Source organism: Aromatoleum tolulyticum (assembly GCF_900156155.1).
GTDB classification, from domain to species: domain Bacteria; phylum Pseudomonadota; class Gammaproteobacteria; order Burkholderiales; family Rhodocyclaceae; genus Aromatoleum; species Aromatoleum tolulyticum.
Genome location: NZ_FTMD01000005.1, coordinates 1 through 54691 on the forward strand (window position 1 = coordinate 1; position 54691 = coordinate 54691).

Annotated in this window: 57 protein-coding genes (1 of these 57 cut by a window edge); 28 read left to right on the plus strand and 29 right to left on the minus strand. The window is 65.7% G+C overall.

Annotation, left to right across the window (positions count from 1 at the left end; translation table 11 throughout):
- Nucleotides 1-270: transposase (locus BW991_RS08655; RefSeq protein WP_139335906.1), on the minus strand; the 270-nt coding region annotated here is incomplete at its 3' end.
- Nucleotides 271-458: 188 nt separating this feature from the next.
- Here BW991_RS08655 and BW991_RS23655 point away from each other — a divergent pair.
- The 4 genes from BW991_RS23655 to BW991_RS08670 all read left to right on the plus strand — a co-directional run bounded on the left by BW991_RS23655 (nucleotide 459) and on the right by BW991_RS08670 (nucleotide 3884).
- Nucleotides 459-980, plus strand: a complete 522-nt coding sequence (locus BW991_RS23655; protein WP_139335907.1) for a GmrSD restriction endonuclease domain-containing protein — start codon at nucleotides 459-461, stop codon at nucleotides 978-980.
- Nucleotides 981-987: 7 nt separating this feature from the next.
- Complete coding sequence (locus BW991_RS08660; RefSeq protein ID WP_076601708.1) at nucleotides 988-1755, plus strand: AlbA family DNA-binding domain-containing protein; 768 nt, start codon at nucleotides 988-990, stop codon at nucleotides 1753-1755.
- Nucleotides 1756-2120: 365 nt separating this feature from the next.
- Nucleotides 2121-3221 carry a DUF4365 domain-containing protein gene (locus BW991_RS08665; protein WP_244551647.1) on the plus strand — a complete coding sequence of 367 codons (1101 nt, stop codon included), beginning with the start codon at nucleotides 2121-2123 and terminating at the stop codon, nucleotides 3219-3221.
- A 192-nt stretch (nucleotides 3222-3413) separates the two neighbouring features.
- Nucleotides 3414-3884, plus strand: a complete 471-nt coding sequence (locus BW991_RS08670) for an SOS response-associated peptidase family protein (protein ID WP_088179586.1) — start codon at nucleotides 3414-3416, stop codon at nucleotides 3882-3884.
- A 226-nt stretch (nucleotides 3885-4110) separates the two neighbouring features.
- On the opposite strand, the gene BW991_RS08675 is transcribed toward BW991_RS08670, so the two are convergent.
- From BW991_RS08675 to BW991_RS08685, 3 genes are all read right to left on the minus strand, one after another.
- A complete protein-coding gene (locus BW991_RS08675) occupies nucleotides 4111-4509 on the minus strand; it encodes a rhodanese-like domain-containing protein (RefSeq protein ID WP_076601711.1) in 399 nt (132 codons plus the stop codon).
- Between the two features lie 64 nt (nucleotides 4510-4573).
- The gene (locus tag BW991_RS08680) at nucleotides 4574-5383 is read right to left on the minus strand and encodes a CoA-transferase subunit beta (RefSeq protein WP_076601712.1); all 810 of its coding nucleotides are present in this window, start codon (nucleotides 5381-5383) and stop codon (nucleotides 4574-4576) included.
- Nucleotides 5380-6384 carry a CoA transferase subunit A gene (locus tag BW991_RS08685; RefSeq protein WP_076601713.1) on the minus strand — a complete coding sequence of 335 codons (1005 nt, stop codon included), beginning with the start codon at nucleotides 6382-6384 and terminating at the stop codon, nucleotides 5380-5382. Before BW991_RS08685 ends, BW991_RS08680 begins: the two co-directional genes overlap by 4 nt.
- Before the next feature lie 274 nt (nucleotides 6385-6658).
- On the opposite strand from BW991_RS08685, the gene BW991_RS08690 reads away from it, so the two are divergent.
- Both BW991_RS08690 and BW991_RS08695 read left to right on the plus strand, forming a co-directional pair.
- Complete coding sequence (locus tag BW991_RS08690) at nucleotides 6659-7696, plus strand: ABC transporter substrate-binding protein (RefSeq protein WP_076601980.1); 1038 nt, start codon at nucleotides 6659-6661, stop codon at nucleotides 7694-7696.
- A 12-nt stretch (nucleotides 7697-7708) separates the two neighbouring features.
- Nucleotides 7709-9313, plus strand: a complete 1605-nt coding sequence (locus tag BW991_RS08695) for a GMC family oxidoreductase (RefSeq protein ID WP_076601714.1) — start codon at nucleotides 7709-7711, stop codon at nucleotides 9311-9313.
- Here BW991_RS08695 and BW991_RS08700 read toward each other — a convergent pair whose 3' ends face one another.
- The 11 genes from BW991_RS08700 to BW991_RS08750 form a co-directional block, all read right to left on the minus strand.
- Nucleotides 9314-9736, minus strand: coding sequence for a DUF6691 family protein (locus tag BW991_RS08700; protein WP_076601715.1), 423 nt, complete (start codon nucleotides 9734-9736; stop codon nucleotides 9314-9316).
- Nucleotides 9733-10197 carry a YeeE/YedE family protein gene (locus BW991_RS08705; protein WP_076601716.1) on the minus strand — a complete coding sequence of 155 codons (465 nt, stop codon included), beginning with the start codon at nucleotides 10195-10197 and terminating at the stop codon, nucleotides 9733-9735. Before BW991_RS08705 ends, BW991_RS08700 begins: the two co-directional genes overlap by 4 nt.
- 20 nt (nucleotides 10198-10217) lie before the next feature.
- Nucleotides 10218-11474: an OmpP1/FadL family transporter gene (locus tag BW991_RS08710; RefSeq protein ID WP_076601717.1), complete on the minus strand. Its 1257-nt coding sequence runs from the start codon at nucleotides 11472-11474 to the stop codon at nucleotides 10218-10220.
- Nucleotides 11475-12079: 605 nt separating this feature from the next.
- Nucleotides 12080-12640: a phasin family protein gene (locus BW991_RS08715; RefSeq protein WP_076601718.1), complete on the minus strand. Its 561-nt coding sequence runs from the start codon at nucleotides 12638-12640 to the stop codon at nucleotides 12080-12082.
- 199 nt (nucleotides 12641-12839) lie between these two features.
- A complete protein-coding gene (locus BW991_RS08720; protein ID WP_076601719.1) occupies nucleotides 12840-14099 on the minus strand; it encodes a 4Fe-4S binding protein in 1260 nt (419 codons plus the stop codon).
- Nucleotides 14096-15046: a HEAT repeat domain-containing protein gene (locus BW991_RS08725; protein WP_076601720.1), complete on the minus strand. Its 951-nt coding sequence runs from the start codon at nucleotides 15044-15046 to the stop codon at nucleotides 14096-14098. Before BW991_RS08725 ends, BW991_RS08720 begins: the two co-directional genes overlap by 4 nt.
- A gap of 6 nt (nucleotides 15047-15052) precedes the next feature.
- Nucleotides 15053-15286 carry a 4Fe-4S dicluster domain-containing protein gene (locus BW991_RS08730; RefSeq protein WP_076601721.1) on the minus strand — a complete coding sequence of 78 codons (234 nt, stop codon included), beginning with the start codon at nucleotides 15284-15286 and terminating at the stop codon, nucleotides 15053-15055.
- 10 nt (nucleotides 15287-15296) lie between these two features.
- A complete protein-coding gene (locus tag BW991_RS08735; protein WP_076601722.1) occupies nucleotides 15297-17024 on the minus strand; it encodes a fumarate reductase/succinate dehydrogenase flavoprotein subunit in 1728 nt (575 codons plus the stop codon).
- Between the two features lie 64 nt (nucleotides 17025-17088).
- Nucleotides 17089-17928: an ABC transporter ATP-binding protein gene (locus tag BW991_RS08740; protein WP_076601723.1), complete on the minus strand. Its 840-nt coding sequence runs from the start codon at nucleotides 17926-17928 to the stop codon at nucleotides 17089-17091.
- Entirely contained in the window at nucleotides 17925-18677 is a 753-nt protein-coding gene (locus BW991_RS08745; protein ID WP_244551648.1) for an ABC transporter permease, read from the minus strand. Before BW991_RS08745 ends, BW991_RS08740 begins: the two co-directional genes overlap by 4 nt.
- A 143-nt stretch (nucleotides 18678-18820) precedes the next feature.
- A complete protein-coding gene (locus BW991_RS08750; RefSeq protein WP_076601724.1) occupies nucleotides 18821-20242 on the minus strand; it encodes an ABC transporter substrate-binding protein in 1422 nt (473 codons plus the stop codon).
- A gap of 425 nt (nucleotides 20243-20667) precedes the next feature.
- Here BW991_RS08750 and BW991_RS08755 point away from each other — a divergent pair, with 425 nt between their 5' ends.
- The 11 genes from BW991_RS08755 to BW991_RS08800 all read left to right on the plus strand — a co-directional run bounded on the left by BW991_RS08755 (nucleotide 20668) and on the right by BW991_RS08800 (nucleotide 34402).
- Entirely contained in the window at nucleotides 20668-21429 is a 762-nt protein-coding gene (locus BW991_RS08755) for a DUF3348 domain-containing protein (RefSeq protein WP_244551649.1), read from the plus strand.
- Nucleotides 21426-23636: a DUF802 domain-containing protein gene (locus BW991_RS08760; protein WP_076601726.1), complete on the plus strand. Its 2211-nt coding sequence runs from the start codon at nucleotides 21426-21428 to the stop codon at nucleotides 23634-23636. The genes BW991_RS08755 and BW991_RS08760 overlap by 4 nt, the downstream gene beginning before the upstream one ends.
- Before the next feature lie 2 nt (nucleotides 23637-23638).
- Nucleotides 23639-24283 carry an OmpA family protein gene (locus tag BW991_RS08765; protein ID WP_076601727.1) on the plus strand — a complete coding sequence of 215 codons (645 nt, stop codon included), beginning with the start codon at nucleotides 23639-23641 and terminating at the stop codon, nucleotides 24281-24283.
- Complete coding sequence (locus BW991_RS08770) at nucleotides 24276-25034, plus strand: DUF2894 domain-containing protein (protein ID WP_076601728.1); 759 nt, start codon at nucleotides 24276-24278, stop codon at nucleotides 25032-25034. The genes BW991_RS08765 and BW991_RS08770 overlap by 8 nt, the downstream gene beginning before the upstream one ends.
- 64 nt (nucleotides 25035-25098) lie before the next feature.
- The gene (locus BW991_RS08775) at nucleotides 25099-26430 is read left to right on the plus strand and encodes a GGDEF domain-containing protein (RefSeq protein WP_076601729.1); all 1332 of its coding nucleotides are present in this window, start codon (nucleotides 25099-25101) and stop codon (nucleotides 26428-26430) included.
- A 285-nt stretch (nucleotides 26431-26715) separates the two neighbouring features.
- Nucleotides 26716-29373 carry a type VI secretion system Vgr family protein gene (locus BW991_RS08780; protein ID WP_084205017.1) on the plus strand — a complete coding sequence of 886 codons (2658 nt, stop codon included), beginning with the start codon at nucleotides 26716-26718 and terminating at the stop codon, nucleotides 29371-29373.
- A gap of 12 nt (nucleotides 29374-29385) precedes the next feature.
- On the plus strand, nucleotides 29386-31200 hold the full coding sequence (locus BW991_RS08785; RefSeq protein ID WP_212566873.1) for an esterase/lipase family protein: 1815 nt from the start codon (nucleotides 29386-29388) through the stop codon (nucleotides 31198-31200).
- Nucleotides 31197-32471, plus strand: a complete 1275-nt coding sequence (locus BW991_RS08790) for a T6SS immunity protein Tli4 family protein (protein ID WP_139335908.1) — start codon at nucleotides 31197-31199, stop codon at nucleotides 32469-32471. Before BW991_RS08785 ends, BW991_RS08790 begins: the two co-directional genes overlap by 4 nt.
- Complete coding sequence (locus tag BW991_RS23660; RefSeq protein ID WP_139335909.1) at nucleotides 32468-32671, plus strand: hypothetical protein; 204 nt, start codon at nucleotides 32468-32470, stop codon at nucleotides 32669-32671. The genes BW991_RS08790 and BW991_RS23660 overlap by 4 nt, the downstream gene beginning before the upstream one ends.
- On the plus strand, nucleotides 32668-33942 hold the full coding sequence (locus BW991_RS08795) for a T6SS immunity protein Tli4 family protein (RefSeq protein WP_139335910.1): 1275 nt from the start codon (nucleotides 32668-32670) through the stop codon (nucleotides 33940-33942). Before BW991_RS23660 ends, BW991_RS08795 begins: the two co-directional genes overlap by 4 nt.
- A 196-nt stretch (nucleotides 33943-34138) precedes the next feature.
- Nucleotides 34139-34402 carry a PAAR domain-containing protein gene (locus BW991_RS08800; RefSeq protein ID WP_076601733.1) on the plus strand — a complete coding sequence of 88 codons (264 nt, stop codon included), beginning with the start codon at nucleotides 34139-34141 and terminating at the stop codon, nucleotides 34400-34402.
- 180 nt (nucleotides 34403-34582) lie between these two features.
- Here BW991_RS08800 and BW991_RS08805 read toward each other — a convergent pair whose 3' ends face one another.
- Nucleotides 34583-35167, minus strand: coding sequence for a flavin reductase family protein (locus BW991_RS08805; protein WP_076601734.1), 585 nt, complete (start codon nucleotides 35165-35167; stop codon nucleotides 34583-34585).
- 170 nt (nucleotides 35168-35337) lie between these two features.
- Nucleotides 35338-35928, minus strand: coding sequence for a hemerythrin domain-containing protein (locus BW991_RS08810; RefSeq protein ID WP_076601735.1), 591 nt, complete (start codon nucleotides 35926-35928; stop codon nucleotides 35338-35340).
- A gap of 191 nt (nucleotides 35929-36119) precedes the next feature.
- Between BW991_RS08810 and fdxA the strand changes: the two genes are divergently transcribed.
- Complete coding sequence (gene fdxA / locus BW991_RS08815) at nucleotides 36120-36443, plus strand: ferredoxin FdxA (RefSeq protein WP_076601736.1); 324 nt, start codon at nucleotides 36120-36122, stop codon at nucleotides 36441-36443.
- A 24-nt stretch (nucleotides 36444-36467) separates the two neighbouring features.
- Here fdxA and BW991_RS08820 read toward each other — a convergent pair whose 3' ends face one another.
- From BW991_RS08820 to sdhC, 4 genes are read right to left on the minus strand one after another with little or no spacing between them, the layout of a single operon-like run.
- Nucleotides 36468-37232 (minus strand): Crp/Fnr family transcriptional regulator, encoded by a 765-nt coding sequence (locus tag BW991_RS08820; protein WP_084205018.1) that lies wholly within the window; start codon nucleotides 37230-37232, stop codon nucleotides 36468-36470.
- 13 nt (nucleotides 37233-37245) lie between these two features.
- Entirely contained in the window at nucleotides 37246-37941 is a 696-nt protein-coding gene (locus BW991_RS08825) for a succinate dehydrogenase iron-sulfur subunit (RefSeq protein ID WP_076601737.1), read from the minus strand.
- 24 nt (nucleotides 37942-37965) lie between these two features.
- Nucleotides 37966-38310, minus strand: coding sequence for a succinate dehydrogenase, hydrophobic membrane anchor protein (sdhD, locus tag BW991_RS08830; protein ID WP_076601738.1), 345 nt, complete (start codon nucleotides 38308-38310; stop codon nucleotides 37966-37968).
- Complete coding sequence (sdhC, locus tag BW991_RS08835; protein WP_076601739.1) at nucleotides 38307-38693, minus strand: succinate dehydrogenase, cytochrome b556 subunit; 387 nt, start codon at nucleotides 38691-38693, stop codon at nucleotides 38307-38309. Before sdhC ends, sdhD begins: the two co-directional genes overlap by 4 nt.
- Before the next feature lie 331 nt (nucleotides 38694-39024).
- Between sdhC and BW991_RS08840 the strand changes: the two genes are divergently transcribed.
- The 4 genes from BW991_RS08840 to BW991_RS08855 all read left to right on the plus strand — a co-directional run bounded on the left by BW991_RS08840 (nucleotide 39025) and on the right by BW991_RS08855 (nucleotide 42951).
- Complete coding sequence (locus tag BW991_RS08840) at nucleotides 39025-39729, plus strand: DUF2189 domain-containing protein (protein ID WP_084205019.1); 705 nt, start codon at nucleotides 39025-39027, stop codon at nucleotides 39727-39729.
- Nucleotides 39730-39831: 102 nt separating this feature from the next.
- Nucleotides 39832-40299, plus strand: a complete 468-nt coding sequence (locus BW991_RS08845) for a PAS domain S-box protein (protein ID WP_076601740.1) — start codon at nucleotides 39832-39834, stop codon at nucleotides 40297-40299.
- Nucleotides 40300-40341: 42 nt separating this feature from the next.
- On the plus strand, nucleotides 40342-40635 hold the full coding sequence (locus BW991_RS08850; RefSeq protein ID WP_076601741.1) for a hypothetical protein: 294 nt from the start codon (nucleotides 40342-40344) through the stop codon (nucleotides 40633-40635).
- Nucleotides 40636-40761: 126 nt separating this feature from the next.
- Nucleotides 40762-42951: a PhoX family protein gene (locus BW991_RS08855; RefSeq protein WP_076601742.1), complete on the plus strand. Its 2190-nt coding sequence runs from the start codon at nucleotides 40762-40764 to the stop codon at nucleotides 42949-42951.
- Nucleotides 42952-43060: 109 nt separating this feature from the next.
- On the opposite strand, the gene BW991_RS08860 is transcribed toward BW991_RS08855, so the two are convergent.
- The 5 genes from BW991_RS08860 to BW991_RS08880 all read right to left on the minus strand — a co-directional run bounded on the left by BW991_RS08860 (nucleotide 43061) and on the right by BW991_RS08880 (nucleotide 47951).
- A complete protein-coding gene (locus BW991_RS08860) occupies nucleotides 43061-43330 on the minus strand; it encodes a hypothetical protein (protein ID WP_076601743.1) in 270 nt (89 codons plus the stop codon).
- A gap of 162 nt (nucleotides 43331-43492) precedes the next feature.
- Nucleotides 43493-44908: a nucleotide 5'-monophosphate nucleosidase PpnN gene (gene ppnN, locus BW991_RS08865; RefSeq protein ID WP_076601744.1), complete on the minus strand. Its 1416-nt coding sequence runs from the start codon at nucleotides 44906-44908 to the stop codon at nucleotides 43493-43495.
- 183 nt (nucleotides 44909-45091) lie between these two features.
- Nucleotides 45092-45565: a chemotaxis protein CheX gene (locus BW991_RS08870; protein WP_076601745.1), complete on the minus strand. Its 474-nt coding sequence runs from the start codon at nucleotides 45563-45565 to the stop codon at nucleotides 45092-45094.
- Nucleotides 45562-45933, minus strand: a complete 372-nt coding sequence (locus BW991_RS08875; RefSeq protein WP_076601746.1) for a response regulator transcription factor — start codon at nucleotides 45931-45933, stop codon at nucleotides 45562-45564. Before BW991_RS08875 ends, BW991_RS08870 begins: the two co-directional genes overlap by 4 nt.
- Nucleotides 45930-47951, minus strand: a complete 2022-nt coding sequence (locus tag BW991_RS08880; RefSeq protein ID WP_170879070.1) for an ATP-binding protein — start codon at nucleotides 47949-47951, stop codon at nucleotides 45930-45932. The genes BW991_RS08875 and BW991_RS08880 overlap by 4 nt, the downstream gene beginning before the upstream one ends.
- 291 nt (nucleotides 47952-48242) lie before the next feature.
- Between BW991_RS08880 and BW991_RS08885 the strand changes: the two genes are divergently transcribed.
- The 3 genes from BW991_RS08885 (at nucleotide 48243) to BW991_RS08895 (ending at nucleotide 50074) form a co-directional block, all read left to right on the plus strand.
- The gene (locus BW991_RS08885; protein WP_076601748.1) at nucleotides 48243-48485 is read left to right on the plus strand and encodes a DUF8082 domain-containing protein; all 243 of its coding nucleotides are present in this window, start codon (nucleotides 48243-48245) and stop codon (nucleotides 48483-48485) included.
- A 4-nt stretch (nucleotides 48486-48489) separates the two neighbouring features.
- Nucleotides 48490-49353, plus strand: coding sequence for an MCP four helix bundle domain-containing protein (locus BW991_RS08890; RefSeq protein ID WP_076601749.1), 864 nt, complete (start codon nucleotides 48490-48492; stop codon nucleotides 49351-49353).
- 61 nt (nucleotides 49354-49414) lie between these two features.
- Nucleotides 49415-50074 (plus strand): YceI family protein, encoded by a 660-nt coding sequence (locus tag BW991_RS08895; protein ID WP_084205021.1) that lies wholly within the window; start codon nucleotides 49415-49417, stop codon nucleotides 50072-50074.
- Nucleotides 50075-50200: 126 nt separating this feature from the next.
- On the opposite strand, the gene BW991_RS08900 is transcribed toward BW991_RS08895, so the two are convergent.
- Genes BW991_RS08900 through BW991_RS08910 form a run of 3 tightly spaced genes read right to left on the minus strand, consistent with a single transcriptional unit; the run spans nucleotide 50201 to nucleotide 51574 of the window.
- Entirely contained in the window at nucleotides 50201-50851 is a 651-nt protein-coding gene (locus BW991_RS08900) for a DsbA family protein (protein ID WP_076601750.1), read from the minus strand.
- A complete protein-coding gene (locus tag BW991_RS08905) occupies nucleotides 50848-51288 on the minus strand; it encodes a disulfide bond formation protein B (RefSeq protein ID WP_076601751.1) in 441 nt (146 codons plus the stop codon). Before BW991_RS08905 ends, BW991_RS08900 begins: the two co-directional genes overlap by 4 nt.
- Nucleotides 51278-51574, minus strand: a complete 297-nt coding sequence (locus BW991_RS08910) for a DUF1330 domain-containing protein (protein WP_018989945.1) — start codon at nucleotides 51572-51574, stop codon at nucleotides 51278-51280. Before BW991_RS08910 ends, BW991_RS08905 begins: the two co-directional genes overlap by 11 nt.
- Nucleotides 51575-51893: 319 nt before the next feature.
- Between BW991_RS08910 and BW991_RS08915 the strand changes: the two genes are divergently transcribed.
- From BW991_RS08915 to cysW, 3 genes are all read left to right on the plus strand, one after another.
- Nucleotides 51894-52889, plus strand: a complete 996-nt coding sequence (locus BW991_RS08915; protein ID WP_076601752.1) for a sulfate ABC transporter substrate-binding protein — start codon at nucleotides 51894-51896, stop codon at nucleotides 52887-52889.
- Nucleotides 52890-52972: 83 nt separating this feature from the next.
- On the plus strand, nucleotides 52973-53869 hold the full coding sequence (gene cysT / locus BW991_RS08920; RefSeq protein ID WP_076601753.1) for a sulfate ABC transporter permease subunit CysT: 897 nt from the start codon (nucleotides 52973-52975) through the stop codon (nucleotides 53867-53869).
- Nucleotides 53866-54691: the 5' portion of a sulfate ABC transporter permease subunit CysW gene (gene cysW / locus BW991_RS08925; RefSeq protein ID WP_076601754.1), read on the plus strand. Its footprint extends 71 nt past the window's final position; 826 of the gene's 897 nt are visible here — the first part of the coding sequence; it begins with the start codon at nucleotides 53866-53868; its stop codon lies off the right edge, out of view. The genes cysT and cysW overlap by 4 nt, the downstream gene beginning before the upstream one ends.

Consider the following 54691-nt stretch of genomic DNA (forward strand, 5'->3'; position numbering starts at 1 on the left):
AAAGAGAATGTTGTAGTCGAGCTGCTCGCAAAACTGCCGATCCGAGCGAATGGAGTACAGCGCGATCAGCAATTGCCCCTTGAGCAGGCGCTCGGGCGGGATCGACGGCCGTCCGACACTCGAATACAGCGCATTCAGATCCGCCGAAATGGCTGCGAGCGCCCGATCGGCGAGCTTCTTCACCCGCCGCAGCGGATGATCCGCGGGCACGCGCGACTCGGGCGAGAAGTAATGGAACATCGAGGACTGGGGATCGAGTTGGCCGCGCATCGCTGTCAGGACGGGAGTTTCGGGAATGCCTCTATGACAATCAACTCGTCAGTTCGTTCACTGGGTTTTGCATCACCCTGCTAACTCAGATCGGCACAGACATTCAGCACCTGAAATCGATACTCAACACGCGTCAAAACTTCGTATCAGGTGCCGATTGGGCACGCAATGCGACTCAGCAACTAGATTTGATCTTTGAATACCCGGTTCCCAGCATAGCGGAACTCAAAGACTACATTACCAACGGCAATCAAGGCGGAGCGCTACAAAAGGCACTTGCGCTACCAATGCTCGCCGGTGCGAGAAACGACATTTTCGATCCGTCTGTCAGCTTGTGTTACCCGTCCACAGAACCGATCGAACTGCACCACATTTACCCGAAGAATTGGTGCCGCAACAACCGGACGGGCGATCTGGCAACCATACTCGACTCGCAGCGAGCTGGCCGAGACTTCGTAAATTCCATTGCCAATTTGATGCCGCTAAGTCGCACATCAAACAATGCATGGAAAGATGCGAATCCTGGTCAATTCATCGAGACAAAGCGACTTTCGTTCTCTGCCCTTCGAACGGCGTTAAAGCCTGTTTTCATTGACGAAGAGTGTTTCAGATTGCTCTCATCTGGTAGCCAGGGTATTGCAGGTTTCTGGGGGCGCAGATCGATGCTCATTGCTTCCGACCTCGTAAACCGAGCCACCGTCTCGTTCTGAGTTCGCGATGCTTTCAGTGGGATACCAGAAGCTTATCTGCCAGATTGCTGGCGGTGGGTATCAAGCGAGCCTTTCTGAAGTCTCCGAGTTACTTGAGTTAGACGGTACGCTCGGCGTTCTCGGCAAAGTCAATGTCATTGGTCAATTTCTGGAGTCAATCAATGCCCAGGTAATCCCAGGGCTTGGCAAGGGGGAGGTGGACACCGTCCGCCTGTTCCGCTTTCGCTCACCCCAAGGTGCAAGCGGAGCAGAGGTTATAGAGGGGATTCTTAGAGGCGACGAGTCCCATACCATAGAGTTCAAGTCGACGCTACGCGTTGACCTCCGACGACTAGCTCAGCCCGGACAAACAGCCGCGCAGTGCAAATCCGATGAAGTGCTCCATGCGTCGCTCAAGACAATTGCCGCTTTTATGAACAGCTCCGGTGGGCAGTTGATTATCGGAATCTCGGACGATAAGCAAGTAAATGGACTGCATTATGATTTCGAGTTGCCGGATACAGCGAGTGCGGATAAATTCGAATTACTTCTACGAAACTGCCTGACAGGAAAGTTCAAAGACGGGGGGCTAATAAACGACTATGTGTCCTTAACGTTTGTCGAAACGCACGGACACACTGTTGCAATCATAGAGGTGCTTCCCAGAAGTAGCTTGTCCTTCGTCAAAAAGGACGGACAATATGCTTTATATCGTCGACAGGGCAACCGAACCAATCCCGTCGATATTTCGGATATCGAGGAATTCCTCAAAGCCAGGTGGGGGTTGGCTGGTTAGCGAGGGCGCGTGTCGGCGGGCATTCCAACGATAAGGTGAATGACCCACAATTCGCGGCGAGCTAGTCCGAACTCGAACAGCCTCTTGCGAAGGACTGCTTCTGGTTGGGTGCTTCCGTCAAAGGTGATGCCAAGACCGGACGCAAGCATGAATCACGACCGGCTGCTTTCGGTGACGGTGGCCGAATGCGTACATGGCCAGGAGCGGTCGTTGCGAGTCGACACCCCTAAGCGGGCATCCACTATCGGTATGCGATATGCTAGGCAGTAAGTCGAGCGCTATCTTTCGTGCGCTGTTATTGCGCGCCAAGAAAGCGATTGAGAACCGTCCGGCCTACGTTTTCCATACATCTGATGAGCGATGTTATGGAGCAGCGCCAATGTTACGCAGCAGGGCTGTCGCCCGAAAAAACCAAGTCTGACATTAAATACAGCATCATGCGAACCGTTAAGCGTAGATCTCTAAATCAAGTCAAGGAGGAGATTTCGTATCGAATCCTTCGGCAAAAACTTCCTGAGGCGTGGGTTATGCACGAGTATGGCCCTGACTACGGAATCGACTGTGTCGTTGAGCTATTTGACTATGTCGACGACACAAAGGAAGTGGCGGAAACTCTTGGTGAGCAGTTCTTCGTCCAATTGAAAGGCTCGGACTCGGTTCAATATGCTGAGCGTCGCGCATACTCGCGCGGTAATGTCGCCAAGGGGCTGCTATTAGAGGATACGAGCGAATTCGTTGATATAGATGTCGCCAACTTCCAGTTAGACGTATCCGATCTACTCACGGTAGAGCAGCTCGGGACAGCCGTCCCAGTGCTGTTAATTCTTATTGACATTCAAACAGAGCGAGCGTTTTTTGTTTGCTTGAATGACTACCTTGAGAAGGTCATCCTTCCCGAAGACCCTGCATTCGAGTCGAAAGGCTCAAAATTAATCCAAATCCCTGTACAAAACGAAATACTTCCACGCGAGATTAATCTTGTCGCGCTTCGAGCGTACGGTAAGCGAGCAAAGATGTATGGCGCCTTTACAAAGTTCGCGTTTCAGCAAAAGGAAATACAACGCGCTCGAGGGCTAGTTCGGGCCAACCCTGACACCTCAAAAGATAAGGACATTGACATGCTGAAGGTCTTCGCGGAGAGCTCTTTGCGCCAAGATATCTGGCGAGGGCACGACTTCTGGGAACCAATGGCGTGGAGTTTCCGCGAGCTTGAGGATGTTCTTGCTGCAATCAAAGGCGGATTGCAGCCTGCTGAGATTGAAGCTTTCAAGCAGTACTGCGATTTGCATGTTTGGTATAGGCTCTGCAACCTTGCAAACATGTACGAGGAACTCGTCCGTGAATGGTTCTTGCCTACCGTACTGGCGCAACTCGCATCCTATCCTGACCAGGGCAATCTGCAAAAATCGAATGCCATCTCGTCGTTCAACAAGGACGCTATGTGCTACACGCGCTGCGCCGGTTAACTAAGTTAAGTGGCAGCTTTCGCCTGTCGCGACTTCCGCTTTGGGTCGAAGTACCGTCCCGCGCCCTTGGCGAAAGCAGCCGTTCGAGCGGAATGCCGTGCCAACGTTGGCACCGGCGCCCGATCGACCCCCGCCAGTCAGCCGCGTGATTGCCATTCTCTTTTCAGGTCCGCGGCTTACCAGAGTGCGATCATGTGTGCCGAGTACAACCCCACCCGCAGGACTTCGCTTGAGCGCTTGTCCTGGGGACGTCACACCGTCGGGCCGCCGGATTTCGCCTATGGCGAGACCTTCCCCGGCGGCATCGCCCCATTCCTCGCTAACATCCTGCCGACCGAATGGCTACCGGGCATGTTCGGGCTTATTCCCCATTGGGGCGGTCCGAGCAAGCTCTTCCGCATGACCTACAACGCCCGCGCGGATACGGTCTCGGACAAACCCAGCTACCGCGATGCCTGGCGCAAGCGCCAGTTCGGGTTGATTCCGGTGGAGAGCTTCTTCGAGCCCGCTTACGGAACCGGCAAGGCCGTGCGCTGGCGCGTCGAACGTGCCGACGGGGCTCCGTTCGCGCTGGCCGGCATCTGGGAGCGCAGGCTCAACGACGAAGTCCGGCGTACTGGTTGTTCGCGATGCTCACGATCAACGCCGACGACCATCCGCTGATGAAGCGCTTCCACAAACCTGGGGACGAAAAACGCAGCGTCGTCGGAAGATTACGAGCCGTGGTTGCATGCCCGCACGGAAGCGGAAGCTCGCTCGTTACTCCAGCCCTTCGATGCAGAAGCGATGGTGGCCGTACCAGCTCCAGTGACGAGAACGTAAAAGCGCCCGTCAAATTGGGCATTTCTCGGGAAGCGTCGACTTCTCGACCTCAATCGTCAGAAACAGCTCATTTCCCCTGCGGATAAGCCACCGGAAGCTGCGCCTTCTTCCACGCGGAGAACCCCTCCTCGAGGTGGCTCACGCGCGGCAGGCCCATGCGCGCGAGCTGCGCCGTGGCGAGGGCCGAGCGCCATGCGCTGGCGCAATACAGAATGAAGCGCCGGCCGGAGGCGAACACTTCCTTGTGGTAGGGGCTGTCGGGATCGACCCAGAATTCCAGCATTCCGCGCGGGGCGTGGAAGGCTCCGGGGATCATTCCTTCGCGCTGCAGTTCGCGCACGTCGCGAATATCGACGAACAGCACGTCCGGGTCGTCGAGGAGGCGGGCAGCCTCGTCGCGCGGGATGGCATCGACCTGGGCGTTCGCTTCCGCCAGCAGGGCCTGGTAGCCGAGTTTCAGTTCCATGATGGGTAGGGCTCCGAAGTATTGAAGGATTGAACCGGCAGGTGCTGCTGCCGTGTTGCCGGCATCAGGAGCGCCGCAGCATTCCGGTTGCATCGACGCGGCGCAGGGCGGCGAGTTCGGACGGGGTCGGTTCGGGCACGACGTGGGCGTCCGGCGAGACCTTCAGGTCCCATCCGGTATTGCCGAGGATTTCCTCGACGCTGGAGAAGGGGAACCAGGCGTCCAGGCGGAACTCGCGCGTGACCGGATCCGGACGCAGGATGCCCAGCGTCGTGATGATCGCGGCCGGGCCGCCGCCGATGAAGCCGTGGCGGTCGCGCGCGTCGCCGCCGTCGAGATAGCCCGGCGAGGTGACGTAGCTCACCTTGTTCACGAAGCGCTTGGGTTCGTGGTTGAGCATGATCACGTAGCGCTTGGCGCCGCAGGCGATGTCGTTGGCGCCGCCTGCGCCGGTCAGGCGAGTCTTGGGCAGGCGATAGCTGTCGCCGATATGCCCGTCTTCGCCGTCCCAGATCCCGGTGGTGTTGACGTTGCCGAAGCGGTCGACCTGCGCGGCGCCGATGATCCCGACGTCGCAGCGCCCGGAGGCGACGAGGCAGCCGAGGGCGTCGAGGCAGCTGGTGAAGCTCGTGGCGTTGCTCGAGATGCGGTTGCATTCGATTCCCCACGGCAGGCCGCCCACCGGTTCGGCGCCGTAGATCCCGCCTTCGGTCATGGCCCTGACGTTGGGCGCGTGATGGGCCTGCGCGAAGTAGCCGGCAAGCATCGACAGGCCGACGCCGAAGATTGCGAGTTCGCCGTCGCGGATCTCGCGTCCCGTCGCGATGGCCATCATCTCCTGGCGCGTGCAGGGCAGGGTTTGTGCGACGCTCATTGCGCGGTCTCCAGCGTGCTTTCGGCGATCAAGGACAGCACTTCGGCGTGCGGCTTGATCCATTGGCGATAGGGGTCGAGCAGGAATCCGGTCGAGGTCTGCGACAGCGCCGCGACCTTGTCGCGCCCGATCAGGTCGAGGTAGGTGTCGATGTCGGCGTAGGGCTCGACGAAGGAGTCGATGTAGGCCTCGGTGCCGGCGACGGTCGCGAGGGCGGTGTTCATCGCCTTCATGTGTTCTTCGTCGACGTCGTACATCCCCGGCGAGCCCTGCGGCCAGGCGCCGAAGGGCCAGTAGACGACGGCCTCGACGATGATGTCGGGGATGCGCACGAGGTTCGGGTACTGGCGGATGCAGGCGTCGTCGACGATCGCATCGGCGATCAGCACGACGCGCTTTGCGGCGCGGGACAACTCGTAGCGGCTCCACTCGGTGCCGAGCATGATCGCGTTGCCGGCCGGGTCGGCGAGGGTGACGTGAATCGCGGCGAGGTCCGGTTCGAGCGACCTGAGGGCGCCGATGGTGCGGCCGGAGAAGGGATCGGTGACGGCGGGGATCTTGTCCGCAGCGGGGTATTCGTCGGGGGCGAAGGCGCTGCGGTGTTGCAGGTCGGAGCCGATATTCACCGTCGCGGGCACGAAGGGCAGGCGCAGGGCGCCGCCGAGGAGGCGCAGCGCCATCGCGAGGTTGGAATAGTCCTCGAGTGCGAGATCGCCGCTTTCCACGGCCCGCCGCAGGCCGTTGGCAAAGCCGAAGACCTCCAGCCCGGTGAAGCCGCATTCGGCGTGCGTCGTTGCGCCGGCCGCGGCCAGCAGGTTGAGCTGCTGGGTGTTGCAGTGAAAGATCGAATGCAGATTGCGCCGTTTCTGGCGCAGCAGTTCGCGGCCGAAAACGATGGCGTCCGAGCCGACCGGCAAGGCGGCGCCGCTGGCGTACTGCATGCCGTCCCAGGTGTAGCGGCGGACCGCCTCCGACAGCGATATGAGTTTGTTGCGCGACATGTTTTCCAATTCACGAGTGATGCTGAATGAATTGCGACTGTATTGCTGCAGGCGTCGACGGGGAACCAATAAAAAATGCATTGCATATTCGCGACCGGCGATCGGATTGCGCATGTGTGTTGCCGCACGAAAATCGTAAGCAGTTCTTCGTGTTTGTGCGGCTTGATGTCGGCGACATAGAGTCGTTTCAGGGCGAACGGTCCATGGCGAGCACATGCGAATGCCCGCCGAGTCCGGGGCGCCCGGCTTTGGAAACGTCACCATGGAGAAGAACATGATGTTGCACACCCTGCGCCGTCGCTGCGCGTCCGCGCTCGCCGCCCTAGTAGTCGGAGTCGCGGGCGTCGCCCATGCCGCCGCGGCCGAAACGCTGCGCGTCGGCTACCTGCCCATCGGCACCCACGGCAAGTTCATGATCGCCAAGGAGCGCGGCTTCTATCGCGACGAGGGCCTCGATGTCGAACTCGTGGAGTTCGTCAATTCCGCCGATGGATTGAATGCGCTGGTGGCAAAAAAGATCGATGTCGGCGCATTCGGCACGTCGGCGCCGCTCGTCCACGTGTCGAAAGGGGCGGACATCAAGATCATCGGCGGCATCACCAGCGGCGGGTCCTCGTTTATCGCGCGGCCCGAGACGGCGGCGACGATCAAGACGCCCGCCGACCTGAAGGGCAAGAAGATCGCCACGGTGCGCCTGTCGACGGTGGATGCGATCCTGCGTGCAGCGCTGCGCGATGCCGGCCTCGACTGGAAACGCGACGTGCAGATCTTCGAACTGAAGAGCGCGCCGGCCGTGGCCGAGGCGGTCAAGTCCCGCCAGGTCGATGTGGGCGCGCTGTGGGGGCCGCATGACCTGCGGGCGGAGAAGGAAGGCATGAAGATCCTTTTCTACTCGCACGAACTGTATCCGGCGCACGTTTGTTGCCGCATCATCGTCGGCCGCAACAGCGATCCGGCCACCGGCGAGAAATTCCTGCGGGCCATCCTGCGTGCCGAGAAGTACGCCGCGGAGCACCGCAAGGAGACGATCGACATCCTCGCCAAGTACGTGCGCATCGACCGCGACGTGCTGGAGAAGGATTTCTACGATCCCTACAAGGACAACAGCAGCGACCCGTACCTGAAAGGGCTGCGCCAGTTCTGGACGGTGATGGAAGACAGCGGCTTCCTCGAAGGCAAGGGGCGCAGCGTGGATGGCGCCGTGGACCTCGGGCTGTACGAACGGGCACTCACCGGCCTCGCCCGCGAGAACCCCGGTGACCCGTTCTGGCAGAAGCTCATCGCGGATTTCAAGTCGAAGAACCCGGCCTGAGGCGGCGATCCCATGTCCGATCACGACTACATCATCGTCGGTGGCGGCAGTGCGGGTTGCGTGCTCGCGAACCGGCTGAGCGCCGACGGCCGCCATCGCGTCGCGCTGATCGAGGCGGGCGGCGCCGGCCGTCATCCGTCCTTCCACATCCCGGTCGGCTACGTGTGGAATCGCGCCCATCCGCGCGGCAACTGGCTGTTCCACAGCGAGCCGGAACCTTCCAGCGGCAACCGGGCCATCCTCTGGCCGCGCGGCAAGGTGCTGGGCGGCTCGTCGGCCATCAACGGCCTGCTCTACGTTCGCGGCCAGCCGCAGGACTACGACGCCTGGCGCGAGCTCGGCAATCCGGGCTGGGGTTGGGCCGACGTGCTGCCGTATTTCCGCCGCTCGGAGGACCAGGTCCGCGGCGCCGACGCCTTCCACGGCGTGGGCGGGCCGCTCGGCGTGAGCGACGTGTCCGTGCGTCATCCGCTGGCGGAAGCGTATATCGCGGCGGCGCGTGCGTCCGGCCTGCCGCTGCGCGAGGATTTCAACGGCGACGTGCAGGAGGGGGTCGGCTACTTCCAGATGACGGTGCGCAAGGGGGTCCGCAGCAGCACCGCGAATGCCTATCTGCGCCCCGCGCTGAAGCGCAGCAACCTGCGCGTGGTGACGAATGCGCAGGTCACCCACGTGCTGTTCGAAGGCCGCCGCGCGACGGGTGTCCGCGTGCGGGTCGGCGGGCGCGACATCGAATTGAAGGCGGCGCGCGAAGTGATCCTGAGTGCCGGGGCCGTGCAGTCGCCGGCCTTGCTGCAGCGTTCGGGCGTCGGCAGCGCGACGCGCCTTCAGGAACTGGGCATCCCGGTCGTGGCGCACCTGCCGGGGGTCGGCGCGAATCTCCAGGATCATTACATGGTGAGCCTGACCTACCGGGTCGGGGGCGTGGAGACGATCAACGAGGCGACGCGCGGTTGGCGCCTGCTGCGCGAAATCGCCCGCTACGGCTGGCGGCGTCGCGGCCTGCTGGCGACAAGCGCGGCCCACGTCAACGCGTTCCTGAGCACCGGGACACCCATCGGCCGGTCCGACATCCAGCTTCATGTCATGCCGGCGACCTTCGATTTCGCGACTGGCAAGACCGAACGCGAACCCGGTCTGACCTGCGGTGTGTGCCAGTTGCGCCCCGAGAGCAGGGGCGAGATCTTCATCGACGGCGCCAATGCGCTGGCGCCACCGAAGATCCGCCCGCGTTACCTGAGCGCCGAAAGCGATCGGCAGACGCTGTTGGCGGGCTTGCGACAGGCGCGCAGGATCGGCGAGCAGGCCGCCATCGCGCGCTATGTGCGCCACGAGTTGCTGCCGGGACGGCATGTCGCGAGCGATGACGACTGGCTCGCGTTTGCGCGCGAGACCGGCAAGACGCTGTATCACCCCGTGGGAACCTGCGCGATGGGGACGGGCGGCGACGCCGTGGTGGATTCGCGCCTGCGTGTGCATGGGCTCGACGGCCTGCGGGTGGTCGATGCGTCGGTGATGCCGCTGCTGGTGTCCGGCAACACGAATGCGCCCACGATCATGATCGCCGAGCGGGCGGCGGATCTGGTGCTGCAGGACGCGGCGCAGCGGGACGGGTGATCAGTGCGGCGGACCTTTCGGCAACTTGCCCGCGACGCATAGCCCGGCAAGCATGGCGACCACCACTGCGACCGCCGGCCCGTAGCCCAGCCCGATCCCGACCAGTGCGGGACCGGGGCAGAACCCCGCCAGGCCCCAGCCGACACCGAAGAGTGCGCTGCCGGCGAACAGGCGGCGATCGGCGGCACGTCGCGGAGGCAGTTGCATCGCTGCGCCGAGCCATGTGTCGTTTCGGTGCTCGGCGGCGGCGAAGCCGAACCGCGCTGTTGCGATCGCGCTGATCATCACGAGGGCGAGCGACGGATCCCACTCGCCCGCGAGATCGAGGAAGGCCAGCACTTTCTGCGGATCGGTCATGCCCGCGAGTAGCAGACCGATGCCGAATACGACGCCTGCGAGCAGGGCCATGCCGAGCTTGGTCATGCCGCACCCCCGAGCACGTGACGGCCGACAAACACCGTCGCCAATCCGGCGCTGACGAAGATCAGGGTCGCCCACAGCGAGCGTTTCGACAGCCGCGCCAGCCCGCACACGCCGTGGCCGCTGGTGCAGCCGTTGGCGAGGTGAGTTCCGACCCCGACGAGGAAGCCGGCGATCAGGAGCCGTCCCCAGCTCAGGGCAGGATGCGTCGGGGCCGTCGCGGACTCCGACGGCAGGCCCACACCGGGGAGCCAGGCATGCAGCAGCAGGGGCGACAGCAGCAGGCCGGCCAGGAAGGCGATCTGCCAGCCGGCGCGGCCGCGCGTGCGCAGCGCACCGCCGAGGATGCCGCTGACGCCGGCGACGCGGCCGTTGGCCAGAACCAGCAGGCTGGCGGCCGCGCCGATGAGGGTCCCGCCGGCAAGTGCCTGCCAGGGGGTGAAGGCGGACCAGGCGATACTCATGCGCGCTTGCTCCGGGTGCCTTACAGCTTCCACGTGTAGGCGAGGCCGAGGATGTCTTCCTGCAGATGGATGTTCGCCTCGCCGCCGCCGAACGCTGCTGGAATCGAGTTGTTTCCATGCAGGGTGGTCTTCGGGGCATGCGTGTAGCTGACGCTCCATTCGCCGCCGGCATTCGGCTTCCAGCTCGCACCGATGCTCCAGTGGTCGCGCACCACGCCGGGGGCGAGGATGTTGAAGAAGGTCTGGTCATCCGGGATGGGCTGTTGTGCGTGGCTGTAGCCCACGCGCAGGGTGAGTTTCGGGTCGTATTCGTAGACCACGCCGAACTTCCACACCGAGATGTCGCGCCAGCCGAAGCCCGCGCCGTCGGAGCTCCCGAGGCGATTGCCCGCGAACAGTTTCTGCAGCGAGTTGCCGACCGATTTCACGTCACCGTATTCGATGCGCTGCCAGTCGGTCGCCAGCGTCAGCGCCGGGGTGACCTTCCACGCCGCGCCGACGCCGTAGCTGGCGGGGATGTCGAAACCGCCGCCTTCCGCGAACAGGCCCTTGTAGCGGTCGAAGTCGCCGGTCTCGACCCGCGACGACCAGCTGGCCCCGAGCGAGAGCGTCGGCGTGATTTGTCCGATCCAGCCCAGTTTCACGCCCCAGCCGACGGAACTGTCGTGCCCCCGATTGGTGACCGATCCGGGGTGTTGCGAGACGAAGGCGTTGTCGAAGGCGCCGAGGCCCTTCGCTTCGAAGCGATGGTAGGCGAGGGTGACCGCCGCGCCGAGCGCATGGCGTTCGTTCGGCTTCCAGGCGAGCGATGGGGTCAGGAACAGGTGCGCCAGATCGACGCCGGCGTCGCCGGTCGAACCGAAGGCGCCGAACGGATTGCGCGAGTAGTCGCTGCTCATGCCGCCGTTACCATACGCGGCGAAGCCGAATGCCACGGCGGGTGCGATCTGGCGTACGTAGCCGATTTCCGGGATGAAGTAGTTGGAAGTGCCGTCGCCGGAATACTTGCCGTCCGCGCCGAACGTATTGCCGGAAATCTCGGCGCCGCGCGCGGGCTTGAACCAGTTCACGCCGACGTCGAGGCGATCGCCGACGAGTGCCGTGCCGGCGGGGTTCACCGCCGCCGCCAGACCGTCCTGCGGCAGGGCGACGGCCACCCCGGCAACGGCCTGCGAGCGCACGCCGATTCCATGCGCGAAATAGCCGTTGGTCGCCGATGCCGTGGCGGGAAATGCGAGCGCGGCAGCAACGGCCAGCGCGGTGCGATTCAGCTTCATGCAATTCTCTCTGTGTATTAGATTGAGGTATGACAGGTCCGGAAACCCTTGTGGGCGGGCTTTTCAGGACGGCAGGCACGACTTTGCCGGGGGGTCGTAGATCAACAAACCATTTATTTCTAATATGCAAATCACGCGGATGGGATTCGCGATATGTGCCGCGGGAGCCATGGATCTGTTCGGCGAAATCGACGACCGCGGCCGGAGCGGGATCGTCGGGTCCTTGCCTGGATAGGCGTCGAGTGCTGGCAATTAACCGAGCAAGCAATTGTGCGATGTCAGGTTGAGTGCGGCACTGTCGCTCCCTCCCCTTCAAGGGGGCGGAGGCGGGGTTTCGCGGAGCACCGCTCCGCGCCGCCGTAGCGGCGGAGCGAAGCGGAGACTCCCGGGTTGGGGTGGGGATGGGTTAAGCAGGCGTCGCCGAAACCCATCCCCCTCCTAGCCTCCCCCTTGAAGGGGGAGGAACAAGGTGCCCGCTCAGACTTCAGGTAGTTCTGACATCCGGCCGGGATTCTGACCCGAGCGAGGCGATTCCGAAGGCGGCTGGCCGTCAAGCGGGAAGCGCCTTGCCGGCGCTCCCGTCATGCGGATGAGGACGAATCGCCTCAGGCGGCCTTGCTCGCGGCGTGCGAGGATTGCTTCGACGAGGCGCTCTTGATCGCTGCGCCGGCCGCAGCGACGTTCGCGTCTGCAATTTCGGCGACCTTGCGGCTCGTGTGACTGATGTTGTCGAGGGTGGATCGGGTGACAGACAGGGCCGATTTCACGGCCGCGATGCCCGGTTCCGAACCGCTGGGCGCGTTCTTCGCAACGTCGTCGAGCAGTTCGGCGAGCGACTTGGTGAAGTCGCCGATCAGCGCCTCGCCCCGCTGGCCGATTTCATGCTGCGTACGGGAGACGATCTCGTACAGGCCGCGCGACCATGCGATGGCCTGCTCGATGCCGGGCTGGGAGATCGCGCCGCCGAGCGCCCAGACTTCCTGCGGTTCCTTCGCCTCGGACAGGGCACGGACGCGCGAGAGTCCGTGTTCGAGCGTGTTGCGAGCGGTTTGCAGGTTCAGTGCGGCGGCCTGCTCCACGGCGGTGAAGGTCGAATTCGCAATGGCGTGTGCGCCATCCAGCGAGTGTTTGGCGAGGTTGCCGAGGTATTTGTTGCTGTAGGACATTTGACTGGCTCCGGGTGCGTGTTGAACTGAGTGCGGGTATGCCGTCTGCCGAACCCTGCCGTCACGAGGGGACTGAGGATCCGTTAGTGCAGTGCAGCATACGAGCCCAGTATGGTTGCGCGCCGGGAGCTTTGGAAATATGACTTTCTGCTATCGATATTCACCTCGGGTGAGCTGGACCCGCGGGTGTCGGCGCTCTTCAGGCTGCGAAGGAGTGGGGGGCGAACTGCCACGCGAGGGCCAGCACGGCGCTTCCCGCAATGAAGCCCGTCCGTGCAGCAGTGCCGTCGCGCAGAATCACGCAGCCGGCACGGGCTGACCATAGCGTGGCCGGCAGCAGCACGGCGGCGCGCAGCCAGGGCAGCAGCGGGGCGACCACGAACCCTTCATCGTGAAGGATGTGCAGCGCATGTTCCACCGCGCCGAGAAAAAGGCCGAAACCGCCGAGGGGAATCAGCGCGTAGGCCAGGCGGGTCGCGGTGAGGCGCCGGCCGCCGCTGGCCGCCGCCAGCAGCAGGGCCGTCCCGCCGCCGAGCACCAGCGCGGGCAGCAGGACGGCGGCGACCGCGGCGGGCACCGCGGGAAGGCCGCTGGCGAGCAGTGCGTGGTGCCAGGGGCTGTGTTGCCAGTACAGGGCGCCGTAGAGCAGGCCGATGAGGACGAAGACGATGCCCGCCGCTTCCCACGGCCGCGCCTCGTCCTCGCGTAGTGCCGCGATCTCCTCGCCCGGCGCGCGCCAGGCCAGGGCGACGGCGTTGCGGTGGCCGCTGCAGCGGGCGCACATGTTGCACTTCTCGTTGCTGCGGAGACGCCGGACGTCGAGCAGGGCGGGGCAGTCCACCGGCTTCGGGATCGGCCGCGGCGCGGCATCCCACGCGGAGCGGTCGACGCGGAAGTGCAGCACGGCACAGCGGGCGAGCAGCGAGAAGACGCCGCCCACCGGGCAGGCGTAGCGGCACCAGACGCGCTTGCCGCGCCCGACGAAGACCCCGCAGGCGAGCGCCAGAGCGCTCATCGTGCCGACCGCGAGCAGGGTGCCGCGCGGCGTGTCGTGCGCCTGCAGCGCGTATTCGAATACCGTGATGACGGCGAAGGCCGCGAGCGGCAGCGCCGGCCAGCGCAGCCAGCCGGGAATCTTGCCGCCCTTGCCGTGGCGGCTGGCGAATTCGGTCAGCGTGCCGTCGGGGCACAGCAGGCCGCACCAGAACTGGCCGATCAGCATCACCGACAGGATCACGCCCGGCCACCACACGCCCCAGAACAGCGCCTCGGCGAAGCGGCCCAGGCTGTGGAGGACGCCGCCACTCGCGTCATCCGCCGGCACCAGCGCCGGCACGATCAGCAGCACGAGGTAGAGCCCGACGAACGCCCACTGCACCACGGCAATCGCCGGCCGGTTGTCGCGCAGGGCGTCACCGAAGCGGCGGGGCCAGCGGGAGATGGGCGCTGTACGGTTCATGTCTTCGCAGTCAGTTGCGCAAGGGCACGCCCGGCGATCTTGCGCACCTCGACGTCGGGGTCCGCCGCTGCCCGCTCCAGGGCCGGAATCGCCGCGGCATCGCCGATGGCGCCGAGGGCGCTGGCCGCTTCCTTGCGCACGTTGCTGATCGGGTGGTCGAGCGCCTCGCCGAGGGCGGGGATCGCCTGCGCCACGCGATAGGCGCCGAGTGCTGCGGCCGCTTTCTGCCGCACTTCCCAGGACGGGTCCGCAAGGGCGGCGATCAAGGAATCGGTGGCATCGGGGGGACGTACCCGGCCGAGGGTGATCGCGGCCTCGTGGCGCACCTGCCAGTCGCTGTCCTTCAGCGCGCGCAGCAGCGAAGGCAGGGGACTGCCCGCCGGGGCGAAGGTGAGGGCGGCGACCGCGGCCTTGCGCACCGCCGGGTCGGCATCCTCGACGATGCGCCGTTCGAGCGCCGCCAGCGCGGTGTCGTTCTTCAGATAAGCCAGCACGCCGACAGCCGCGCGGCGCACGGCGGGCAGGGCGTCGTCGAGCGATGCCAGGGCGGGCGCCAGCGCGTCGGGATGGCGCAGCTGGCGCAGGCCGGCGAGCACCGCGGCGCGGGCCTCGCCCTGCACCCGGGGCAGGTTGCGCAGCAACGCCGGTGCGGCTGCCGGGTCGAGGATTTCGGCGAGGGCCGTGCTTGCCGCGGCGATGACGTCCTCGTCGGGGTCTCCGAGAAGCGCAACCAGCGCATCGATCGCTGCGTCGTCGGATGCGCCCTCCAGGGCGAGGGCGGCTTCGAGACGCACGCCGGCGTCGGCGTCGCGGGCCGCGAGGCTGAACAGCTCCGGGTAGTCGTCGGCATAGTCGGCGATGTCGCGCAGGGCGATGCGCCGCACGGCGGGGTCGCCGTCCGTCAGGCGCGGCAGGGCAGCGGCGATTTCGGGATCGTAGTCACTCATAAGGCATCAGCGCAGCAGGTAGGGGATTTCAACCCGGATCGCCTTGGTCGGGCAATCGTGTTCGCACGGCAGGCAGTACCAGCACTCGTCATAGGCCATGCGGACCTTGCCCTGCGCCGGGTCGAGCACGAGGATGTCGGTGGGGCAGACGTCGATGCAGACGCGGCAGCCCTTGTCGGCGATGCACTTGTCCGGGTCGACGATGACGGAGGCGATGCCGCGGTTTTCGATGGTAGGCATGGAGTCTTCCTCAGGCGGCGACGGAGTCGTCGACCCGCAGCTGGTCGTAGGCATCGCGCTCGTCGGCGTCGATGGGATAGAGATAGGGCGGCACCGGGCGCTTGAAGCATTCCGGCCGACCATCGGCGCCCTTCCTGACCTCGACGAAGTGGAACCAGTCGGCGTCGTTGCGCTCCGGGTAGTCGGTGCGATAGTGGTACAGGCCCCAACGGCTCTCGGTGCGGTAGAGCGAGGCGGCAGCGGCCAACTCGGCACAGTCGAGGATCGCGTGCACCTCCATCGCGCGCATCAGCTCGTGGGGATTGTTCGCCTTGATGTGCTCGAGGTCGGCGCGGATTTCGGCGAAGCGCTGCAGTCCGATCAGCATCTTGCGCGTGACCTTGGGCGGCTGCAGGTAGTCGTTCACCATGCGGCGCAGCTTGTATTCGATCTGCGTCGGCGGGATGCCTTCCTCGCGCAGCAGCGGTGCGAAGATGCGTTCCCGCTCGGCTGCGACGACGGCTTCGTCCACCTCCGGGAGTTCCTTGTCGGCGATGAAGTCCACCGCATCCTCGCCCGCGATCTGGCCGAAGACCATCGCGCCCAGCATGTAGTTGTGCGCGACGTTGCACAGGTCGCCCGCGGCGTAGAGGCCGGGCACCGTGGTCCGCGCGTGTTCGTCCACCCACACGCCGGAGGCGCTGTGCCCCCCGCACAGGCCGATCTCGGAGATGTGCATCTCCACCAGGTCGTTGCGGTAGTCGGTGCCGCGTCCCGCGTGGAAGAGGCCGCGCGTCGGGCGCTCGGTGATGTGCAGGACGTTTTCGATCTTCGTCACCGTCTCGTCGGCGAGGTGGTCGAGTTTGAGGAACACCGGCCCGTTGCCGCCTTCGAGCTCGCGCCAGAACTCCAGCATCATCTGGCCGCTCCAGTAGTCGCTCTTGATGAAGCGCTCGCCCTTGGCATTCACCGTGTAGCCGCCGAAGGGGCCGGTGACGTAGGCGCAGGCGGGGCCGTTGTAGTCCTTGATCAGCGGGTTGATCTGGAAGCATTCGAGGCCCGACAGTTCGGCCCCGGCGTGATAGGCCATGCTGTAGCCGTCACCGGCGTTGGTCGGGTTCTCGTAGGTGCCGAACAGGTAGCCCGAGGAAGGCAGGCCCAGGCGGCCGGCGGCGCCGGTGCACAGCACCACCGCCTTGGCGCGGATCACGACGAACTCGCCGCTGCGCGAATCGAGCGCCATCGCCCCCGCGATGCGGCCATCGTTGCCGACCAGCAGGCGCGTCGTGGTGAGGCGGTTGCTGACCGCCACGCCCTGCTTGCGCAACTGCTTGAAGATCACCTTCTTGACGTTGTAGCCCTCGGGCATCGGCAGCACGTAGGCGCCCAGGTGATGCACCTTCTTCACCGCGTAGTCGCCCGTCTCGTCCTTTTCGAACTTGACGCCCCACGAATCGAGCTCGCGGATCATGTCGTGGCTGCGCACTGCGTAGGCGTTGATCGCCGCCTGGTTCACGATGCCGTCGTTGGCGATGGTGATTTCCTTGACGTACTGCTCGGGCGTTGCGTGGCCGGGGATGACGGCGTTGTTCACGCTGTCCATGCCCTCGGCGATCGCGCCCGCGCGCTTGACGTTGGCCTTGTCCAGCAGCAGCACCTTCAGGTGCGGCGCCTTCGCTTTCGCCTTGATCGCCGCGATGGGGCCGGCCGTGCCGCCGCCGATGACGAGGATGTCGACGGTGAGTTCTTTTGTGCTCATGGTGCTTGTTCCCAGGATGTTCGAAAAGCGGCGCCATGCGGCGCCAAGTGGAGCGCGGCGGCTTTCAGGCTTCGACCGGGAGCTCGATGCGTGCGACTTCGAGGCCGCCCACGAGCGACTGCCGCACCTCGTCCTGCACGAGCGCGAGGCAGCGCTTCTTCAGGGCGATGAATTCGGGCGACACGCTGATGTCCTCGGGGCGCGGGCGCGGCAGATCGACGACGATCTCCTCGCGTATGCGCCCCGGCCGATGCGTCATCACCAGCACGCGGTCGGAAAGCACCAATGCTTCGTCGATGTCGTGGGTGACGAACAGCACCGTCGGCCGCAGGCGTCCCCAGATACCCAGCAGCAGTTGCTGCATGCGCTCGCGCGTCTGTGCGTCGAGGGCGCCGAAGGGTTCGTCCATCAGCACCACGCGCGGGTTATTGATCAGCACGCGCGCAATCTCCACCCGCTGCTGCATGCCGCCCGAGAGCTGCGCGGGGTAACGGTCGGAGAACCCCCTGAGGCCCACCAGTTGCAGGAACTCCTCCGCCCGTTCGCGGCGTTCGCGCCGGCCGACGCCGCTCATCTTCAGGCCGAAGGCGACGTTGTCCAGCGCGGTGCGCCACGGCAGCAGCGAATGGTGCTGGAACACCATGCCGCGGTCCGGGCCCGGACCCGACACCGCTTCGCCATCGACGCGCAGCCGCCCGTTGCTCGGCTGCAGGTAACCGGCCACCGCATTGAGCAGCGTCGATTTGCCGCAGCCCGACGGCCCGATGATGCTGACGAACTCGCCGCCCGCGATCGTCGTGGTGATGTTGCGCACGGCCTCGAAACGCACCTTGCCGGGCAGGTGGATGGCGATGTCGTCCAGTTCGATACGCCCGGCCTTCTGCGTGGAAACGGCGGCGCTCATGCGTGACGCTCCTGGATGCGGTACCACGGCATCAGCAGCCGCCCGAGCAGCTTGATCAGGCCGCTGCTGGCCATGCCGAAGGCGCCGATGAAGAGCATGCCGACGACGATGTCCGCATAGTTCTGCAAGGTGTAGGACTCCCACGTGTAGTAGCCGATGCCGTACTGGCCGGCGATCATCTCCGCCGTGACCAGGCAGAACCACGACGTGCCCATGCCAATGGCAAGGCCGGTGACGACGCTGGGCAGCGCGCCCGGCAGCACCACTTCGGCGAATACCGACCAGCGCCCGGCACCCAGGCTGCGCGACGATGCGATGAGGCGCCGGTCGATCGCCTCGACGCCGTGGATGGTATTGAGCAGCACCGGAAACAGCGCGCCCATGAAGGTGATGAAGATCATGCTCAGCTCGGACGACGGAAACATCAGGATCGCGAGCGGAATCCACGCCACGCCCGGAATCGGCCGCATCACCTCCAGCGGCGGCAACAGCGTGTCCTCCAGCCAGCGCGAGCGCCCGATCACTAGGCCCAGCGCGATCCCCAGCAGCGCGGCCACACCGAAGCCGGCAAAGACGCGGATCAGGCTGTTGGTGACATGGGCGAACAGCTTGGGCGACTGGAACAGGCCCCAGGCGGCGGCCGCGACCTCGGTCGGCGCCGGCACGAAGCGGAACGTGACGATGCCCAGGTCGAGGTGATGCACCGCGGCGGCCTGCCAGAAGGCGACGCACAGGATCAGGGCCAGCACGCGCAACGCAATCCGATCGAGGCGCAAGCCCGCCCACCAGCCCGCCAGGAAACCCCCGCGGGGGATTTCCGGCGCGGCAGGTGCCGTCGCTGATGCCGCTGCAGGTGAAAGTGCGAGGGCGCTGGCGGACATGGCCGGCCCGCTCACTTGGCCGAGGCGACGGGCGCGGTCGCGACGGCAGCCGAAGCGGCAGCATAGTCGAGTACGGTGCCGCCCTTGGCCTTGGTCCAGGCCTCGGCGTCCTCCTTCAGCAGGAAGGCCGACAGGCTGCCCTTGGCATCGCGGGTGAACCATGCCTGGTTCGCGAAGAGCTTGATGCCGGTGTTGCGATCGTGCGCATACACCACGCGCACCTTCTTGCCTGCGGCCTCCGCCGCCTTCGCCGCTTCGAGCGCGTTGCGCGGCGAGGCGTAGTTCCGCACCTGCGGCTCGCCGGCGATCCACACCTGGGCCACCTGCTGCGGGTCGGAGATGGTCTCGCCGGTCTTGGCGTCCTTGGCCTTCAGTGGCGACCTGCCGTAGTCCTTGAGCCTTGCCTCGTAGTCGAGCCCGGCCTGCTGGTAGGCGGCGCGGATGAAGCGGTCGTCGATGAACGCGTCGATGTCGAGATCGGTGTCGGTGCGCTTTAGCAGCTTCAGCGTCGCCGCAGCCGTCTTGGTGGCCGCGCGGTACTCGGGCTTCCACGTCTGGTCGCGGGTCTGGATGCCGAGGGGCCCGTGGAACAAGTAGTTCACCTCGGCCTCGATGCCGGTGATCTTCTCGATCAGTTCGCTGAATTTCTCCGGCTCGGCGGCGACCAGCCGGTCGGCTTCGATCGAGGCGCGCAGGTAGGCGACGACGACCTCCGGATACTTCGCCGCGTACTCCGCGTCCACCAGCGTGCCGTGGAAGGTCGGGTTCCTGGCCTGCGCACCGTCGTAGATCTTGCGCGCGAAGCCGCGGTACGGGAACAGCTCGGCGAAGGGCACGAAGTCGGCATGCGCGTCGATCTTGTTGGCCTGCAGCGCGCTGCCGCCGACGTCCGGCGCCTGCGACACGAGATTGACGTCCTTTTCCGGATCCCAACCCTGCGCGGTGATCGCCCGCAGCAGCAGGTTGTGGGCGGTCGAACCGAAGGGCACCGAGATCTGCTTGCCCTTGAGATCCGCGAGACTATGCACCGGCGAGTTCGCCGGGACGACGATGCCGTTGCCGCTGCCGGTGGTGCTGCCCGACAGCGCCGTGATGAACAGCGTCTTCTTGCCGGCTTTGAGGTGGGCGGCGTAGTTCAGCACGGCGGGGAAGTCCGCCATCGAGCCGATGTCGAGCTTGCCCGCGACCTGTTCGTTGGTCAGCGGAGGGCCGGAGGTGAAGCTCTTCCACTGGATGTCCCACTGGGCATCCTTGTACTTGCCGTCCCTGGGCAGGTACTTTTCGAGCAACTTCAGCTCGCGGATGATCAGCCCGCCCGTGGCGGTGTTGATGGTCGGATCCTGCGTGCCGATGGCGACGCGGATCGTTTCCGCTTGTGCGCTCCCGAACAGGAGCAGGAGGCCGAGGCCGGCAATGATCGAACGGCGTTTCATGGATTTTCCTCTTGCGCGGTCTGCGTTGAATACATTGCAGATGCTAAGAATCGGAGTGCGAAGGAAAAACCAAGAATTTCTGCTTTGCATATGCACCGCAGCCTGCATTGCTTAGCATTTACGGATACATGCGCAAATCGGCGGAGAAACCGCCCAATTGAAACAATTGTTCAGCATGTCCGATCGGTGCGTCGTGCCACCGGGCGTCCGGCCATGCGGGCCCGGCCTGCATCCCGCCCGGAGAGCCGCCCCCGCAGGGAAAAGCGGCTCGCCCGCGTCGGCGCACAAGCGCTTGGCGCCATCCGGGTCCATCCCGGCGCGCATGTCGCGAACCGGTCGGGCAACGCTGACCTGCCCCCCGCTTTGTAGTAGCCTTGCGCATTTTTCCGCCCCCTCGGGCGTCGCTTTTTCGGATGGCGCAAGGCTTGTCGCGTACGCATATCAACGGTTCCGGGCTGGTCCGCGCGCTCGGCGGGCTGACGGCCGCCGACGTGCCGGCGTCGAAGCAGTCCTTTGCCGACCGGCTCGGCCAATGGCTCGGTTTCGCGGATGCGCTCACGCTGTATTCCGCGCTCAACGCCGGAACCCCGGGCGATGCGGCGCCTCCCGCGATGCCGGTATCGCAGGACGCGGCGGCCCTGCGGCAGGCGATGGCCCGCGTGCGCGACGCCCTGGCGGAGTCGATCACGAACGACGGCGTATTCAGGCCCGGCCCGGCGCGGATCGAGCTGCCGACTCTCGACCCGCGGGCGCCATTGGAAAAGGCGGCCGACTTCGCGCCTTACCATCGCTACTATCTCGCGCACCAGCGGGACATGGCGGTGCGCATCGGCCCGCTGCGCGCGACCGTACGCGCGGCGCTGCAGGGGCGGGCGGCCTCCCTCGGACGGCTCGCCGCGCTCGATGCGGTGATGGACCAGGCGCTGGCGGCGCGGGAGCGCGACCTGCTGGCGACCGTGCCGGTGCTCCTCGGCCGGCGCTTCGAGCAACGCTACGACGCGCACTGCGCGACGCTGGCCGAAACGCAGACGGCGGATGATGCGGCCCGGTGGATGCAGCCGGGCGGGTGGCTGGCGGAGTTCTGCCGTGAGCTGCAGTCCGTGCTGCTGGCGGAGCTGGATCTTCGGCTGCAGCCGATCGCAGGGCTGATCGCAGCCCTCGACGACGAGATGACAAGGAAGCAATGAATAGAACCATCTGTATGGCGGCCTTCTTCGTGGGCCTGGTCGCCGTGTTCTGGGTCGGCGCCGGATATGTCGGCTCCAGCGCACTGGCGCTGGCCATGACGGCGATCATCGGCGCGGTCTATGTGACGGGCGCGGTGGAATTGCTGCGTTTCCACCGCACCACGACCGCTCTGGCGCGCGCACTGGACGGGATCCCCGCGGATCTGTCGCACCCGGGCGAATGGCTGCGCCAGCTGCCGCCGTCGGTGCAGAACCCGGTGCGTCTGCGCATCGAAGGCGAACGCGCGGGGCTCCCGGGCCCGGCCATGACGCCCTACCTCGTGGGCCTGCTGGTGCTGCTGGGCATGCTCGGCACCTTCCTCGGCATGGTCGTGACGCTCAACGGCGCGGTCATCGCGCTGGAAAGCACCACCAACCTGGAGGCGATCCGCGCTTCGCTCGCGGCCCCGGTGCGCGGCCTGGGGGTCGCGTTCGGCACCTCCGTGGCAGGCGTGGCGGCGTCCGCGATGCTGGGCCTGATCTCGGCCGTCTGCCGGCGCGAGCGCATGCAGGTCGCGCAAGTGCTCGACACCCGGATCGGCACCTCGCTGCGCGGCTTTTCGCTCGCGCATCAGCGCCAGGAAACCTTCAAGGCCCTGCAGCTGCAGGCGCGCGTGTTGCCCGAACTGGTCGACAAGCTGCAGGCGATGATGGAACAGATGGACCGGCAGGGCAGGGAGCTGGGCGAGCGCCTGGTGTCCGGGCAGGAACGCTTTCACGGCGACGCGCGCCAGACGTACTCGGACCTGGCTGTCTCGGTCGACAACTCCCTCAAGCTCAGCCTGACCGAAAGCGCCCGGCTCGCCGGCGAAACGATCCGGCCCGTGGTCGCTGCGACGATGGAAGGCATCGCCCGCGAGACGAGCGCGCTGCAGGCGCAGGTGGCCGACGCGGTGCAGACCCAGCTCGACGGCATCGCGGCGCGCTTCGACGACAGCGTCACCAAGGTCGCTGAAACCTGGAACGCGGCGCTCGCGACGCACGAGCGCACCAGCGATAACCTCAGCCGGCAGACGCAGGATGCACTGGGCGCCTTCGCCGAAACCTTCGAACGGCGCTCGGGTGCGCTGCTGACGTCCGTGGAAGAGGCTCACGCAGGCCTGCGCGCCGATCTCGCCGCCACGACAACCGCGCTGGCGCAGGAGACGACCGCGCTGCACACGCGGCTCGCCGACACCGTCGAACGGCAGCTCGACGGCGTGGCCGACCGTTTCGGCGGCGCCGTCACCGCCGTGGCCGATACGTGGACGGCGGCGCTCGCGAGCCACGAGCGCGCCAGCGAACACCTCAGCGCGGAACTGCACAGGTCGCTCGAAGCCTTCGCCGAAACCTTCGCGCAGCGCTCCGCCGCGCTGCTAGCGACGATCGGCGAAACGACGGCCGCACAGCAGGCGCAGCAGGCCGCGACGGACGAGGCGCGCCTCGCAGCCCACACCCGCGCGCTGGAGTCGATGGCGGCAGCGCTGCAGCGGGAATGGCACGAAGCCGGCGCGCAGACCCTCGCACGGCAGGAGCAGATCTGCACGACCCTGGGCGAGACGGCGCACGAGATCGCCGCATCGGCACAGGCCCAGGCCCGCGGCACCATCGACGAAGTCGCCCGGCTCATGCAGACGGCAGCCGAAGCGCCGCGCGCCGCGGCGGAGGTCATCGGCCAGCTGCGGCAGGAACTCTCCGCGAGCATCGCGCGCGACAACGGCCTCCTCGAGGAGCGCAGCCGCATCATGGAAACGCTGGGGACGCTGCTGTCCGCGATCAATCACGCCTCGACCGAGCAGCGTTCGGCGATCGACGCGCTGGTGGCCTCCGCGACCGAACTGCTGGAGCGTGCCGGAGCGCGTTTCACTGCGAATATCGAAGCGGAATCGGCGCGGATCGCCGGCGTCGCGGGCGAGATCACCGGCGGCGCCGCCGAGGTGGCCAGCCTAAGCGAGGCCTTCGGTCTCGCCGTGCAGCTCTTTGCCGAGTCCAACGACCGGATGATGGCGACGCTCGCGCGCATCGAAGGCGCGCTCGAGAAGTCCCTGACGCGCAGCGACGAGCAGCTCGCCTACTACGTCGCGCAGGCGCGCGAGATCATCGACCTGTCGATCATGTCGCAACGGCAGATCGTCGAAGACCTGCAGCAACTGCCCGGCCGGCAGGCAGCGCTCGCCGGCGAGGTGTGACGATGGACGAGTTCGACGGCGCCATCGATCACTCGACACCGGTCTGGGCGGTATTCGGCGACCTGATGTCGGGCCTGCTGGGGGCCTTCGTGCTGATCCTCGTCGGCGTCCTCGGCGTCCAGCTCGATCTCGTGACCAGCCTGGAAGCGGAAGTGCAGAAGCGCCGCGTCGAGGAACAGCGGCGCGAGGCGCTGGAAAAGGCCCTCGCGGTGCCGCTCGCCGCGGGGCGCGTGACCGTCAGCGACGGCCGCATAGGCATCAGCGGCAGCGTGCTGTTCGCGCTCAATTCGGACGAGCTGCAGCCCGAAGGCCGCCAGCTGCTGAAGAGCCTCGCGCCGCCGCTGGCTGCCTTCCTTTCTGTCAAAGACGAAATGCTGATGGTGAGCGGTTTCACGGACGACCGGCCGGTGCGCGACAGCAACCGGCAATTCGCCGACAACCTCGAACTGTCTGCGCAGCGGGCGCTGACCGTGACGCGGGCGCTGATCGAAGAAGGCGTCCCGTCCTCGTCGGTGTTCGCCGCCGCCTTCGGTCAGGAACAGCCGGTGGCGTCCAATGCCGACGCCGAAGGACGCTCGCGCAACCGGCGCGTCGAGATGGCGCCGGTTCCGAAGACGGGCAAGGCGGGCGCGGCGAGCAATGGCTGACGCGGGCACGTCCGGCGCCAATGCCGCGGCACGGATCGAAGCCCTGCGGGCGCAGAACGCCGAGCGCTTCGATCCGGTCGGTTTCCGCTTCATCGAGGCCCTCGCACGCCGCGCCGCAGCCGGAGGCGGCGCGACCCGAGGCGTGCTCGAGCGCCGGCTGGCGAAAGCCCTGTCCGACTGTCGCGAGCGACTCGACGCCGCCGGGCGCGTGGCGGGCGATGCGCTCGCTCGCGGGATCGCGCGCTTCCCCGAATCCGCCGACCCCCTGCGGCAGTGCCGGGACGCCGGCGACCTCGCCGGCCTGCAGCGCCTGCTCGCGCGACTGGAGGGGCAGGGCGGCCAATCGCCCTTGGGCGGGCTGCTCGCCCACATCGGCCGGCACGCGCCCGAGGGGGCGACCGGCAGCTCCGGCCATGGCGGCCACGGTGGCGGGGCTGTCTTCCCCGCGCCGCCGGAACTCAAGTCCCTGAGCTTTTTCCGCAGCACCTGGTCCCGCCTCAGCCTCGACCGGCAGCTAACCGACGCCTTCGCCCAGGCCCCCGAAAACGCCGGCCCGCTCAACTCGCATCACCTCGTGCTGCAGGCGCTCGGGCAGATGCGCGACATCTCGCCCGAATACCTCAGGCAGTTCATGTCCTACGTCGACGCCCTGCTGTGGCTCGATCAGGCCGACAGCAGCCGCATTCCTGCCCGCAACAACGCGCCACGCAAGAACGCCGTCCGGGGCGAGCGCGAGAAGAAACGCAGGTAGTCCGGTCGAGGATTCGTGTCAGGTGACCTGTCACGGCCCGTCGGAATGCTAGTAATCTGTTCGGATGGTTACGACCGCCCACGCCGACCGCCTGCCCAGCTTTGTCGATCTGCTGCTCGACGCAGTCTTTCTCGTCGACGGAGGCGGACGCATCGTTCACGTCAGCGCCGCCTGCGAACGCATGCTCGGTTACACGCAGCAGGAAATGATCGGCCGGGAGCTTTTCGAGTTTCTCGTCCCCGAAGACCGCGCGCGGACCGTCGAGGAGGCCGGTGAAATCGTCGCGGGACGTTCGCGGATCGGTTTCGAGAACCGCTATGTCCACAAGGACGGCCGTCACGTCCATCTCATGTGGTCGGCGCGCTGGTCCGAAAGGGACCGGCTGCGCATCGGCGTCGCGCGCGACGTCACCGAGCTGAAGCACGTCGAGGCCATCCAGCGCGCCACTTACGCCATCTCGGAAGCCGCGCACGAAGCCGAGGATCTCGACGTCCTGCTGCGCGCGATCCACCGCATCATCGCGGGCCTGGTGCCGGTGGCGGGCCTTGCCCTTGCGACCTGTGACAGGCGGACCAGGAAGCTCAGCTTCTCCTACCAGCGGGACTGCCACGGCAAGCCAATGGCCCTGCACGAACCCGTCGCATGCGACTTCTGCGCCCAGGCCATCTGCGGCGGCCGCCCGATGCATTTGCGCGAGGCGGCGCTGTCGGGCGCCGCAGCGCAGTCCGGCGACGACGGATCCTGGCTCGCCATGCCGCTGATCGCGCAGCACGACACGATCGGAGCGCTGGTGCTGAAAAGCGATCCGGGGATCCATTACTCGGACAAGGACAAGGAGCTGCTGCATTTCGTCTCCGAGCAGATCGCGATCGCCATCGACCGCGCCCAGCTCAAGGCCGACCTGCTGCGCGCGGCCCGCTACGACGAGCTGACCGGACTGCCGAACCGGCGCCTGTTCAACGACCGCATCCAGTCGGTCGTCGCCCGGTGCGTCCGCAATCAGACCCGCCTGGCGGTGCTGTACATCGACCTCGACGATTTCAAACAGGTCAATGACTCGCTGGGACACGCGAACGGCGATCTGCTGCTGCAGGAGGTCGCCCGCCGGCTTCAGCGATGCGTGCGCGGGACCGACACGGTTGCCCGCCTCGGCGGCGACGAATTCGTCGTGCTGCTCGAGGACGTGCACACGCCCGAGGATGCCCGCGGCGTCGCGGACAAGATCCGGGAAGCAGTGAGTCACCCGATCGACCTCGACACGTGCGTCCTGCGCACGCAGGCAAGCATCGGCATCGCCGTCTATCCCGAGCACGGGCAGGAAGTGGAGCGGATCCTGCAACACGCCGACGCGGCGATGTACGCGGACAAGCGGAACAAGAGCCTGCAGTCGATGTAGGCGGGCGGGGGAATGGGCCGGGGTTTGCTGCCGCCATGAAGCTTTGGAACCGCACTTCATGGCGCCTGTTTCATGGGGCAAGTTCAAATCGCTTCGCCAAGCTGACGGACTTCGCAACAGGACCTACGCATTCGGCTTCAGCCCGAGGGAGAGCCGGCGAAGTGGATTCCTCCGGTGATCTCCGCGATATGCCTCCTTTGATGCTCGGGGAGAATATGTTGCCAGGATTGACAATGACGTAGACATATCTGGACAATCGAATTTCTGCTTGAATTCGAATCGTCCATGGATTTCTCCCTCTCGCAGCACGCCTCGTCCGCTGTCGATTTCCTGAAGAGATTCACCGACGCGACCCGGCTTCTTTCGCTCCACCTTGATGCGGGGCAGCCAACCTCTCATGCGCTGCTGATCGAGCGGCTGGCCGGACGTGAAGCACTGTCCGAGTGCTACCGCTTCGAATGTGAATGCCTCTCGCCCGACGCGGGCATCACCCCGGACAAGCTTCAGGGCAGGCGAGTCGGAATCGCACTCAACGGTGCGGCAGGCGGAGCGCGCTGGTTCAACGGCGTCATTACCCGGGTGGAGCATGTGGGCGCAGAAGGCGGTTTCGCCCGTTTCCGGTTCACCATTGAGCCCGATTTCGCCTTGCTCGGTATCGGGCGGGTGGCACGCACCTATCAGGACAAGAGCGTTCCAGACCTTATCGCCGAGGAGCTTGCCCGCTGGCGGACCGCCATTCCTCTCCTTGATTGGCGCTTCGACCTCCATGCCAAGTACCCCGTGCGCAGCTACACCGTCTTTCACCAGGAAAGCGCCCTCGCCGCCGTGAGCAGAGTGGCGGCCGAGGAAGGCATCGGGTTCTACTTCGAGCACCTGCCGGCCGAGGGGCGCCAAGTCGGCCTTACGCGCGTGGTCTTCTTCGATACGGTCGCCGGCTTGCCGAACAATCCGCAAGCGAGCGTTCGCTTCCATCGGGCGGATGTCACCGAAGCCGCAGACACGATCGACCGCTGGCGGCGCATGGAAACGCTAGCCCCGGGGGCAGTGGCGCTGCAGAGCTTCGACTACAAGGGCGTGATAAGTCTCGCCGCGGCATTGCCGAGCGAGCGAAATTCGGGCGCGGGCGGTGCGCTGATGGCGGCGCTCACGGACTATGCGCCGCAAACCCAGCGCTACGGCTCGGGCAGCACGGACCTCGAGCGCTATGCGCGGCTGCGAATGGAAGCCTATGAGGCCCATGCCGTGACCGTCGAGGGCGAAGGCTGCGTGCGATCAGCCCTGCCCGGCACCGTTTTCGCGCTGACCGGGCATTACGCGGTGGCTGCGCCGGAGAACCGTTTCCTGCTGGTTGCGGTCGAGCACGACATCCGCAACAACCTGCCCGCCAATCCTCTGACTGGCCCACACGACACGACGACGTCCCGCTCATCTCTGCGTCGGGAGGGGGAACCCGGTGAGGGGGCAGGGGCAGAAGCCGGTTATCGAAACCGCTTCACCGCAATGGCGGCCAACCGCCCGTGGCGCCCTCGCTACGACGCCACCGCGCACGCCAAGCCCACCGCCCCCGGCCCTCAGCCGGCGACTGTGGTCGGCCCGCCGGACAGCGAAATTCACACTGACGGGCAAGGCCGCATCCAGGTGCAGTTCCACTGGGATCCGGAGGGCAGGAACACCTGCTGGCTACGGGTTCTCACACCCGTCGCAGGGGCGGGCTGGGGCACGATCGCGCTTCCGCGCGTGGGGCAAGGCGTGCTCGTGGACTTCATCCAGAACGACATCGACCGCCCCGTCGTGCTCGGTGCCCTTTACGATGGCGATCACTCGCCCCCGCGCTTTTCGGGAGCCGGAGCCTACCCTGCAAACCGCGCGCTCTCCGGGTACCAGAGCCGGGAGGTTTCCGGCACCGGCTTCGGCGAACTCCTCTTTGACGACACGACGGGTCAGACAAAGACAAAACTCTCCAGCGAACACGGCAAGACCCAGCTCAATCAGGGCTGGATCGGACATCCGCGCGAGGAGGGGCGTTCCGAGCCACGCGGTGAGGGCTTCGAGCTGCGCACCGATCTGGCCGGCGCGCTGCGCGCGGCGCAACTCCTGCTCTCCACGGAAGTTCGGCCAGGTGCGACCGGCAAGACGCTCGACCGCCAGGAGCTGCTGGGCAACCTGGAAGTGGCGCTGGCGATCGCCAGGCAGTTGGCCGATCTGGCGACCACGCACGAAGCTGGCAGTACCGACACCAAAGCTCAGCAGGAGCTGCTTTCCGGCATCGAGCAGTGGGAGAGTCGACGCGGTGCGAACGCCGCTCCCGCCATCGCCATCTCCGCGCCGGCCGGCATCGCTCTGGCGAGCGCCGGTAGCGTCCAGGCTGCAGCCGGCACCAACCTGGACTTCACCGCCGTTCAGGACGCCAACCTCTCCACCGGGCGCAAGCTCGCACTGCGGGCCGAACAAGGGTTCTCCGCCTTCGCGCACCGCGAGGGCCTGCGGCTCATCGCCGGCCGCGACGACATCCGGATCCAGGCGCATGCCGGCCAGATCGAACTCGGCGCGGCCAAGCCGCTGCACGCCTACTCGCTCGAAACGCTGTTGTTCGAAGCGCCCCAGGCCGCGATCCGCGCGGGGGGCTGCGAAATCACGCTGGCCGACGGCACGATCACCCTGAGTGCCGCGAACGGGGTCAAGATTGCCGCGCCCGACTTCAACTTCGGTGGCAGCTACTCGGGCCGGCTCGATCTGCCCGGCGTGCCCGCGTCGAGCCTCAGGACCGACGAGCGCATCGCACTTGCCGGCCGGGCCGGCCAGGCGCGCGAAGCCGTGGCCTACGAAGTGAAGGATGCCGAAGCGGCCGTGCGCGACGCCGGAGCGAGTGCTGGCGACGGCGCTACGCAGACGCTCGTCACCGACACCGCGATGGCTCCGCTCTTCCTGCACCTGAAACCCTGATTGCCCCGCACCATGCCCGACGCAACCCCTATCCCTGTCCACCGCCAGGCCACCCGCCGCGTCGCGCTCCAGTTCGACGAGCACGGCAACCCGATGTTCGCCACCGTCTGCAGCCCGGAGAGCTTCCCGGCGCGCGCGCTCGCCGTCGCGCCGAAGCGCCACGTGATCCCGGTCATCTTCGTGCCGGGGATCATGGGGTCGAACCTGCGTACCAAGTACGAGTTTGACGAGAAGCGCGCGCCCGCCTGGCGACCGCCGAACAGCAAATGGCAGGGCATCAAGGAATGGTGGTGGCGGAGCGACCAGAAACCGAAAGAACGTCAGGAACAGCTCACGCCGTGGCGCTGCGAAGTCGATCCCGGTGGCGAGATTTCGCTGACCTCCAGCACCTACTCCCTGACAACGGCCGAGGCTCGTCGTCGTGGCTGGGGGGAAATCAACTGGGGTAGCTACGGGTCCGTCCTCCTGGAACTGGAGCGGGTGCTCAACGATCAGTACGAGGACTGCGGGCAACGCGATGCGAAAGTCATGGCGACGTGGAAACATGCCATGACGCTGCGTCGACCGCAGGAAGGGAAGGGCGACCTCGATCTCGCCAAGGTCTGGGGGGTGGTCAAAGGCGAATGCACGCCCCTTACCGAGGACGAGTTCAAGCGCCTGGACGACTATTACTATCCGGTCTGGGCATGCGGTTATAACTGGCTCGAAAGCAACGAGGAGTCGGCCAAGCGGCTGGTGGCTCGCATCGACGAGGCGCTGGCCTGGTACGGGCGACCGGAATGCCATTTCATCCCCGAGGGCCGGGTACTGATCGTGACCCACTCGATGGGGGGATTGGTCGGACGGCGTGCCGCACAGCTCGCGGAAGACAGGATTCTCGGCGTCGTGCATGGGGTGCAGCCGGTGGGTGGGGCGCCCGTGGTGTACCGGCGCTTCCGCGCGGGCACCGAATCCGGAGGTTGGTGGGACATGGTGGGTAACATGACGGCGACCGTGATGGGCGCGGACGCTGCGGACATCACATGCGTAATGGCGAACGCACCGGGGCCACTGGAATTGCTGCCAACCAAGCACTACCCGTCGGGGTGGCTGCGCTTCGAGTATGAAGCGGACGGCAAGACCGAAGAGCTTATGGAGGCTTTGCCGAAGGCGGATCCGTATGCTGAAATTTATGCAAAACGCGTTCAGGATGTTTGGTGGGGAATGGTCGATGAGACACTCATCGATCCAGCAGGGCTGGCAAAAGAGGCGGATACGACCCCGATCAAGATGTACCGCGAAGCACTAAAGGCTGCGGTGAAGTTCCACGATGGACTCAAGCTCCATTTCCACCCTCGGACATATGCACACTATGGCTCAGATACGGATCGTGCGGCCTTCGGGTGGGTCCGCTGGGTTAGCTCGGATGACGTGCCCGGACCCATGCGAGAGAAACTGAAGACCCTGCAGGCAACAGAATGGACGCGGAAAGGCAAGGCGAAGCTTGGAGACCGTGCGCAACCCGTCCGCCTGAAGCTGGCGAACCGGGCCGTTCCTGACAGTGCCGAGGACGATAATGCAGGCGATGAAACGGTGCCGCGACCCTCAGGGCTGCTCGCCGAGAAGGGGAACGTGAAGACGGTGTTTTGCATGAAGGGCTTCGACCACCAGAGCAGTTACGCTAACCGTGACGTACTGGACAATCTCTCCTGGTGTCTGGGCAAGCTCATCCTGGATGCCAAACCGATTTCCGAAATAACACAAAGCAAGGGAAGCGCATGGACCGAACCTTCCGACGCGGACTCCTCGGGGGCTGCTTCGCAATCCTCGCAGGAGGAAGTGCAATGAACGACATCGCCGCAGCCGATGCCGCCCCTCCCTCGGACAAGCGTGTGGCATGCTTTGGCCGCTTCATGATCGATGTGCCATCGGGGGCCGACGTGGGTTATGCGGATGCCGAATACCGCTTCGGTGTTGTCCATACGAAACGAATTGCGCTCGACGGAAGCAACTTCGCGGCGGCTATGGAAGAACGGGAGGCGCGCTATCGGAACGTTGATGAAAACAGGGACCGCGCTCTGAAGCAGACACTATCACCATCACCTGAAAGTCGAATCATTGTGACTTCAGAACGCATATTCGGCGACGACGACTATGGCTTTGAAGCGTACCGTGTGGATCACGGAGTATTGTTCTCAATCGAGCAGAAGAATTACGAATCGGCCGTCATGCGCGCAAAGGTTCTCCCCTTTCTCAACGAGAAACTGCTACCGAGCCTCCGCGCCCGCGCCCCAGACGAAATCCCGACTGATCCGGGCCTCTGCATCCGCGACGGTTTTATTGCCAGCGACGGCAGCGAGGGGGCTTACGAGCGCACCAACATCGGCTTGCACTTCAAGCGTTGGCCGGATTTGGCCTTCAGCGTCACGACATCAATCGAGCGCAAGGCCGAGCCCACGCTGCTGGAACGGCGGAAGAACAGGGCAGTGCCGGATATATTCAAACCGCTTCTGTTCCAGATCAAGACGTTGCGTGAAGGGCGGCATGATGTCGGGGGGCTGGCGGCGGACGAATCGCTGGTCATGATGCCCACCGACCATGGTTACAAGGTTCATATGTTCCGCTGGGAGTCTCATCCGGAGCTGAATGATCCCTTCAAGCCATCGATCGTGGTCGAACTCGAATCCGGCCGCGGCCCCGATGGCGACCAGCAGCCGACAATCAGCGAAAAGGAGGCGGTCGAACTCTTCGACGCCGTGGTCAATTCGATCCGCCTGCGGCCCACCGGCCCGGCCAGGACGAGCGAGGCGCCGTCGCCGAGGACGCCGCTGGGCGCATTCGTCCGCAGCGGCGAAGTCTGCACGCAGACGGGCTGGTGGCAGTGCCCGGACGGCGGCGAGCTCGAAGGCGGCAATCGCCGGTTCCTCCTTGCCGGCGAAGCCATGCCACCTGCCGTGACGCTCGGCGCACCGAGCCTGCTGCAGCGTCTCAGCGGCGAGCGCCCGCGCCACGAGGCGCCGACGGTCTGGAAACTGGTGGCGTACGCCGAAGAGCAGCCGCCGACTCCTGATCCCGTATCCGACGTGTCTGCGCCAAGGGAAGGCTCGACTGGTGCGTGAACGAAGAGATTACGAAGATCGCGCTGGTCGGCCTTGTCGGTCTCGACCTGCGCGAATTGCGGCCTGTTCCGGACAAGCTCATCCAGCAAGCCAGACCAATCTCCGAACTACCGCAGAGCAAGGGAAGCTCATGGACCGAACCTTCCGACGCCGACTCGTCGGCGTCTGTTTCGCAATCCTCTCTGGAGGAAGCGCAATGACCGACATCGCCGCAGCCGATGCCGCCCCTCCCTCGGACAAGCGTGTGGCATGCTTTGGCCGCTTCATGATGGACGTGCCATCGGGGGCCGAAGTGGGTTATGCGGATGCCGAATACCGCTTCGGTGTTGTCCATACGGAACGAATTGCGCTCGAGGGACGCAAATTCGCGGCGGCTATGGAAGAACGGGAAGCGCGTTATCGGAGTGTCGATGAGAACAGGGATCGCGTACTTAAACAGACACTATCACCATCACCTGAAAGTCGAATCATTGTGACTTCAGAACGCATATTCGGCGACGACGACTATGGTTTTGAAGCGTACCGTGTGGATCACGGAGTATTGTTCTCAATCGAGCAGAAGAACTACGAGTCGGCCGTCATGCGCGCAAAGGTTCTCCCCTTTCTCCAGGAGAAACTGCTGCCGAGCCTCCGCGCCCGCGCCCCTGATGAAATCCCCGATGAACCAGGCCTTTGCATCCGAGACGGGTTCATTGTCAGCGATGGCAGCGAGCAGGCCTACGAGCGCATCAACATCGGCTTGCGCTTCAAGCGTTGGCCGGATCTGGCCTTGAGTGTCACGACGTGGACCATCCGCAAAGCGGAGCCGTCGCTACTGGAGCGGTTGAACGGAGAACCCGTGCCGGATATCTTCAAACCGCTCATCTCCCAGATCAAGACGATACGCGAGGGCCGGCACGACGTAGGTGTGATTGCGGGAGAGGAATCGATGGTCATGCTGCCCACCAGCAAGGGCTACAAGGTCCATCGGTTTCACTGGGAATCGCATTTCGAACCGAACACACCCTTTAAACCGATGATCACCGTCATGCTCGACACCGGCCGCAGTCCCAACGGCGACCAGCAGCCGACAATCAGCGAAAAGGAGGCGGTCGAACTCTTCGACGCCGTGGTCAATTCGATCCGCCTGCGGCCCACCGGCCCGGCCAGGACGAGCGAGGCGCCGTCGCCGAGGACGCCGCTGGGCGCATTCGTCCGCAGCGGCGAAGCCTGCACGCAGACGGGCTGGTGGCAGTGCCCGGACGGCGGCGAGCTCGAAGGTGGCAATCGCCGGTTCCTCCTTGCCGGCGAAGCCATGCCACCTGCCGTGACGCTCGGCGCACCGAGCCTGCTGCAGCGTCTCAGCGGCGAGCGCCCGCGCCACGAGGCGCCGACGGTCTGGAAACTGGTGGCGTACGCCGAAGAACCGCGGCCGACTCCTGATCCCGTATCCGACGTGTCTGCGCCGCAGGAAGGCTTGACCGGCGTGTGATCAGAAGATCACGGCATCTCTTCATGCCGTCGGCCGCTCGCGAACTCGAGGAAGACCGTGGCCCCGGCGTGAAATGTCCGTATCCCGACTTTCCGCACGCCTGACCGACCGGATCCTGCTCGCGGCCGAGCTCATGCCGTGTGCTGTGAGCCGTGGGCGTAGGGAGTGCACGTAAGTCCGAACGAGGTTCTGTCCGATGCCGAAGATCATTCGCCTCAACGACCCCACCAGCCATGGCGGCAAGGTGATCGGTGCGGCCTCCAGTTATAAGGTCATGGGGCTGCCGGTGGCCCGCGTGGGCGACGTCTGCATCTGCCCGCGCAAAGGTCACGATGGCTGCGTGATCGTCGAGGGCGACCCGCATTTTGTCGTGGAAGGTCGTGCAGTGGCCTTCGAGGGGCACAAGACAAGTTGTGGCGCGATTCTCATCGCGACGGCCCCAAACTTTGGCAAGGGCTGAAACGGGTTGCCTTCTCGAAATCTGCGCAGGTCACGTCAGCCGGAAGGGATCGGAGGAGCCGGCGGGCAGGGCGTGTCGCGTTAAACGCGGCCACCGAATAAAACCGTTCACTCCGAGCCTGTCGAAGGACGTTGCCAGTGCGTCCGACTGGCTCAGCCCGAACGGAATTTCGTTGCGACGCTAATCGGTACGCGCCCGGATCGTGTTGCCCGCGCTGACGAAATTCCCTCCGCCCAGATGGTGGATCGTGTGCAAGGCGGTGTTCCCGCTGTCGAAGGTCCAGTGTCCATTGGCGAACACCCGCGCGTCGGCCGCCGCGGCGACGACCTCGGCGAAGCAGGTGTCATAGGCTTCCTCGGTGTGCCGCTCCGGAATCAGACGGCATTCGAGCCATGCCGAACAGCCGGCCTCGATCACTGGCATGCCCAGCACCGGCCCCGCCTTGGCGTCGATGTCGTGACGCGCGAACTTGTCGAGATCGCGGCCGCTGGCGCTGCCGACCGCGTACGTCAGGTCGACGAGCGCGGTGCCCGGAATGCAGATGGCGAATGTGCCGTTCTTGGCGATCAGTTCGCGCGTATAGGTGTGCTTGTCGATGACGACGGCGATCCGCGGCGGGGTGAATTCGACGGGCATGGACCACGCAGCCGCCATGATGTTGCGCCGCGAACCGTCGGCCGTGGTCACCAGGACGGTGGGGCCATGATTGATGAGCCGGCTGGCATGTTCGAGTGCGACGGGCCGGAAGTCGGAGCTGTTGGTCATTCTGGATATCCCGATTGGAGGCAGTGGTGGCCGGACACCGGCGGCATCCCCGTTCGAACGAACGGGACGCCGAGGGTGTCGATCGACGCACTATATCGCCCAAGCGGAACGGCGTGTCGGCATGGCGGCAATCGCGCGGCAACCGGGCGGCACGGCCTGTGCCGGCGATGTCATTCGAGGCAGCACGCGGCCTCAGCGGGTTCCTTGCATCCGCAGCCGGCCTGGCCGGAAATGCGGCGGTGAATCGACCGGAAGCGTTCCTGCACCGTCTCGCCGAAGATCGGATCCCCTGCAAAATGGATCGCGGAATCGACGAGGAACCATTCGTCGTCGCCCAGCGAAGCCGCCAGCCGCGGGAAGATCTCGCGTTCCTCGATCGCCATGTGGTCATCGAGGAAGGTCGCGTAGTTGCGGACGTCCTCCTGCAGTGTGGCGCGCGGCATCATCGCCCCGGCAGCAGCGGCGCCGAGATCGGCCGCCAGCCTCGCGCCGCTCTCGGCGATCGAGCGGTGCTCTTCCGCGAGTTCGGCGATCAAGGTCCCGGCCTGCGGGTCGTGCGCAAGCAGGCGGCTGAATGCCGCGTCCTCGCGCGGATGGTGGTAGCGGTCCGGGTACTGCGTCATGTAATACACGATGTCCGCCATCAGCTCGTAATCCGGCTCTTCGCCGTGGACGAAGGTGGCGGTCTGCGTCTGGAGCAGATCGAGCAGCTTGCGGTAATTGGCGTGCTCGGCTTGCCATTTCTGTAGATGTGCGGACATGACGGTCTCCAGCGGTCGGTGGGCGCGATCCGGGTGTCCCGGCCGGTTCGACCCGGCGCCGGTGTGCGCGGTGTATCCGATGCTAGGGAGGAGGGCGGGGCGGGGGAATGACTTTTGTCATTCAGCTCGCCGCCGCCCGGGCCTACATTGCTCCCGCACCCCAAACGAACTGCCCGCGAGAGAGAAAAGCCATGACATACGTGGTCACCGAAGCCTGCATCAAGTGCAAACACACCGATTGCGTCGATGTCTGCCCCGTCGACGCCTTTCGCGAAGGTCCGAATTTCCTCGTGATCGACCCGCAGGAATGCATCGACTGCACGCTGTGCGTCGCCGAGTGCCCGGTCGATGCGATCTATTCCGAGGACGACGTGCCGGTCGAACAGCGCCACTTCATCGCGCTCAACGAAGAGCTCGCCAAGGTCTGGATCCCGATCGTCGAGGTCAAGCCCGCACCCCCGGATGCGGGCGTGTGGGCCAAGGTGAAGGACAAGCTCGGCCTGCTCGAACGCTGAGGGCGGATGCCGCCGGAGCGCCGCTCAGGACTCGACGATCCGCTCCAGCATGTCGGGGCGCATGATCTCGATCCGGCTGGGCCGCGACGCGATCCAGCCGGCCTTCTGCCACCGACTCAGGATGCGGATCACGGTTTCGACCCGTGCGCTCACGAGCTGGCTGAGTTCGTCGCGGGCGAGATGTACGTCGACGATGACGCTGCCCGTGGCCGTCGTGCGGCCGAATCGGCCGATCAGGTAACGCATCAGTGCCGCCAGGCGGCGCGGCACCGTGCCGGCACTGACGATGTCGATCTTCGCGCGCAGCGCGACGGTGTGCTGTAGCAAGGCGCGATTCACCGCACGCCCGACGGCGAGGGAGTCGTCCAGGGCGTGCCGCAGCGCCTCGGCGCGGATCAACAGCGCGTCCACCGGCTCGCCGAGTGCGATCGCGTCCGCCGGAAAGACGCCATCCTCCAGCGCGGCCGCAAGGCCGACCGCCTCGCCGCGCCGGAACAGGCCCATCAGGATGCCTTCGCCGGTCGGTGTCATCTGGCGGATCTGGATCACGCCCGATTCGATCACCGCGAACCAGCTCGCACGCTCGCCCGCGAACCACAGCGACTCACCGGGATCCAGGCGGCGGGAGCGCACCCCTTGCGCAAGACGCCCGAGATCGGACGCCCCCACCTGCGAGAACAGTTCGAGCGCGCCGAGCCGCCGCGCCAGCGTGTCGGCGCATGCCCCTCCACGCACTTCGGACGGGGCGGGCGGGGGGCGCAGGAGCGACAAGGGCGGCGCATGTCCCATGATGTGTTCGCAACTACGACGACTCGCGCACCAGCGCCTGCCGGATGCGCTCGATCGCGTGCGACGGGCTCAGCCCCTTGGGGCAGACTTCGGTGCAGTTCATGATCGTGCGGCAGCGGAACAGGCGATAGACGTCGTCGAGATAGGCGAGCCGCTCAGCGGTGGCCGTGTCGCGCGAATCGGAGATGAAACGGTAAGCCTGCAGCAGCCCGGCCGGGCCGATGAACTTGTCCGGATTCCACCAGAAGGATGGACAGAACGAACTGCAGCACGCACACAGGATGCACTCGTACAATCCATTCAGTTTCTCGCGCTCGGCCGGGGACTGCAGGCGTTCGCGCTCGGGCGGTACCGTGTCGTTGATCAGGTAGGGCTTGATCGAGTGGTAGTGCGCAAAGAATTGCGTCATGTCGACGATGAGGTCGCGGATCACCGGAAAGCCCGGCAGCGGTCGCAGCACGACCGGTTCCTTCAGGCCGACGAGGGGCGTGAGGCACGCGAGCCCGTTGCGACCGTTGATGTTCATCGCATCCGACCCGCACACGCCTTCGCGACAGGATCGGCGGAATGACAGGCTGTCGTCGATGGTCTTCAGCCGCATCAGCGCGTCGAGCAGCTTCTTGTCGCCCGCCTCGGGCGCGAGCTCGTAATCCTGCATCCGCGGTTTCAGATCGGTTTCCGGATTGAAGCGGTAAATGCTCAATCGCATGAGGCCTCCTTGGCGCTGCCGCGCTTACGCGCCGCCGGCGAAATGCGCCGCCATCGTCAGCACGACGCGAATCACGATCGCGAACAGGAGCACCCCCACCACGGCGAGCAGTGCGAGGCGCAACATCGGCGCGTGGATGTAGTCGAGGGCAATGTCGCGAACGCCGATCCAGCCGTGCAGGCCCAGCGCAGCGAAGAACACCACGATCAGCACCGCCCCGTGCGTGCTGGTCGCCAGCGCGTGCCAGCGCTCGTAGTCGAGCGGGGGCCCCGTCAGCAGCGTCGCCGCGCCCAGCGCAAGCAGGAACAGCAGCACCAGCGCCGTCACGCGCTGCAGCACCCAGGCCCGTTGGCCGAGAAACAGTCTCATGCCAGCCACCTCGCCGCGGCAATGAGGGCGACGATTGCCGCCGCGACGATCGCGGCCCAGGCGCTGGTGCGCGCCTGCGACAAGCCGCTGCCGATGCCAACATCCATCAGCAGGTGACGTATCCCCGCGAGCAGGTGATGCGTGGCCGCCCAGACGAGGAGGGCGAGGAGCACGGCCCGCCAGGGCGCGGACACGAGGTCGCGCAGTACGGCGAACTCGGCCTCGCTGTGCAGCGAGCGATCGAGCGCGAGCGCCAGGAGCGGCAGGCTGAGCACCAGCAACACGCCGGAAATCCGGTGCCCGATCGACGCAATCGCACCGATCGGGAAGCGGATCTGCAAGAGATTCAGGAATTTGGGCGCAGCTTCCACGCGTGCTCGCATGTCCGTCTCCCTGTCCGATTCGATACGGGGCGTGCGCGGTGCCCCATTCGACTCCGTCTTCGCTGCGCGCGCACCTGGCACCGGTGCTCCCATGCGGGCACGCAAGGGGCGTGTCGCGAAACGGCCGTCCACTTGACTATAGTGGGGCTTGCAAAAGAGTCAACAAAAATGCATCTTTGACGCGTGTCCACAACTTCGCACACCCCGCGGCCATCATCCGATGCTCTATGGCCGATTCGGACTAGGATGGTATGAGCGTTCTTCTTCGTGGTGCCCCATGTCGATGAATGATAGTCGCCCCGAGCCGCGGCATGTCCGCCCCGCACAGGTCATGGCAGCCGTAGCCAGCGGGCTGCGCGTCTTCGCCGACACCGCGCCCCTTTCCCTGCTGTACGCGGGCGGTTTCGCCGTGTTCGGCGTGGGCCTCATCACCCTGCTCGCCACCGTCGGACTGGCGCCGATGGCATTGCCGCTGGTGGGCGGTTTCCTGATCGTGGCCCCGGCCCTGCTGGCGGGCTTCTTCGCCATGTCGGCGGCACGACGCAGTGGCCGCAAACCGACGTGGCGGGATGTCGGCAGCGGCTTCCTGCGATCGCCTCCCCCGCTCTGGGGCTTGGTGCTCGTCTGCCTGTTTCTCTTCGTGATCTGGATGACCGATGCCGGCATCCTCTACAGCTTCATGCTGGGGCGCAGCTACGCCGGCTGGAAGATGCTGTTTCCCCTGTCGGCAGAGCTCCTGCGCTTCCATCTGGGTGCGGTCGTCGCGGGCGGGCTGTTCGCGCTGATTGCCTTCTGCATCACCGCCTATGCCGTTCCCCTGCTCATCGAGCGCCGCGCCAGCCTGGTCGTCGCCGTGAGTGCCAGCGTTCGCGCGATCTTTCGCAGCCTGCCGGCGAACCTGACCTGGAGCCTCTTGCTCGGCGGCACGATCATCGTATCGATCATCGTGCCGCTGCTGCTGACGGTCACCTTGCCCGTCACCGCGTTCGCCACCGAATGCCTGTACCGGACGGTGTTTCCCGACGAGTCCGGTTGAGCCGGTCGAGCGTGCAGGCTCGTGTCCACACCCGTTTGCGGAGGAATACATGTCCTTGACCCACATTCGATCTGCCGGACCACGGCAGCACGGGAGGCAACCGTGAGCACCGACGTCCCCGACATCGCCCGCCTGCTGGTCGAGCAGACCGCGGACGCGATCATCTACGCGGACAGGGAAGGGCGGATCCGCATCTGGAATGCCGCGGCGGAGGCGCTGTTCGGCTTTCCGCGCGCCAAGGCGATCGGGCAGAGCCTCGACCTGATCATCCCCGAGCGGCTGCGCGCCGCGCATTGGGAAGGATTCCACCACGCGGTGGCGAGCGGCCGTACCCGCCTCGGCGGCCGCGCCGTGATCACGCGTTCGGCGAATGCCGCCGGTGCCACGATCTACGTGGAAATGAGTTTCGCGCTGGTGTCGGACGAGCGCGGCGACGTGCTGGGGTCGGTCGCCGTGGCACGCGACGCGACGCAGCGGCGCGAGGCGGAAAGGCAACTGCAGCAGCGCATACGTACGCTGGAAGAGGCGTCTGCCGATGCTGCGTCGAAAACCGGCCGGCCATCCGCATGAAACCGGCTGCGCAGGCGCCCTGGGACAAAGTGGCGGGAAGACATGGAGCAATGGTTCGCGGCAAATCTCGGTGATGCGATGCTGGCCGGCGAGGAGCTGGAGCGGGTGTGTGCGCTCTTCGAGCAGCAGCGCGGGCGGAACGCCACGACGGCGGTGCTGATGCGGCACGAGAACCTCGGCCGCCTGCATTGCGAGCTCGTACTCTATTTTCCCCCGGAGCTGGCGGAACTCGCTGCGGCTGTCGGGGCGCAAGCCTGCGGCAGGCCGGGCCTGTCCGAAATGGGTGTGGCCATCGGTTCGCCGCAGCGCCTGGCCGAACTTTCCTCTGCTGATTGACGCGGCCTTGCGGCGCCCGCCACGTCGCCGGATACGTCGCGATCGCCCTGTCATGAGTTCTTAACCTGTGCGGATTACCGTGCGTGCTCGCAAGCGGCATCGCGTAATCCCACAGAGGAACTCCCAATGAACGATCTGCAATCCCTGCGCCCCGACAGCGACGACGAATCGACCAACACCTCGGCCAATCCGGGCTTCGACAGCATCCTGCAGGCGCGCCTGTCGCGGCGCCAGCTCCTCGGCGGCAGCATGGGCGCCGCCGCGCTGGCGATGATCGGCGGCGTGTCGCCGGCTGTTGCGGCTGCATCCGCGCAGGGGGCCGGCGCGCCCGGTCGCAAGCTGCCGAAGCTCGCCTTCAATCCTGTGGCGAAGAGCCTTGCCGATGCCGTAGCGGTGCCGGAAGGCTATCGCTACACGGTCCTCTACCGCCTGGGCGACCCGATCGACGGCAGCGTGGGCGAGTACCAGAACGACGGCACCGATCCGGCCGAGAGCTTTGCGCTGCGCGCCGGCGACCATCACGACGGCATGCATTACTTCGGCCTCGGCCCCAACGGCAAGCACCACAAGAACGAGTCCGAGCGCGGCCTGCTGTGCCTGAATCACGAAGCGATCACGCCGGCCTTCCTGCATCCGAACGGCCCCACGGTGGTCGGCGGCGTGCGCACGGTGGCGGAAGAGGTGCTGCGCGAGTTCTACGTGCATGGCGTGAGCGTGGTCGAGACCGTGCGCGAAGGCGGCGAATGGCGTTACCGGCGCGACTCGCATTTCAACCGCCGCGTTCATACCCTGACCGAGATGGAGCTGTCCGGCCCGGCCGGCAAGACCCCCTACACGGTCACAAAGTACTCGCCGGACGGCAGCCGCACGCGCGGCACGGTCAACAACTGCGCGAGCGGCAGCACCCCGTGGGGCACCTATCTCACGTGCGAGGAAAACTGGGCCGGGTATTTCCGCCGCATCACCGCGATCGACAACCCCAACCGCAGCGCCAGGGAACTGGCGGCATTGGCGCGCTACGGCGTCGCCGGCAACGGCCGCGAACTTTGGGCGACCGTCACGCCCGATACGCCCGACGACCTCTACGGCCGCTGGAACGCGATGAAACTCGGCAGCTCGGCGGACGGCAGCGACGACTACCGCAACGCGCCCAACACCTACGGCTGGGTCGTCGAGATCGACCCGTTCAGCCCGGATGCGACGCCGAAGAAGCGCACCGCGCTGGGCCGCTTCGCGCACGAAGGCGCGTGGCTCGGCCCCGTTCGCGTCGGCCACCCGCTGGTGTGGTACATGGGCTGTGACTCGCGCAACGAGTACATCTACAAGTACGTCTCGAACGCCGTGTGGCACCCGGACGACGCCAACGGCGGCATGGCGGCCGGCGACAAGTACCTCGACGACGGCAAGCTCTACGTCGCACGGTTCGATGCCGACGGCACCGGCCGGTGGGTCGAGCTGAGCTTCGGCGTCGGCAACGTCTCGCCCGCGAACCCCGCCTATGCGTTCGCCGACCAGGCCGACGTCCTCGTGCATGCGCGCCTCGCGGCCGACGCGGCCGGCGCGACGAAGATGGACCGGCCCGAATGGGGCGCGGTGAATCCGCGCAACGGCGAGGTCTACATGTCCCTCACCAACACCAATGCCGCGAGCCGTCCGCTCTCGCGCCTGGATGCCGCCAATCCGCGCTTCTACAACGATCGCAAGACCACCGGCCAGGACCAGCGCGGCAACCCCAACGGCCACATCATCCGCTTCGCCGAAGCCGGCGGCGACGTTGCCGCAACCTCGTTCAAGTGGGACGTGTTCCTGTTCGGCGCGCGTGCCACCGCGGACGCGGCGAACGTGAACATCTCGGGCCTGACCGATGCCAACGACTTCTCCAGCCCCGACGGCCTCTGGTTTAGCCAGGCGACCGGCGTGCTGTGGATCGAGACCGACGATGGCGCCTACACCGACGTCACAAACTGCATGCTGCTCGCGGCAGTGCCGGGCGAGGTCGGCGACGGCGGTCCGCGGACCATCGTGAGCAGCGACGGCACGAGCACGCGCGCGGTCGATACCTACGTCGGCAAGGCGCCCGGCGAGGAAAACCTGCGGCGCTTCCTCGTCGGACCGAAGGAGTGCGAGATCACCGGGGTTGCGGAAACGCCGGACGGCAAGGCGCTGTTCGTGAACATCCAGCATCCGGGCGAGGACACCCGTCCCGACTTCGCCACGGGCACCTTCGGCAGCCACTGGCCGGATGGCGGGCTGTCGCGTCCGCGCTCGGCGACCATCGTCATCACGCGCGCGGACGGCGGCCGGATCGGCGTCTGAGGTGGAAGTGCAAGCGGGCGTCATGGACGCCCGCGCCACAAACGAAAAACGCGGCGCCAGGCCGCGTTTTTCGTTGCACTGTCCGGCGCGTGCCGGACGACGCTTTTCGCTATGCGTTCGCCGGGCGGCCGTACATCCGCAGGATGTTCTGAAAGCTGCGGTGACGTTCGTCCGGATCGTACTTGCTGAAGATCCTCTCCTGGCGCACGCGGTTGAACGGCGGCAGTGCGTCCAGAATCGCGCGGCGCTCGTTCAGGATGTGTTCGCGCATGCGGTCGTTTACGAAGACGAAGCGGACGGGGTCGTAGAGGCCGTCCTCGCGCTCGCGGTGGAAGCCCGGATCGGCCGGAAGGAAGTTTTCTTTGGTGTGGCTTTTCATGATCGTCGGTGGTGTCGTTATGTCTGGTTTTCTTTTTTTGGGGAATTGTACCCATCAAACGTTACGAACATATTTCCCGACGTGCTTCCCGGCAGCATATGCCGCCGGGCGATCATGGCATTCACGCAACATACCCGCCGCGGCGGGCCTCACGTCGCCGGTTCAGGCGGAGGGCGCCGCTTCGCGCGCGCGGGGCACGACGCGATAACACGGGTTGTAGGCCGTCCCGGGCAGCTTCATGCGCCCCTGCGCGACGAAGGAGGCGAGCAGGGCATCCATCGGCCCCATGATCTCGGGATCGCCGTGGATCTCGAACGGACCGTGCTGCTCGATCTCGCGGATGCCTTCGTTCTTGACGTTGCCTGCCACCACGCCGGAGAACGCGCGCCGCAGATCGGCCGCGAGCAGGTGCTTCGGCTCGCTGCGGTGCAGCTTGAGCCGCCGCATGTTCGTGTGCGTCGGCCGGAAGGGCTGCTGGAATTCGTGCTCGATGCGCAGCAGCCAGTTGAAGTAATAGGCATCGCGCTGCTCCTTGCGGAAGGCGCGCACCCGGCCGATGCCGCCGTGGATCTCGCGCGCGACCGCGGCGGGGTCGTCGATGATGATGCGGTAACGGCTGCGCGCTTCGTCGCCGAGCGTCTCGCCGATGAAGCTGTCGATGCGGCGGAAGTATTCCTCGGCGCTCTTCGGTCCGGTGAAGACCAGCGGGAAGGGCTGCGCGGAATTGGCCGGATGCAGCAGGATGCCCAGCACGTAGAGGATCTCCTCCGCGGTGCCGACGCCGCCGGGGAACACCACGAAGCCGTGGCCAGCGCGGACGAAGGCCTCCAGGCGCTTCTCGACGTCGGGCAGGATCACCAGGTCATTGACGATGGGATTGGGCGACTCGGCGGCGATGATCCCCGGCTCGGTGAAGCCCAGATAGCGCGGCTTGCCGAAGCGCTGCTTGGCATGTCCGATCGTCGCACCCTTCATCGGCCCCTTCATCGCGCCCGGCCCGCAGCCGGTGCAGATGTCCAGCCCGCGCAGGCCCATTTCGTAGCCGACGCGCTTGGTGTAGTCGTATTCCTCGCGGCTGATCGAGTGCCCGCCCCAGCACACCGCGACGCTGGGCTGGATCACCGGCTGCACGATCCCGGCGTTGCGCAGGATGTGGAACACCGCGTCGGTGATGCCATCCGAGCTGCCGAGGTCGAATCGCCCGGGGGCCGCTCCGGTGTCGCCGTTCGCATAGACCACGTCGCGCAGCACGGCAAACAGGTGTTCCTGGATGCCGCGGATCATCTGCCCGTCGACGAAGGCGCTCGCCGGCGCGTTGCGGATGTCCAGCTTGATGCCGCGCGAGCGCTGGATGATCCCGATGTCGAAGTCGGGGTAGCGGGCGAGCAGCTCCTTGCCGTCGTCGAGCGGATTGCCGCAGTTGAGCACCGCGAGGGCGCAGTTGCGGAAGGTTTCCCTCAGGCCGCCCTGGCCCTGGCTGGAGAGACGGGCGGCTTCCGTGCGGGACAGCACCTCCATGCGCCCGGTGGGCGAAACCTGGGCGTCGACGACGGGAAATCTTGCTGATTGCTTGCTCATGGGACTGGATCTCGTGCTCGGGTTGGCCGGCCGCGCGGGACGGTCGTCCCGTGCGCCGATCCGGAAGCGCGCATGTTATGCGCAATGGGCCGGGATCGGGTGGGGATCGGGTGGGGATCGGTCGGAAGCGGGCCGCCGAATGCATGCCGGCGAGCCCGGCCGCGGCTCCGCAGACCGTCCGCTTCAGCGGCGGATGTCGAGGTGCACGACCAGGTTCGCCTCGTGTGCGCGCCAGCGCAGCGGGATCGCGAAGGGCACGCCCGTGGCGCGTGCGGCCGCCGGCGGTACGGTGCGCGGACGGGCCGCAGGCGGCGAGATCGCCAGTTCCTCGCCGAAATGGCGCCGTGCGCGGCCCGACATCATGTTGGCGATCTCGCCGACGACGTCGAGGCAGCGGTCCACCGAATGCTCGCGTTCGCCGATCGCCATCAGCACCTGCGACAGCATGCCGTGCGGGGCCGAGAAGGTGATGCTGCCACGGAAGCCCCCGGACACGTCGATCACCCCGTTGAAGTCGCCCCACAGCGGCGAGGCGCTGCCGTCGAGCAGGTAGGCGGTGCGCACGACGGCCGGTTCGTGCGTCATGTTGAGGAAGAAGGCCGAGATCGCTTCGGAAAAGACTTCGATGTCTTCGTGGTTCAACGCGCGGTAATTCAACTCATCAGCTCCAGCAGGGCGGCAACCAGTTGTTCTTCGGAAAAGGGCTTGTGCAGGAAGCCGTGGGCGCCCTTGCTGATGGCGCGCAGCGCCGTGGCCTTGTCGCTCAGGGCCGATACCACCATGATGCGGGCGCCCGGCAGGACCTCGGCAAGCCGTTCGATGCAGGCCTCGCCGTCCATGTTGGGCATGGTCAGGTCCATCGTGATGAAGTCGGGCTTCCTCGACAGCGCGATGGCCAGTGCCTGTTCGCCGTCGCCGGCGAGGTCCACCAGGTCGATCGGCGGCAGCCGCTCGTCGAGCATCTGGCGTGCGATCAGGTTGCGGATGACCATCGAGTCGTCGACGATCAGAAGCCTTGCCTTCATGCGGGACTCCATAGCAGGGTGAAGCGCGTATAGGCGCGCGGGGTGGACACGAGCTTCAGTCGGGCGCCCGTCTCGCGCGCCAGCGCCCCGACGACGTCGAGGCCCATGCCGCGGCCGGCATGTTCGCTGACCGCGGCCGCGGTGGATACGCCCGGCTCGAAGAGCGTCGCGATCACGTCGCGATCGCTCATCGCGGCGACCTGTTCGGCCGCCCGCTGCCCGTCTTCCGTCAGTCGGCGGCGCAGGGCGTGCACGTCGATGCCGCGGCCGTCGTCGGCGACGGTGAGCTCGATGCCGCCGTCGGCCGACCGCGTCAGTTCGATGCGCAGGCGGCCTTCCTCGTGCTTGCCCGCGCGCCGCCGTTCCGCCGCCGCTTCGATGCCATGCACGACGGCGTTGCGCACCAACTGGGGCAGCCCTTCGCGCAGCAGGCGGTGGACCGGCTCGGGAATCGCGCCGAAGTGAGGGAGCGAGGTTTCGACGCGCAGCTTCTTGTCGAGGTCGGCGGCAACCGCCAGCGCGAGCCGCTGGATCCGCTGCATCGACTGGAGGACGCCGTCCTCGCCGCGCGGCGTCTCGCTGCCCCGCGGGCCGGCGTCGGCTGCAGGCTGTGCGAAGGCCGCCAGGCGCGAGATCACAGCGTCGATCTTTGCCAGCTCCTGCAGCATGCGGCCGATCCCGGTGGCAACCGGGATGAGGTCGTCGCCGGTCAGCGTCCTGCGCTGGCGCAGTGCGCCCAGCTCGTCCTCGAAACGGTGGGCCTGCGCGGCGACCGCGCCGATCGCGAGCGCGGCCGCTTCGCCCTTGATCGAATGCACCTCGCGGCACACCTTCGTCACCGTCGTCAGGTAGGCGCGCGCTTCCGGTGCGACGTCGCGCAGGGCGGCATTCAGGCCGTCGAGTTTCGCCCGGGCGTCGTCGAGGAAGCGGCGCACGTCCGCCGGATCCTTGTCGAGCACGTCGAGCAGCAGGGCCACCTCGCTGCGGGCACGTTCTTCGGCGTCCGCAAGTTCGCGTTCGAGCCTGACCTCCTGGCTCACGTCCGCCACCGCGACCAGCATCCCCGTGATGCCGGTCGCGGCGCCGCCGCGCACGGGTTGGAAACCGAAGCTGAGATATTTCGGGCGCGACCCGTCGGGTTGCGCCAGCTGCACGCGCTGCAGCGGATTGAGGTCGGCCAGCAGGGCCGGCTTCACGCGTTCGTTGAGCAGCAGCCCGAGGTACTGCCGGGCGGAGTCCAGCGTGTCCGGCGTCACCAGCGAGGCCAGCGTGACGAGAAAATTGTCGCCCGGTGCGAGCGGGTGGGGAAACACCCGCGCGAGGTGCTCCGAGCGCTGCGTGCCGATCGTGCCGTTGCGGTCGATCAGGAACAGGCCTTCGCGCACCGTGCGCAGGATGTCCGTCGTCTCGCGCCGCGCCTGTTCCGCTTCCCGGTCGCTCTGGCTCAGGCGGCGCGCGACGTGCACGACGATGAAGACGAACATCAGCAGCGCGACGGCAATGGCGCCGGACTGCAGCACCCGCATCGAACGCGCGCGATCCCCCGCCAGGCGTTCCTGTTCGTACGTCAGGTCGTCGGCAAGCTGCAGCAGGCGCACGTTGCGGGTATTGCTCAAGGTAACCGCCGCGTCGATCTCGGCCCGCTGCGGCGTGGCGGAAATCAGGAGGGTGATCGCCGCATCCCGGAGCGGTTGCCACTGCCGATCGAGCTTGTCCGCGAGTTCGAGCGCAGGGCCGTCCTGCGAGGCCGCCGCGAACGTCTGCACCCTGGCGAGCGCCAGATCGAAGGCCTGGTAGGCCTCCGAGATCTGGGCCTGGCTCGTCTGCACCGGCTCGCCCGCGGCCGATTCATGCGATAGAGTGAGCACTGCCTTGGCAAGCTGCTGCGAGTAGCCGCGCAGCTTGCCGCCCTCGTTGATGCTCTTCGCGTCGCGCTCGACGTTCTGCAGCAAGACGAAGTTGAGCGTATAGACACCGACGCTCACCAGGAAGAAGGCGGCGACGGCAAATACGAGCACGCGATATTTGCCGCGAAGGAAGGAGTGCAGCACGGGCATCCGGGGCGACCGAGGGAGTGGGGCAGAGGTCGCGGAGGCTACCGTTTCGTTGTTACATTTTTGCGTCAGGACGTTGAAAGTGCCGGCCGGCGGGGGTGTTGAAAAAAAATTCCGTCGGGTGTGAAAGATTTTATGGCTGGGCATCCTGGTTTATGGTTGATGCATTCCGCAGTATCCCGGTAATATCCCCTTACAAGTTCCACCGTCGATGCCGCAGCCCGCTGCCGCCATCGGCATTCTGCGAAAGATCCGATGTCCGCAAATCCGTCCTGGAAGCAAATTACCGTCGAGCGCCTGGCGCGCGAAATCGGCGTTTTGGGCGAGATCATCGTCGATGATGTCTTGTTCGACCTCGGATTCGAGGATGGCGAGCTGCCGCCCCGCCAGCTGATGACTTTCCTCGCCCGGCTGCAGCGCGAGCTCCCCGAGACGGTCGATCGCGAGGCGATCATCCAGGAACTCGTGGCCGGACTCCTCTCAACTCCAAATTCCTGAAACCATGACTATCCGAAACAAGCTGATCCTCGGTTTCTCCGTGCTGCTCGCGTTCATCCTCGTTCAGGGCGCCGCCAGCTTCTTCTACGGTTCCCGCACGCAGGGTCTCGTGGACACGGCCGTTAACCGGAACTTCATCGCGGCGACGGAGGTCACCGATCTCCTCGCGTCGGCGCAACAGCTGCGGCGCCAGGAAAAGGAATACCTGATCTACGTCGGCAACGTCGATGGCCGCAACGCCGTGCTCAAGGACTGGAATGCCACGCATGCGCGCATCCTGGGCCAGCTCGAAGCGATGGTCGCCAACAGCAAGGGCATCTACCTGCCCGCGGACAGCGCCGCATTCACGCAGTGGAAGGGTGCCCTGGATGACTACCAGAAGGGATTCGCCCGCATCATCGAAGGCTTCAGCTACGACGTCTCGATGCTCGACGAAGGCGATACGGCCGGCGGTTCGCAGACCTACAACAAGGCGGTGCGTGCCAACGAGGAACTGCGCCCGGTGGTCGAGCGCTTCAACACCGTGCTGATCGAGGGCGCGACGAAGTTGGCGCGCGCCCGCGCCGACGAATCGGCGCTGGCCTATCAGCGCATCCGCAGTAACTTCGAGGTGGTCGACTACGTGAACATCGGCTTTGCCGTCGCCGGCCTGCTGCTGGCCGGTGTGCTGCTGGCGACGATCCCCGCGTCGATCACCCGGCCGCTCGACTCGCTGATCGAATCGGCCGACAAGATGAGCCTGGGCGACCTCGGCAAGAAGTTCGAGGCGGGCGGCGTCAAGGATTTCGAACGACTTGCCGCGTCGCTCGAGCGCATGCGCGTGACGATGGAAGCCATGATCGTCCGGCTCAAGGCGCGTTCCCGCTGAGAGCCGACGCCTCACCGCACAAATCTGCTTTATCCGGTAACTCTTGAGACAAGGAACTCCCATGCGTATCGCTCTCCGCCCGCTGCTCCTCGCCCTGACCCTGGGAACCGCCCTGGCGCTGCCTGCTCACGCGCAGCAGTCGGCTTCGGGCGCCGTCGCGACCAAGGCGGTCGCGCGTACCGCCGTGGCCAAGCCCACTGCGGACGATCTCGTTGCCGGGGATTACGTCATCGACGTGGCTCACTCGCACGTCTATTTCTTCATTTCGCACCTCGGCGTGAGCCGCTTCATGGGGCGTTTCGACGACATCAAGGGCACCTTCGTGATCGGGCAGAAGCCGACCGAAAGCGCCGTCAGCGCGACGGTACCGGTGTCCAGCGTCAATACGAAGCACCAGAAGCTCGAAGATCACCTGAAGAGCCCCGACTTCTTCGATGCCTCGCAGTTTCCGAGCATGACCTTCGAGTCGACGCGCGTGCGCTGGAACGCCCGTGGCGAAGGCGTGCTGTCGGGCAACCTGACGATCCGCGGCGTCACCAAGCCGGTGGATTTCGACCTGAAGCTGACCGGCGCAGGCAAGGGCCCGCGCGGTGACACCCGTGCCGGATTCGAAGGCACCACCACCATCAAGCGCAGCGAGTTCGGCATGACCTACGGTCTGCCGCGCGTCGTCGGCGATACGGTCGAGATCGCACTGTCGATCGAAGGCATCCGCCAGTAAGCATCCGCTGCCGGTGCGGCCCCGAGAGGCCGCATTGTCTGCGTTCAGCCCCACGTTCGGCCCTGCCACCCGGCAGGGCCGAACTTTTTTTCGCGGGCCCCGGCTGCGGTCCGGTGCAATCAGTGCTCAATACTGGCTATCGAGTTCTTCCGCGACCAGCTGTTTGAGCTGCTCGTAGCCGAAGCTGGGCATCGGGCGCCCATTCACAAAGAATTCAGGCGTCTTGGTCACATTGAGGGTCCGTGCATCGGCCAGATCCTGCCTGACGATCGCATCGATCGCCGGGTCGGCCATGTCGGCCCTCAGTTTTGCAATGTCCAGGCCGACGCCGTTGATGAAGTTCCACACCATGTCGGGCTGCGGGTTGTGGTGCGACGCCCAGTTCGGCTGCGCGGCAAACAACGCCTCGAGCGTTTCCCAGAACTTGCCCTGAAGCTTTGCCGCCGCCAGCAGCTTCACGACCTGTTCCGAGCCGTCGTGAAAGGGGGCGTAGCGCACGCTGACGCGAATGCGCCCAGGCGCGGCGGCCATCAGCTGTTTCACGTAGGGGAAGAAATCGCGGCAGGTCTCGCAGGCCGGATCGAGGAATTCGACGATGTGCACGCGCGCCTCGGCTTCTCCCAGCGTCGGCGAGTGTTCGCGCACGAGGATGGAACGGTTCTGATCGGCGACCTCGTCGCGGCGGGCGCTCTTGTCCGAATCATGGACGAGCGTCGCTGTGGCGAATACTGCCACCATCAATGCGGCAGCAATTCCGAAAATGTACTTCTGATTCATCTGGACATCCTGTGTTGGGCAAAAAGGAGCAATCCGGCGATCAGCGTGAAGGCGATCAGCGACAGCATCGGAATGGTCAGGAAGCCGAACCATTCGATCTGGATCTCCTTGCACGAGACGCCGCGCGCGCAAGGCTGGATCCGCTCGGGAATCACGCCGGCGACGAGCAGCACGTGGAAAACCGCGACCAGCCACCCGGCGAGCGTCAGCGGCAGCGCGTAGCGGATCACGCTGCGATCGAGGGGGAACATTCCCGCGGGCAGGATCAGCACGAGCGGGAACATCGCGATCCGCTGCCACCAGCACAGCACGCAGGGCGGCAGTTCCATGACTTCGCCGAGGAAGAGTGCGCCGAGCATGGACGACGCGGCGACCAGCCACGCCCCGAACAGCGGCGTCCAGCCGGCCTGGGAGCTTGCGACGGGTTCAGCTTTCATACGAGATCAGGACGACGTCGGCCGCCTGCTCGCGCAGCGGGATCAGGGCCTGATAGACGGGCGAGTTGAACCAGCCGTTGAGCGAATCGATGTCGGGGAAGCGCAGCACCACGGTATCCGTGTGCGCATGCTCGCCGCCCAGCACGGTCACGCGCTTGCCGCGCAGCACCAGCTCGCCGCCCCAGCCCTCCAGCGTGCCGGGTACCCGGGAACGGTATTGGTCCCATTTGGCGGGATCCTTGATCGTGATGTGGCCGATGACGTAGGCCGGGGCTTTCTGTCTCATCAGGTGTCCTGGAGGCGGTAGAACGAGGGGCCGCCGCGCGGCGGCGCTTCGCCGGGTCGGAATCTTCCGGCGGAAAGGCGCGGATTATATCCGAGTCATAAGGGCGCCTTTGGTTCCGCTTCCACGAAGTGCGTGACCAGGCAGCCGGTGCGCCGCGCGATCCCCTCCGCGACGCGCTCTTATGGTGAAACAGTGCGGTTGGGCGTGGGCTTTATAGCGGATCTTGTTATATTGAAATAAGGTTTTATGCGTTGTCACGCATCCGGCCATGGGCTATCGTCAAGGCCTTTCCTGTTCATCGCCCGCTATCGGATTCCGCATGAAAAAACTGACCAGCCTGTTGCTTGCAGCCGGACTCGCCTTCGCCAGCGGAGCATTTGCCCAGTCCAATCTGCTCAACGTCTCCTACGACGTGGCGCGCGATGTCTACAAGGATTTCAATCCCCTGTTCCAGAAGCACTGGAAGGAAAAGACCGGCGAAACCGTCGAGCTGCGCCAGTCGCATGGCGGTTCGTCGAAGCAGGCCCGCGCCGTGGCCGACGGCCTCGAGGCCGACGTCGTGACGATGAACCAGGCCACCGACGTCGATTTCCTCGCCGAGAAGGGGCTGGTCGCGAAGGATTACCCGAAGAAGTTCCCCGACAACGCCTCGCCCTACACTTCGACGATGGTGTTCATCGTGCGCAAGGGCAACCCGAAGGCGATCAAGGACTGGAACGATATCGCCAAGCCGGGCATCCAGCTCATCATCCCGCACCCGAAGAACACCGGTAACGGCCGTTACTCGTATCTCGCCGCCTGGGGTTACGCGCTGAAGCAGCCCGGCGGCAACGACAAGAGCGCGCAAGAGTTCGTCGGCCAACTGCTCAAGAACGCGCCGCTGTTCGGCTCGGGCGGCCGCGATGCGACGACCACCTTCATGCAGCGCAAGATCGGCGATGTGCTGGTCACCTTCGAGTCCGAGGCCGAGCTGATCGCCAAGGAATTCGGGCGCGGCGAGTTCGAGGTCGTCTACCCCAGCCTGTCCATCCTCGCCGAATTCCCGGTCGCGATCGTCGATAAGGTCGTCGACAAGAAGGGTACGCGCAAGGTCGCGCAGGCCTACCTCGAATACCTGTGGTCGAAGGAAGGGCAGGAGAACGCCGCGGCGAACTACCTGCGCCCGCGCGATGCCGAAGTGCTGAAGAAGAATGCTGCGCAGTTCCCGCCGATCAAGACCTTCACCGTCGATGAGGTGTTCGGCGGCTGGAGCAAGGCGGCGGCCACGCACTTCAAGGATGGCGGCAGCTTCGACCAGATCTACGTTCAGAAGTAAAATCCACGGTTTTTCGCGCGAAGCGGCCCCATCGCGGGCCGCTTCGCTTTTCGATTTCCACGACTGACGGTTCGACTTTCGACATGTTTCCCGCTCCCGCCAAACGGGATGGCGTCTTGCCCGGCTTCCGCCTGGGGCTGGGCTATACGCTGACCTACCTGACCCTGCTGGTGCTGATCCCGCTCGGTGGCATGATCCTCATGACCGGCAAGCTGACCTGGGGCAGTTTCTGGGACATCGCGACCGCGGAGCGCGCGCTCGCCTCGTACCGGGTCACCTTCGGCGCCTCCCTCTTCGCGGCGATCGTGAATGCCGTGTTCGGGCTGATCGTCGCATGGGTGCTGGTGCGCTATCCGTTTCCCGGCAAGCGCTTCGTCGACGCCCTCGTCGATCTGCCTTTCGCGCTGCCGACCGCGGTGGCCGGCATCACGCTCGCGACGCTGTACGCGGAGAACGGCTGGGTCGGACAGTTCCTCGCCAAGCTCGGCATCAAGGTCGCCTTCACGCCGCTGGGCATCGTCGTCGCGCTGATCTTCGTGACGCTTCCCTTCGTCGTCCGCACGCTGCAGCCGGTGATCGAGGACATCGAGGCCGAGGTCGAGGAGGCCGCCGCCTCGCTGGGCGCCACACGCTGGCAGACTTTCGTGCGGGTCCTGCTGCCGGGCATCTTCCCGGCCTGGCTCACCGGTTTCACCCTCGCGTTCTCGCGCGCGATCGGCGAGTTCGGCTCGGTGATCTTCATCGCCGGCAACATGCCGCTGATCTCGGAGATCACGCCCTTGCTGATCATCTCCAAGCTCGAGCAGTACGACCTGATCGGCGCGACGGCGCTTGCGGTCGTGATGCTGGTGATCTCCTTCGCGATGCTGCTGACGATCAACCTGCTGCAGTGGTGGGCCGCCAACCGTCACGCGAAGGGCAACGATGCCGAACCGGCCGAGGCGCTCGCTCCCGGCGCGCTGGTGGAGGCACGTCCATGACAGTACGCCGTGCCACCGCGGAGCCGCGCTGGGTCCGCCTGCTGCTGACGGGCGTCGCCCTCGGCTTCCTGTTCCTGTTCCTCGTCCTGCCGCTGATCGCGGTGTTCTGGGAAGCTTTCGCGCATGGCGCGCAGGCCTACTGGGAGGCGCTGAAGGAGTCCGAGGCGCGGTCGGCGATGCTGCTGACGCTGACCATCGCCGCGGTCGTGCTGCCCTTCAACATCGCCTTCGGCGTCGCCGCGGCGTGGGCGATCGCGAAGTTCGAATTCCGCGGCAAGAGCCTGCTCACGACGCTGATCGACCTGCCGTTCGCGGTGTCGCCGGTCGTCGCCGGCCTGATCTTCATCATCCTGTTCGGCGCGCAGGGCTTCTTCGGCTCCTGGCTCGTCGCGAACGAGATCAAGATCATCTTCGCGCTGCCGGGCATGGTGCTCGCGACGCTTTTCGTCACCTTCCCCTTCGTCGCACGCGAACTGATCCCGCTGATGCAGGCGCAGGGGCGCGACGAGGAGGAGGCCGCGATCTCGCTCGGTGCTTCCGGCTGGCAGATGTTCTGGCGCGTGACGTTGCCGAACATCAAGTGGGGCCTGATGTACGGCGTCATTCTCGCGAACGCACGCGCGATGGGCGAGTTCGGCGCCGTGAGCGTCGTCTCCGGTCACATCCGCGGCGAGACCAACACCCTGCCGCTGCACGTCGAGATCCTCTACAACGAGTACAACCAGATCGGCGCCTTCGCCGCGGCGACCGTCCTCGCCTTCCTCGGCCTCGTGACGCTGGTTGCGAAGACCGTCGTCGAGTGGCGCATGCGCAAGGAAACCG

Bases quoted from the DNA above. Each gene is read 5' to 3' on its own strand.
- BW991_RS08820 (WP_084205018.1), bottom strand. From the start codon at position 37,232: ATGGGACATGCGCCGCCCTTGTCGCTCCTGCGCCCCCCGCCCGCCCCG.
- fdxA (WP_076601736.1), top strand. From the start codon at position 36,120: ATGACATACGTGGTCACCGAAGCCTGCATCAAGTGCAAACACACCGAT.
- BW991_RS08890 (WP_076601749.1), top strand. From the start codon at position 48,490: ATGACTATCCGAAACAAGCTGATCCTCGGTTTCTCCGTGCTGCTCGCG.
- BW991_RS08905 (WP_076601751.1), bottom strand. From the start codon at position 51,288: ATGAAAGCTGAACCCGTCGCAAGCTCCCAGGCCGGCTGGACGCCGCTG.
- BW991_RS08810 (WP_076601735.1), bottom strand. From the start codon at position 35,928: ATGTCCGCACATCTACAGAAATGGCAAGCCGAGCACGCCAATTACCGC.
- BW991_RS08825 (WP_076601737.1), bottom strand. From the start codon at position 37,941: ATGCGATTGAGCATTTACCGCTTCAATCCGGAAACCGATCTGAAACCG.
- BW991_RS08860 (WP_076601743.1), bottom strand. From the start codon at position 43,330: ATGAAAAGCCACACCAAAGAAAACTTCCTTCCGGCCGATCCGGGCTTC.
- BW991_RS08900 (WP_076601750.1), bottom strand. From the start codon at position 50,851: ATGAATCAGAAGTACATTTTCGGAATTGCTGCCGCATTGATGGTGGCA.
- BW991_RS08725 (WP_076601720.1), bottom strand. From the start codon at position 15,046: ATGAGTGACTACGATCCCGAAATCGCCGCTGCCCTGCCGCGCCTGACG.
- BW991_RS08805 (WP_076601734.1), bottom strand. From the start codon at position 35,167: ATGACCAACAGCTCCGACTTCCGGCCCGTCGCACTCGAACATGCCAGC.
- BW991_RS08660 (WP_076601708.1), top strand. From the start codon at position 988: ATGCTTTCAGTGGGATACCAGAAGCTTATCTGCCAGATTGCTGGCGGT.
- BW991_RS08910 (WP_018989945.1), bottom strand. From the start codon at position 51,574: ATGAGACAGAAAGCCCCGGCCTACGTCATCGGCCACATCACGATCAAG.
- sdhC (WP_076601739.1), bottom strand. From the start codon at position 38,693: ATGCGAGCACGCGTGGAAGCTGCGCCCAAATTCCTGAATCTCTTGCAG.
- BW991_RS08780 (WP_084205017.1), top strand. From the start codon at position 26,716: ATGGATTTCTCCCTCTCGCAGCACGCCTCGTCCGCTGTCGATTTCCTG.
- BW991_RS08740 (WP_076601723.1), bottom strand. From the start codon at position 17,928: ATGAGCGCCGCCGTTTCCACGCAGAAGGCCGGGCGTATCGAACTGGAC.
- BW991_RS08710 (WP_076601717.1), bottom strand. From the start codon at position 11,474: ATGAAGCTGAATCGCACCGCGCTGGCCGTTGCTGCCGCGCTCGCATTT.
- BW991_RS08850 (WP_076601741.1), top strand. From the start codon at position 40,342: ATGGAGCAATGGTTCGCGGCAAATCTCGGTGATGCGATGCTGGCCGGC.
- BW991_RS08680 (WP_076601712.1), bottom strand. From the start codon at position 5,383: ATGAGCGTCGCACAAACCCTGCCCTGCACGCGCCAGGAGATGATGGCC.
- BW991_RS08795 (WP_139335910.1), top strand. From the start codon at position 32,668: ATGACCGACATCGCCGCAGCCGATGCCGCCCCTCCCTCGGACAAGCGT.
- ppnN (WP_076601744.1), bottom strand. From the start codon at position 44,908: ATGAGCAAGCAATCAGCAAGATTTCCCGTCGTCGACGCCCAGGTTTCG.
- BW991_RS08685 (WP_076601713.1), bottom strand. From the start codon at position 6,384: ATGTCGCGCAACAAACTCATATCGCTGTCGGAGGCGGTCCGCCGCTAC.
- BW991_RS08840 (WP_084205019.1), top strand. From the start codon at position 39,025: ATGGCAGCCGTAGCCAGCGGGCTGCGCGTCTTCGCCGACACCGCGCCC.
- sdhD (WP_076601738.1), bottom strand. From the start codon at position 38,310: ATGAGACTGTTTCTCGGCCAACGGGCCTGGGTGCTGCAGCGCGTGACG.
- cysT (WP_076601753.1), top strand. From the start codon at position 52,973: ATGTTTCCCGCTCCCGCCAAACGGGATGGCGTCTTGCCCGGCTTCCGC.
- BW991_RS08785 (WP_212566873.1), top strand. From the start codon at position 29,386: ATGCCCGACGCAACCCCTATCCCTGTCCACCGCCAGGCCACCCGCCGC.
- BW991_RS08790 (WP_139335908.1), top strand. From the start codon at position 31,197: ATGAACGACATCGCCGCAGCCGATGCCGCCCCTCCCTCGGACAAGCGT.
- BW991_RS08765 (WP_076601727.1), top strand. From the start codon at position 23,639: ATGGACGAGTTCGACGGCGCCATCGATCACTCGACACCGGTCTGGGCG.
- BW991_RS08715 (WP_076601718.1), bottom strand. From the start codon at position 12,640: ATGTCCTACAGCAACAAATACCTCGGCAACCTCGCCAAACACTCGCTG.
- BW991_RS08885 (WP_076601748.1), top strand. From the start codon at position 48,243: ATGTCCGCAAATCCGTCCTGGAAGCAAATTACCGTCGAGCGCCTGGCG.
- BW991_RS08750 (WP_076601724.1), bottom strand. From the start codon at position 20,242: ATGAAACGCCGTTCGATCATTGCCGGCCTCGGCCTCCTGCTCCTGTTC.
- BW991_RS08895 (WP_084205021.1), top strand. From the start codon at position 49,415: ATGCGTATCGCTCTCCGCCCGCTGCTCCTCGCCCTGACCCTGGGAACC.
- BW991_RS08735 (WP_076601722.1), bottom strand. From the start codon at position 17,024: ATGAGCACAAAAGAACTCACCGTCGACATCCTCGTCATCGGCGGCGGC.
- BW991_RS08915 (WP_076601752.1), top strand. From the start codon at position 51,894: ATGAAAAAACTGACCAGCCTGTTGCTTGCAGCCGGACTCGCCTTCGCC.
- BW991_RS08695 (WP_076601714.1), top strand. From the start codon at position 7,709: ATGTCCGATCACGACTACATCATCGTCGGTGGCGGCAGTGCGGGTTGC.
- BW991_RS08670 (WP_088179586.1), top strand. From the start codon at position 3,414: ATGTGTGCCGAGTACAACCCCACCCGCAGGACTTCGCTTGAGCGCTTG.
- BW991_RS08665 (WP_244551647.1), top strand. From the start codon at position 2,121: ATGGAGCAGCGCCAATGTTACGCAGCAGGGCTGTCGCCCGAAAAAACC.
- BW991_RS08730 (WP_076601721.1), bottom strand. From the start codon at position 15,286: ATGCCTACCATCGAAAACCGCGGCATCGCCTCCGTCATCGTCGACCCG.
- BW991_RS08700 (WP_076601715.1), bottom strand. From the start codon at position 9,736: ATGACCAAGCTCGGCATGGCCCTGCTCGCAGGCGTCGTATTCGGCATC.
- BW991_RS08775 (WP_076601729.1), top strand. From the start codon at position 25,099: ATGGTTACGACCGCCCACGCCGACCGCCTGCCCAGCTTTGTCGATCTG.
- BW991_RS08705 (WP_076601716.1), bottom strand. From the start codon at position 10,197: ATGAGTATCGCCTGGTCCGCCTTCACCCCCTGGCAGGCACTTGCCGGC.
- BW991_RS08690 (WP_076601980.1), top strand. From the start codon at position 6,659: ATGATGTTGCACACCCTGCGCCGTCGCTGCGCGTCCGCGCTCGCCGCC.
- BW991_RS08760 (WP_076601726.1), top strand. From the start codon at position 21,426: ATGAATAGAACCATCTGTATGGCGGCCTTCTTCGTGGGCCTGGTCGCC.
- BW991_RS08875 (WP_076601746.1), bottom strand. From the start codon at position 45,933: ATGAAGGCAAGGCTTCTGATCGTCGACGACTCGATGGTCATCCGCAAC.
- BW991_RS08855 (WP_076601742.1), top strand. From the start codon at position 40,762: ATGAACGATCTGCAATCCCTGCGCCCCGACAGCGACGACGAATCGACC.
- BW991_RS08800 (WP_076601733.1), top strand. From the start codon at position 34,139: ATGCCGAAGATCATTCGCCTCAACGACCCCACCAGCCATGGCGGCAAG.
- BW991_RS08770 (WP_076601728.1), top strand. From the start codon at position 24,276: ATGGCTGACGCGGGCACGTCCGGCGCCAATGCCGCGGCACGGATCGAA.
- BW991_RS08675 (WP_076601711.1), bottom strand. From the start codon at position 4,509: ATGGAACTGAAACTCGGCTACCAGGCCCTGCTGGCGGAAGCGAACGCC.
- BW991_RS08720 (WP_076601719.1), bottom strand. From the start codon at position 14,099: ATGAACCGTACAGCGCCCATCTCCCGCTGGCCCCGCCGCTTCGGTGAC.